The sequence below is a fragment of the Mesorhizobium sp. B2-7-1 genome, assembly GCF_006440735.1.
Classification (GTDB): domain Bacteria; phylum Pseudomonadota; class Alphaproteobacteria; order Rhizobiales; family Rhizobiaceae; genus Mesorhizobium.
Genome location: NZ_VFUA01000003.1, coordinates 1 through 56,741 on the forward strand (window position 1 = coordinate 1; position 56,741 = coordinate 56,741).

A 56,741-nucleotide genomic window follows, 5' to 3' on the forward strand; every position below is an offset into this window, starting at 1 on the left:
TCTGGGACAACGACATGCATCAAAACAAAGACTTAAAGCGCGTCGCCTGAATCCGGTTCAGCGCGACGCGCTTTAGCCGGCCGCCCCCCTCGGCTATCGCCGCGCGCTCTCGACCCGTCGAAAAGGCGAGCAGTCCCTCCGGCAATCCGGGGCTGTTGCCGTCTAAGCGATGATGAAGGCATCGACCGTACCTGAAAGCGATCGATCGATTGCGATGTGGGGTGGGAGCCACTCCATGACAGGATATCGGAAAGGCCAGGGCATGGCGATCCGGCGCAAAGAGCCGCTTTCCAGAAAAATCTCATTTACAAGGTCTATGAATCGCCCGCGGTCTCGTTCAACTCGTTTCAAAGTTTGCGAACGAATACAAGCTCGGGGGATTCATCGCTCCTTCAGCGCTAGGACAGCCTCCGCGATGGATCGAGGATCGGGTGGAACTGTAAGCGAATAATCGTCATCCAGATAAAGGTCTCGGCCACCATGGTTCGGGGTCGTGACAACAGGTAGCCCCGCGAGAAGATATTCTGTGCTGGCGAACATGGGTCCCTCTATTTCAGAGAGACAAATTCCCACGGCTGCGCGATTTAGATGCATGTTCACGTGAGCCGGCGCCAATCGGACAGGCTTGCCGGTGCTGTCAAACTCATTGATGAACACGTGACCCGGCGCGAGCTCCCTGTGCCGATTTATTCGCGCCCTTTCCGACTCCATCGTGGATGACTCTATTAAATCACGATAAAAGACAAATGCGCAACGCTCGATGCCAAGCGACAAGTCGTGGCGTTTCCACGAAGCCAGTTGCGCATTGTAGATTGCATCGAATTCTACAGGGACGTCCTCGAGAGGCCTGAATATGTATTCGGAGGTTGTTGAAGTCTTGTTGTGCAGGACGGCGGCCTCACCGGACTGATTCAAGAGATCAGCCTCGGCCTGTGTGTTGGATAGGAAGATTAGCGAGTGACGGGGGTTCCTAAGCCTATGCAGAACGGCATAGGTCCGGATCGTTTTGACGCTGGAATTGTTCTCGATGGACCAGGTTGGCGAGATGAGAAACCAGGCACGGTGGCTGCGTGGAAGGAGAGGCATGTGACTTGCCAATCCGAGGGGCGTACCGGACATTCCCGAATAGGATATGAACGGATCGTCCGACAGCAAACTTGCCTGAAGAGCAGGTTGCGACTTCGCGGTAGGGTACCCTTTCCGGAGATAGCGGCGATGACGCAACATTGCTGCGACAATCTCGAATACGGTAGGAGCGCGATACCCGTGCTGCAGAGTCAACATGCGGCAATTACGCGGCCGACTTCAGCCGCTTTTCCTCCACGCAATCCCAGAACAGGCTGGCGATGTCGGCCCCACCAAAACGCTGCACCTCGCGAACGCCGGTCGGCGAGGTCACGTTGATCTCCGTCATGTAGTCGCCGATCACGTCGATGCCGACCAGGATGAAGCCGCGTTCCTTCAGGGAAGGTCCGATGCGGGCGCAGATCTCGCGCTCGCGCTCGGTCAGCTCGGTTTTCTCGGCGCGGCCGCCGACATGCATGTTGGAGCGGGAATCGTGCTCGGCCGGCACGCGGTTGATGGCGCCGACCGGCTCGCCGTCGATCAGGATGATGCGCTTGTCGCCCTTGCGCACGTCCTTGAGGTAGCGCTGCACGATATAGGGCTCGCGGAACAGCTGGCCGAACATCTCGAGCAGCGAGGCGAGATTGCGGTCGGCTTCCAAGAGATGGAAGATGCCGGCGCCGCCATTGCCGTAGAGCGGCTTGACGATGATGTCGCCGAATTCCTTGCGGAAGGCGGCCACCTCCTGAGGGTCCTTGGTGATCAGCGTTTCCGGCATCAGGTCCGGGAATTCGGTGACGAAGATCTTCTCCGGGCTGTTGCGCACCCAGGCCGGGTCGTTGACCACCAGCGTCTTCGGATGGATGCGTTCCAGTATATGCGTGGTGGTGATGTAGTTCATGTCGAAGGGCGGGTCCTGCCTGAGCAGCACCACGTCCATCTCGGAGAGGTCGGTGCGCACCTTCTCGCCCAGTGAGTAGTGGTTGCCCTTCTCGTCGCGCACCTGCATCTCCTCGAGGCGGGCGAACACCTTGCCGCCCAGCATCGACAATCGGTCGGGCGTGTAATGGAAAAGCTTGTGGCCGCGCCGCTGCGCCTCCAGCGACAGCGCGAAGCTCGTGTCGCCGGCAATCGACACGGTGGAGACATGGTCCATCTGGACGGCGATCTTCAGCGGCATCTCGGGTCTCCAAGGCGGTCGAGCAGTTCCAGGAAGCGCCGATATACGGAACTCGGCGCCTTCTGCCAATCGGCCAGACGCTACCGGTCGAAGACTAGCCTGGAATATCCGAGGAAGGACAGCGTCATCGCGACGATCGAGGCGATGGCGAGCGCCGCGAGCGGCGGCAGGGCCGGCAGCGCGAAGAGCAGCGCGCAATAGACCAGATAATTGACGACGCCGGAGGCGATGCCGACGCCGCCATAGCGCGCGCCTTCATGCGCGATGCCCCGGCTCGATGGTGCGAAGGTCAGATGGCGGTTGATCTGCCAGGTGACGCAGAGCGCGAAGCCGATCGACAGCACGCGCGCCGATAGCGCGCCGAGCGGCGTCGTGGCAAGCAGCAGCCAAAGCGCCGCCGCGTCGGCGACGAAGCCGATGCCGCCGGTAAGGGCGAAGCGGACAAGGCGCCCCATTTATGCCGCCCGCGACATCGTGATGGCGTTTCGTTGAATCGCCCTCACGATCTAACTCTTTGTTGGAGCATGATCTTTCTCCGAAAACCGGTTCCCACTTTTCGGGATCATGCTCTAAGCCGCCCGAGGGGCCTTGCCCGGCTCGCTCTTCGGCGAGGCCTGCCCGGATGCCGGGCGTTCGGCCCGGCCGGAGGAAATCGACAGGTAGAAGATACGCTTCTGCTCGGCCCGGCCGCGCGACACCGAATCGAGGATAAAGCCGGTCATCATGGAGAGCATGGCCAGAAGCAGCATGCCGATCGACAGCACCCAGGTCGGCATGCGCGGCACCAGCCCCGTCTCGGCGAATTCGATGAGCACGGGGATCATCAGGCCGATGCTCGCCGCCAGGAAGAACAGCGCGAAGGTGCCGAAGAAGCGCAGCGGCTGCGTCTCTTTCACCAGCATGGCGAACATCCACAGGATCTTGGCGCCGTCGCGGAAGGTCGACAGTTTCGAGGAGGAGCCTTCCGGGCGGCGGCCGTAGTCGAGCGCCATCTCGCTCACCGGCAGTTTCAGCTGCGAGGCATGCACCGACATCTCGGTCTCGATCTCGAAGCCGCCGGAGACGGCGGGGAAGCTCTTGACGAAGCGGCGCGAGAACACCCGGTAGCCGGAGAAGATATCGGTGAAGTCGGTTCCGAACAGGCCCTTGTAGAGCCGGTTGAAGATGCGGTTGCCGAAGGCGTGGCCGTTGCGGCCGGCATCGTCGGTCACGCCGCGCCTGGTGCCTACCACCATGTCGCAGCGCTCGGTCTGCAGGACATTGATCAGCAGCGCGGCATCCTCCGGCGCGTAGGTGCCGTCGCCGTCGGTCATCACATAGATGTCCGCATCGATGTCGGCGAACATGCGCCGCACCACATTGCCCTTGCCCTGGCGCGGCTCGCGCACGACGATGGCGCCGGCGGCGCGGGCTTTCAGCGCCGTGAGGTCCTTGGAATTGTTGTCGTAGACGTAGATCGCGGCCGACGGCAGCGTCTCGCGGAAGCGCCGCACGACCTCGCCGATCGTCAGCTCCTCGTTGTAGCAAGGCAGGAGCACGGCAATAACCGGCTCGTGGCGGACTGCATGCGGCATGTCTGTCTCCGGACGCTCGACCAGCCTCCGACCGTGCTTACGCCGGCCCCGTCGAGCCGTTTTACTATTTATTGAAGCCGTTAAGGCTAGGTTTAAACCGATCCCTCCTTTCGAAGGCCACGGCAATGGGCACAGTCGAGAACGGCGCCGCCACCTGGAAGTCCGATCTGCTGCTGGCGCTGCTGGCCGCCCTGCTCGCATTCGCTTTCGATGCGTGGGCCGGCTTTGGCCAACTGACCGATGCAGGTGGCGACAACGACAATCTGCTGCGCCTCGTCGAGGTTCGCGACCTGCTGGCCGGCCAGGGCTGGTTCGACCTGCACCAGTACCGGATGGGGCTGGAAGGCGGCTTCGTCATGCACTGGTCGAGGCTGGTCGACGCGCCGATCGCCGCCATCGCGCTTGCCGCCTCGGCGCTCACCGGCAGCAGGCCGCTTGGCGAGGATGTGGCGCAGGTGCTGTGGCCGGCGCTGCTTTTTTGGTCGACCTTGTTCTTCACCGCCCGCGCCGCGCGCAGCTTCGGCGGCGGTGGCGCGGTGCTGCCCGCCATCCTGGTCGGCGCCGCCGGCTATTATTTCATCGGCATCTACGACCCAGGCGCGCTCGATCATCACAACGTCCAGCTGATGCTCACCATGGCGAGCCTGGCTTTGCTGCTCGAGGCGCCTGCGCGGCGCTGGGCCGCGCTGTTGTCCGGCCTCTGCGCCGCGCTGACGCTCGCCGTCGGCATGGAAACCGTTCCTTATGTGGCCACCATCGGCGTTTGCGCGGCGCTGCTGTTCGTCGTCGATCCAGCCGGCGAGCGGACGATCGCCAGGGATTTCGGCGTCGGCTTCGCCGGTGTCGCGGCACTTGTCTTCCTCGCCACCATCCCGCCTTCCGCATGGGGCGCGGCTCAGTGCGATGCCTTCTCGGTTGCGCAATTCGTCGTCGCGGCCATTGCCGGCGTGGGACTGGCGGCGATCGCCTCGACAGAGAAGGCCGCTGGCAGCTGGCAGCGCAGGCTGGCGTCGCTTGCCGCGCTGGGGGTCGTCCTCGGCGCGGTCGTGGCAGTGCTGTTCCCGCAATGCCTCTCCGCGCCCTATGCCTCGCTCGATCCGCGCCTCAAGGAACTGTGGCTCGACCATATCGACGAGGCCCAGTCGCTGTTCACGCTGCTTGTCCGCGATCCGGCGCGCGTGGCCGCGCGTTACGCGACGCCGCTGGTCGCGATCGTCCTGATGGCGCTGCGTTTCCGCCGCGGCGGCTGGCGGCGGCAGGACAGTCTCGTTGCCGCGCTGCTCGCCGTCGCTTTCGTGGTCGGCGCCTGGCAGGTGCGCGGCACCACCTTCTCGATCGCCTTTGCGGTCGTCCCGCTCTCGGCCTGGATCGCCAAATGGCGGGCGCGGGCCGAAACCAGCTCTTCGCTCGGCGTGGCGCTGCGCCTTGCGGCCGTCTGGCTGGTCTCGATCAACCCGGTCTGGACAGGCGTCGCCGCGGCCGCCTCGGTGGCCTTGGAAAAAGGCAACGTCGTCGCCGACGCCGGCGCCATGGACAGGACCTGCCAGAAGAAGGTCACTTTCGCGCCGCTCGGCGGCATGGCCGATACCACCGTGCTGACGATCTCCAATCTTGGAGCGCCGGTCCTCGTCTATAGCGGCCATCACGTCTTCGCCGGTCCCTATCACCGCAATGTCGCCGGCAATCTCCTGGCGCTGGACGCCTTTCTCGGCTCGGCCGATGAGGCGCGCGCGATCGTCGAGGCGCATCGTGTCGGCCTCGTCGCCATCTGCCCCGGCAATGTCGAGACCCGGATCATCACCCAAAAGGCGCCGCAGGGTTTCCTTGCCAGCCTGCTGCGCGGTTCCGTGCCGGACTGGCTCGAGCCGGTCGGCGAGACCAAGGACAGCCCGATCGAGTTTTATCGCATAAAGCAAGCCGGCTAACCCGAAAGGCGCGAAGCGGCCGTCCGTCCGCAATTGCTTGAACGGGAGCTGCATCCAGGAAAAGACGGTTCGATTTTCCATTAGAAATTACGCATAAGCGAGTATTTGGCCCAGATCGCCGTTCCTTGCCCGAAGCTGAACCACTGCAAGCAACTTCCGGACGATGGAAAATCGATTTTCCGATACTTTTCCTAAACGCTTTGCTGCCAGTCTGGCCGAAAATACCGACATCAGAACAGAGGCATGATGCAAACGACGTTTGGCACCGGTCAGCCAGGCAAGGAAAACACGGATCTGGCCTTCACGGATTCGTTGACCGGGCTCGGCAACCATCGTCGCTTCTTCGACAAGGTCGATCGCCTGATCAGCGACCGCGCCGACGATCCCGCGCCCTTCACCGTCGGCATCCTCGACCTCGATGGCTTCAAGCCGATCAACGACCTGTTCGGCCACAAGGCCGGCGACGATATCCTGATCCAGGTGGCGATGCGGCTGCGCGCCTCGATGGATGGCTATTCCACTGTATGCCGCATCGGCGCCGACGAGTTCGCCTACCTCTACCCGATGGTGTTTTCGGAGGAACAGGCGGCCGAGAAGTCGCGCATGCTGATCGAGATCCTGTCGGCGCCTTATGATGTCGGCGAGCGCACCGCCAGGTTGTCGGCCTCCGTCGGCTGCTCGCTGTTCTATTCGGGCGACGAGACCACCGAGATCCTCATCAACAAGGCCGAGACCGCGCTTTATCACGCCAAGCGCTCCGGCCGCGGCCGCGTCGTCGTCTACACCCGCGAGATGGAGGAAGCGGCCAAGCGCGTCACCCGCATCGAGCAGGCGCTGCGCCGCGCCGTCTCGGCCGGCGAGGTCGAACCGCATTTCCAGCCGATCGTCGACTTGAACAGCCGCCGCACCATCGGCTTCGAGACCCTGGCGCGCTGGACCGACCGCGACCTCGGCGTCGTGCCGCCATCCGTCTTCATCCCGATCGCCGAGGAGCGCGGCATCATCGGCCCGCTGTCGCAGTTGGTGCTGCGCAAGGCGACCGAGGCGGCGTGCAACTGGCCGAAGGAATTGTTCCTGTCCTTCAACCTGTCGCCCTCGCAGCTCGTCGACCAGAACACCGGCCTGCATATCCTGGCCATCCTCGACCGCACCGGCTTCGATCCGCGCCGGCTGGAGATCGAGATCACCGAGACCGGCCTGATGAACGATCCGGCCTCGGCCGAGAAGATCGTCGAGGACCTGCGCCGCGTCGGCATCCGCGTCTCGCTCGACGATTTCGGCACCGGCCAGTCCTCGCTCGGCCGCCTGCGCGAGTTCCATTTCGACAAGCTGAAGATCGACCGCGCCTTCGTCTCCTCCATCCTCGACGACCGGCCCTCGGAACACATCATCCGCGCCATCCTCGCCATGTGCGAGGGGCTCGGCATGGATGTCGTCGCCGAAGGCATCGAGGACGAGGCGCAGGCCGACCGTCTCGTCCAGTTCGGCTGCGCCGGCGGGCAGGGCTATCTGTTCGGCAAGCCGGCCGATGCCGACGCCACGCTCGGCTATCTGCGTGATTCCTATCGCGGCGCGCTGCACGCCAAGGCGATCTGACAACGGCTTTTGGGAATCGCATGGGGCGGCGCTGGCCCCCTCATCCGGCCGCTTCGCGGCCACCTTCTCCCCGTTGGGGAGAAGAGACTGGCGCCGACGCCGGCAATCTCCTCTCCCCTCGGGGAGAGGTCAGCCGAGCGAAGCGGAGGCTGGGTGGGGGGAGTGACCCATTTGTCAGACATTAAGCCGGGAATCCGACGGTTCTCCCCTTGCTCCCGCGCTTTGTCTGGCTAGGATGCGCGCCGGCCAAACGGAGAAGAGACCATGATGCCATCGGCGCGTTTCGCCGACCTCGACGGCGCCTCGGTGCTGATCACCGGCGGCGGCTCCGGCATCGGCGCGGCGCTGACCGAAGGTTTCATGCGCCAGGGCGCCAGGGTCGCTTTCGTCGACATAGCCGACAAGCCGAGCACGGCCCTTGCCGACCGGCTGGAGAAGGAGCTAGGCCGCCGCCCGCTCTATCTCAAGGCCGACCTGCGCGACGTTGAGGCGCTGCGCGCCGCCGCGGCGAAGGCGGCCGAAGCGCATGGCGACGTCACAGCGCTCGTCAACAACGCCGCGCTGGACGACCGCCACGCGGTCGAGGACGTCACCGTCGAATTCTGGGATAACAACCTCGCCATCAACCTGCGGCCGCATTTCTTCACCGCCCAGGCGGTGGCGCCCGGCATGAAGCGGGCCGGCGGCGGCTCGATCATCAACTTCACCTCCACCTCCTATCTGATCAACCATCCCGATATGCCGGCCTACACCGCGGCCAAGGCGGGCATACTCGGTCTCACCAAGGGCCTTGCCGGCAAGCTCGGCGCCGACCGCATCCGCGTCAACGCGGTTGCGCCGGGCTGGGTCATCACCGAGCGCCAGCGCGAGCTCTGGGTCACGGATGAGGGGCTTGCCGCCCATGTCGCCAAGCAATGCATCAAGGACGTCATGCAGCCCGACGACATGATAGGCACGGTGCTGTTCCTGGCGTCGGATGCCTCGCGCATGCTGACCGCCCAGATGCTGATCGTCGATGGAGGTTTCCTGTGAGCGCGGCCCCCGCGGTCGCCGCGCTCGACTGGGGCACGACCAGGCTCAGGGCCTGGCTGCTCGACGCCTCGGGCAAGGTGCTTGCCGAGCGGCGCGGCGACGACGGGCTGATCACCGCCCGTGAAAAAGGTTTTTCGAACGTGCTGGAAGGTCATCTGGGCGCCATGGGCGCGCCGGAGGCGCTGCCGGTCATCATCTGCGGCATGGCCGGTTCCCGGCAAGGCTGGATCGAGGCGCCCTACGTCACCGTGCCGGCGCCGATCGGCGCGATTCTGCGCGGCGCCGCCCGCATCGAAGGCTCGAGCCGCGACATCCGCATCGTGCCCGGCCTCGCGCAGCGCCTGGCTGAGGCGCCGGATGTCATGCGCGGCGAGGAAACCCAGCTTGCCGGCGCCGGTTTGCCGGTAAAGGGACGCCATCTCGTCTGCATGCCCGGCACGCATTCCAAATGGGTCGCGGTCGAGGACGGCGCGGTCGCAGGTTTTGGCACCTGGCCGACCGGCGAATTGTTCTCGGTGCTTGCCGCGCATTCGATCCTGAAACATTCGCTGGGCGAGCATCCCGCTCCGGTCGCCGCGGACAGCCCGTTCTTCCGTCAGTGGTGCGAACGGGCCTTGGGCGAAGGCGGCGACGTCACGTCAAAGCTGTTTGCCATCCGCGCCGCCGGGCTTCTGCAGGATCTGCTGCCCGCCGACGCCGCGGCATGCCTGTCCGGACTGCTGATCGGCGGCGAGATCGCCTCGGCAAGGCGCCGCTATGGCGCTAGCGAAGCGCCGGTGGCGCTGATCGCCTCCGGCGCGCTGGCCGTGCTTTATGGTACAGCGCTCGGCCTGGCCGGCCTTGCCTTTCGCACCGTGGACGCCGATGAAGCGGTGCGCGCCGGTCTCGTCGAGGCCGCGCGCGAGAACGGCATGATTGGAGGCGCTTCATGAGCCATACCGCACCCTTCCCGAAGCTCAGGCGCGGCCTTGTCGCCATCCTGCGCGGCCTGAAGCCGTCCGAGGCGGTCGCGATCGGCCGGGCGGTCCACGACGCCGGCATCGAAGCGATCGAAGTGCCGCTCAATTCGCCGGAGCCGTTCGTCTCCATCGCCGATCTGGTCAAGGCGCTGCCGCAAACCGCGCTGGTCGGCGCCGGCACGGTGCTGACCGCTGCCGATGTCGACGCCTTACACAAGGCCGGCGGCAAGTTGCTGGTCAGTCCCAACATCGATGCCGAGGTCATGGGCCGCGCCATGCAGTACTCCATGGTCACGATGCCCGGGGTGTTCACGCCCACCGAGGCTTTTCAGGCAATCCGGCTCGGCGCTTCGGCGCTCAAGTTTTTCCCGGCAAGCGTGCTCGGGTCGAGCGGCATCGCGGCCATTCGCGCCGTGCTGCCGGCAACGACGCTGATCGGCGCCGTCGGCGGCGTCTCCGACAAGGACTTTGCCGGCTACAAGGCGGTCGGGGTCAGCGTCTTCGGTCTGGGGTCCAGCCTCTACAAGCCAGGCGCGACGGTCGAGGACGTGGCGCAGCGCGCCCGCGCCGCAGCCGCCGCCTGGGACCAAGCCTTCGGAGGATGACAATGGACGGCGTTTCGGTTTTTTCCGACCATATCTGCGAGCTCGGCGAAGGCCCGAGCTACGATCCCGCCACCGACACGCTGTTCTGGTTCGACATCGTCAACGGCAAGCTTCTGGAAAAGCCGCTCGCTGGCGCGCTGAAGGTGCATGATCTCGGCCTGATGGCGAGCGCCATCGCCGTCATCGACGACGACCGCCAGCTCATCGCCACCGAGATCGGCCTGCAGGTCCGCGACGTCAACACCGGCAGGCTGACGCTGCACACGCCGATCGAGGCCGACAATCCGTTGACGCGCTCCAACGATTCCCGCGTCCATCCCTGCGGCGCCTTCTGGACCGGCACGATGGGCAAGGACGAGGAGAAGGGCGCCGGCTCGATCTACTGGTTCTTCAAGGGCGAGTTGCGCCGGCTGTTTTCCGACATCACCGTCTCGAACTCGATCTGTTTTTCCGAGGATGGGACGATCGCCTATTACACCGACACCGCGACCGGGCTTCTGATGCGCGTCGCCTGCGACCCGGCGACCGGACTGCCCAAGGGCGAGCCGAAAGTGTTCGTCGATCATCGCTCGTCGAAAGGTTATGTCGACGGTTCGGTCGTCGACCGTGACGGCGTGCTGTGGAACGCCGTCTGGGGCGGCAGGGCGGTGAAGGCCTATGCGCCGGACGGCACGCTGCTGCGCGAGATCGCCATGCCGGTGACGCAGGCCTCCTGCCCGGCCTTTGTCGGTGCAAAGGGCGACCGCTTGGCGGTGACCTCCGCCTGGAAAGGCAAGGACGAGAAGCAGCGCGCCCTCGATCCGCAGGCCGGCATGACCTTCCTGCTCGATATCCCGGTCAAAGGCCGCTTCGACCCGCGCGTGCTGATCGGCTAGTTTCTCGACATACGGATTTTGAAAGATTTCCGGTTGGCGGCAGGTAAGGTTTTCACTGTTCATTCCATGAAATCAGCGCAAACCCTGGAGATGGGCCGAAGCCTCGCGACTTCGTCATTCCAGGGCGGAGCAGCCGCGAAGCGGCGTCGCGGAGACCCTGGAATCCATTCCGTGACCTCCGCCGAAGGGCGCAATGGAACAGAATTCTGCACCGTGAGCGGCGCTTCGACGCAACGGAATGAATCCTCGGGTCTGCGCGCGTCGCTTCGCTCCTTGCTCCGCCCGTGGATGACGATCGTGATGGGCGTTTCGGCTAATCTCCAAGGCATGCCGCCCCAAGGCAAACATAGCCCGCGGTCAGTTCCCGTGCTGGGGAATTGGAGCAATCTTCGCCGTAGTGTTCCATCCGGAATTGCATCAAAACAAGAGATGCGGCGGCCGGCTTACTATCACGCAACCGCCCCGGCCCGGTCGATTTCCCGCAAGCCGGCCGCTGCGGCCATGCGATGGTAGCGCCTGATTTCTCCCGGAGCATTCGATCCCGCAGCCGACGCTGATCCTTGTCCACGAGCCGGAGAAAGCCTGCTTAGACCGCCTGGTCGCGGAGGGTTATCCAACGAAGCGCGCCATCGAGATTTCGTCCTATCTGGCGCAATCGACCGACCTTAAGCCGGAGTTCGGCCAGCTCGCGGCGGCTTGCGAAAAGCGAGGCCTCGCTTTCAAGCCTGTCGAGCTCGACGATGCGGCGCCGGTTCTGGCGAAGGCCGATCCGACGACAACGCTGGTCTGGACGCTGACCGACGGCATCGCCTATTTCCGCGGCGGGGCGGCGCCTGCAATGGCGCGGCTGAACGGCCTGCGCACCATCGGCGCCGACGATTCCCTTTTCGCGCTCTGCCAGGACAAGCTTCGCTCCGGCGCCGTGCTCGGCGCGCTCGGCCTGCCGGCGCCACAGGCCGGCCTGGCGCGCAACGGCGAATGGCTGGTCGAGCCGCCGGCCTCGCCCAAAGGCTGGTTCGTCAAGCCGAACCGGCTCGGCGCCAAGATCGGCATCTGGCCGGATTCGCGCATCGCCGATCTCGGCCATGCGCTGGAGCTTAGCCGGCGCGTCTTTGCCCACTATCGCGACGATGTCGTCGTCCAGCCCTATGTCGCCGGCCGCAACGTGCGGGCGAGCTTCCTTGGGTTGAAGGAAGAAACGGGTGTCGAGGCTTTGGGCATCTTCTTCGTCGATTCCGGCGGCGACTTCCAGACCATGGCCGACTCGATGGCGCTCTATGGCGACACCGGCCAGGCCGCGAAGGATGCAGGCACCTATGTGGAGCCGGAGCTCGAGCCGGTCGGGTCAAGCCAGCCGGCAGCCGATCGAAAGATCCGTGCCATCGCGCAAAAGCTGGTCAGCGGCCTTGGCCTGAGGGATGTCTTTTCCGTCGATTTCAGGATCGAGGCTGACGACACGGTCCACCTCATCGAGTTCGAAGTCTGCCCCGGCCTGCCCTGCTTCGATTTCCGCGACTATTGCCGCAGGCAGTGGGGCATGAGCCTTGCCGACGCGATGGCGGAAACGGCCGCCAACCGATTGAGGTCATGACCTTCGGGATTGGCCGAGATCCAAAAACTTAGTCATTCCAGGGCGGAGCAAGGAGCGAAGCGACGCGCAGATTCTGCACGGTGGCGGCGCTTCCAAGTCACGGCATGGTTCCTCGGGTCTGCGCCGCGTCGCTTCGCTCCTTGCTCCGCCCTGGAATGACGAGGATGGGGCGGCTCGACCCTCGGCATAGCCATTCGCAATCGACCGTCAAAGACGATGGCCGCGGTACCATCAACATGCATGTTTAAAACGTCAATCCTTGACGTTAAAACGTTTTAATGTAGGCTACAGCACCGAGATCTCATATTTCAGAACTGACCAAGAGAGTCCTCGGTGATAACCGCACCGCAATTGCGCGCCGCCAGATCGCTGCTCGGCATCGATCAGCGCCGGCTTGCCGAATTGTCCGGCCTGTCGGTGCCGACGATCCAGCGCATGGAAGCCAGCGGCTCGATCATCCGAGGCAATGTCGATTCGCTGATGAAGCTGATCGCCGCGCTCGAGGTGGCCGGCATCGAGCTGATCGGCGAAGGCGCGGCCAGCCAGGGCGGCGGACGCGGCGTGCGGCTGAAGACCGGGTTCGATCCGGCCAGGGCGTCCGATGCCGGCGATGCCGAGCCTGGCGGGGGCCTGCCGTGATCTCGACCGTGGCGCTTCTGCTGTGCGGTCCTGCCGCGTTTCTGGCAACAGCCATCCTTGGCGCGGCCGTTAGCCGGCGCACCTTTGCGACGCGCCTGGTCTATGGCGCCGCGTTCGTCATTTCAGCCGTGCTGACCGCGATCGTTGCCGGCCATCTCGCCGGCAATTCCGGCGAGGCGTCCGCCACCTTGCCGCTCGGCCTGCCCTGGACCGGCGCGCGGTTCCGCCTCGACGGCCTGTCGGCGTTCTTCCTCCTCGTCGTCAATCTGGGCGGCGCCGTCACCAGCCTTTATGCGCTCGGTTACGGCCGGCATGAATCCGCGCCGCATCGGGTGCTGCCCTTCTATCCGGCGTTCCTCGCCGGCATGAACCTCGTCGCGCTGGCCAACGACGCCTTCAGCTTCCTGTTGTCCTGGGAGTTCATGTCGCTCGCCTCCTGGGCGTTGGTCATGGCGCACCACCGCGACGAGGCCAACCGGCGAGCCGGTTATATCTACCTGGTGATGGCGAGCTTCGGCACGCTGGCGCTGCTGCTTGCCTTCGGCCTGCTGGCGGGACCGGCGGGAACCTATGCGTTCGACGCGATGCGGACGGCGCATCCAGGCCCGCTCGCGGCCGGCGCGGTGCTCGTTCTCATGCTGCTCGGCGCCGGCTCCAAGGCCGGCCTCGTGCCGCTGCATGCCTGGCTGCCGCTTGCCCATCCGGCAGCGCCAAGCCACGTCTCGGCGCTGATGAGCGGCATCATGACCAAGGTCGCCATCTACGGCTTCATCCGCGTGGTGTTCGACCTGCTGGGCGAGCCGGCATGGTGGTCGGGCATAGCTGTGCTTCTCATCGGCGGCGTGACGGCGGTGCTCGGCATCCTGCACGCGCTGATGGAAAAGGACCTGAAGCGGCTGCTCGCCTATTCGACCATCGAGAATATCGGCGTCATCTTTGCCAGCCTCGGCCTTGCGCTGGCCTTCAAGGCGAACGCCATGCCCTCGGCCGCGGCGCTGGCCTTCACCGCGGCGCTGTTCCACGTGCTCAACCATTCCTTCTTCAAGAGCCTGCTGTTCTTCGGCGCCGGCGCGGTGCTGACGTCGACCGGCGAGCGCGACATGGAAAAGCTCGGCGGCCTCATCCATCGCCTGCCGGTAACCAGCTTCGTCTTCCTTATCGGCTGCGTCTCGATCTCGGCGCTGCCGCCTTTCAACGGCTTCGCCTCCGAATGGCTGGTCTTCCAGGCCATATTGCGCAGCCCCGAGCTGCCGCAATGGGGGCTGAAGGTCATCGTGCCCGCGGTCGGCGGCATGCTGGCGCTGTCGGCGGCGTTGGCCGCGGCCTGCTTCGTCAAGGCATTCGGCATCGCCTTCCTTGGCCGGGCGCGGTCGGCGGCGGTGGAGCGGGCGCATGAGGTCGACCGCTGGTCGCTGGCGGCGATGGCGGTTCTTGCCGCCTTCTGCCTGCTCGCCGGCATCCTGCCAGGCTTCGCCATCGACGCGCTGTCGCCGGTGTCGCTTTCGCTGATCGGCGACCGCATGCCGGTGCAGATGGCTGAGCCATGGCTGTCGATCGTGCCGATCGCCGAGAGCCGCAGCTCCTATAACGGCCTCCTGGTGTTCGCCTTCATCGCCATTTCGGCGTCGCTCACGGCTTTCTTCATCCACCGCTTCGCCTCGCATGCGCTGCGCCGGAGCATCGCATGGGGCTGCGGCTTCACTGATGCGGTGCCGGCCGCGCAATACACGGCGGTCAGCTTCGCACAGCCCATTCGCCGCGTCTTCGGCGGCTTCGCGTTCAGAGCCCGCGAGACGGTGGACATGCCGGCGCCGGGCTCCCTCGAGCCGGCGCGCCTCAAGGTGGACATGCATGACGTGGCCTGGGAGATATTCTACCAGCCGATCACCGGCGCGATCGATTTCGCCACCGAGCGGCTGAACCACCTGCAGTTCCTGACCATCCGCCGCTACCTGACGCTGGTCTTCCTCTACCTCGTCATCCTGCTCCTGGTGCTTGCGCTATGGCCGTGATCCTGGAGCTCGCCATTCAGGGCGCGCAGATGTTCTCGGTGCTGTTGCTGGCGCCGCTTCTGATCGGCTTCGTGCGCAAGGTGAAAGCGAGGCTGGTCAGGCGGCAGGGGCCCTCGGTGATCCAGCCCTATCGCGATCTCGTCAGGCTGATGCGCAAGGAGGTGGTGCTGGCGGACAACGCGTCCTGGCTGTTCCGCGTGACGCCCTTTTTGATCTTCGCCGCGACATGGGTGGCGGCGGCGCTCGTTCCGACCTTCGCCACAGGCCTCGAGTTCAGCTGGGCCGCCGACCTCATCGTCGTCGTGGCGCTGCTTGGCAGCGCGCGCTTCTTCCAGGCGCTCGCCGGAATGGATGTCGGCACCAGCTTCGGCGGCATCGGCGCCAGCCGCGAGGTGATGATCGCCTCGCTGGCCGAACCCGCGATGCTGCTCATCGTCTTCAGCGTGGCGCTGGTGGCCGGCGCCACGCAGCTTTCGACGGTCGCCGCCTTCATGGGCTCGCCTGAGGTCGGATTGCGGGTGTCGCTCGGCATGTCGCTGATCGCGCTGGTGATGGTGGCGATCGCCGAGAACGCGCGCATACCGGTCGACAATCCCGCCACGCATCTGGAGCTCACCATGGTGCATGAGGCGATGATCCTGGAATATTCCGGCCGCCATCTGGCGATGATCGAGCTCGCCAGCTTCATCAAGCTCCTGCTCTACATGTCGCTGATCTCCTGCGTCTTCCTGCCCTGGGGGCTGGATAGCGGCGGGACGGGGCCGAAAGCGCTGGCCATCGGCGCGGCCACCTATCTCGGCAAGCTCGCCATGCTTGCCATCCTGCTTGCCGTGTTCGAGACGGCGGTCGCCAAGATGCGTGTCTTCCGCGTGCCGGATTTCCTCGGCGCCGCGCTGATGCTGGCGCTGCTCGGCACGCTTTTGCTGTTCGTCTCGCGGAGCCTGTGATGAACGGTCTCACCTTCGACATCGCCCATCTGCTCGCCGGCAGCCTGGTGCTGATCTCCTTCATGATGCTCTACCAGGACCGGCTGTTCGCGCTGATCAACATCTTTGCGCTGCATGCGGTCGTGCTGGCGCTCTCGGTGGCCTGGCAGGCCTATATCCAGGACGCGCATCATCTCTACATCACCGCTGCGATAGCGCTGGTCTTCAAGGCGATCGTCATTCCCGTCGGGCTGCATCGCATCATCCAGCGGCTCGGCATCCACCGCGACATCGAGACCGCCGTCGGCATCGGTCCCACCATGCTCGCCGGCATCGGGCTGGTGACGCTTTCCATGGTGCTGATGCTGCGGGTGACGCCCGAGGCCGACCCGCTCGCCCGCGAGGACCTCGCCTTCGCGCTGTCGATCATCCTGCTGGGGCTGCTGGTGATGGTCACAAGGCGCAACGCCGTCAGCCAGGTCGTCGGCTTCATGTCGCTGGAGAACGGTCTGGTGCTGGCCGCCACCGGCGCCAAGGGCATGCCGCTGGTGGTCGAGATCAGCGTCGCCTTCTCGATCCTGATCGCCTTCATCGTCATCGGCGTCTTCCTGTTCCGCATCCGCGAACGGTTCGATTCCGTCGATGTCGGCGCGCTCGACGACTACCGGGGAGAACGCCGGTGAGCGGGTTCTCCCTCGACGCCGTGGCTGCGATCCTTTTCATCCCGGCCGCCGCGGCCATCCTGGCGGCATTGCCGAACTATCGGATGACGGCGGCTGTGAACGTCGCAGCGAGCCTGCTCACCCTGCTCGCGGCGCTGTCGCTGTTCGTCACCGACAGGCCGGCGCCAGGGCAATATCTCCTGATCGACGACCTCAACATCGTCTTCATCGTGCTCAACACGTTCGTCGGCTTCACCACCAGCGTGTTCAGCGCGTCCTATATCGCGCATGAGCTGGAAACAGGGCGGCTGACCGCGCCGAACCTCAGATTCTACCACGCCATGTACCAGATCATGATGTTCGGCATGAACCTGGCCTTCGTGTCGAACAATATCGGCCTGATGTGGGTCGCGGTGGAGCTCGCCACGCTTTCCACCGTGCTGATGGTCGGCATCTATCGAACCCATGAAGCGCTGGAAGCGGCGTGGAAGTATTTCATCCTCGGCAGCGTCGGCATCGCGCTCGCGCTGTTCGGCACCATCCTCGTCTACATGGCCGCCCAGCCGGTCGTCGGGGAAGGCACCAACGCCATGGTCTGGTCGGTGCTGATCGAGAACGCGGCGCATTTCGATCCGGCGCTGCTCAGCGTCGCCTTCATCTTCCTGCTGCTCGGCTACGGCACCAAGGTCGGCCTCGCCCCGTTGCATGCCTGGCTGCCCGACGCGCATGCGGAGGGCCCGACGCCGATCTCGGCGGTGCTGTCGGGCCTGCTGCTCAACGTCGCGCTCTACGCCGTATTGCGTTTCAAGCTTTTGCTCGCGGCGAGCCCGCAGGCGATCGGCCCCGGACCGCTGATGGTCACGATGGGGCTGACCTCGCTGATCTTCGCGGCCTTCATGCTCTACCGCCGCCGCGACATCAAACGCCTGTTCGCCTATTCGTCGATCGAGCATATGGGCATCATCGTCTTCGCCTTCGGCATGGGCGGCCCGCTCGCCAACTTCGCCGGCCTGCTGCACATGGTCATGCACAGTCTGACCAAGTCGGCGATCTTCTTCGCCGTCGGCCATATCGCGCAGGTCAAGGGCACGCAGAAGATCTCCGAGATCCGGGGGCTGACCGAAAGCCATCCGGGGCTCGGCTGGGCGCTCGTCATCGGCGTCGTGGCCATCGCCGGCCTGCCGCCGCTCGGCATCTTCATGAGCGAGTTCCTGGTCGTCAGCTCGACCTTCGCCCGGCATCCGTGGCTGGCGATCCCGCTGGTGTTCGGGCTGCTGATCGCCTTCGGCGCGCTGCTGCTGCGGCTGACCGGCCTCGCCTTCGGCGAGCCGCGCGGCGGCATGGCGCCGGTCGAGGCGTCCTACGTGCCGATTTACTCGCACCTCGCTTTGGTCTTCGCCGCCGGCATCTATCTGCCGGCGCCGCTGGTGGCGTGGTTCCAGCATGTCGCCGGGATATTGGGGTGAGCGCATGGTGAGAAAAAACATGCCCGCGCTCGCCGATCTCATCGAAGCCGGCCGCCGGATCGAGCATCAAATTCCCTGGCCGCGCGCCGTGGTGGCCCCCAAAACCTGGAACCTTGCCGTCGAGCAGCTCGTTTCCGGCCGCTGGAGCCTGCTCGGCCTGTGGGGGGAGCCGGACAAGGTGCATATGGCGCTTCTCGACGAAGCGCTGGACGTCGGCGTCATCAGCCTGGACTGCCGCGGCGGCCGCTACCCATCGGTCGGCCAGCACCATGCGCCGGCTTTGCGATTGGAACGCGCCGCCGCGGACCTATTCGGGCTGGCGCCGCAGGGCCTGCCCGACACACGCCGCTGGCTCGACCACGGCCAGTGGGGCGTCTCGCATCCGCTGGCTGCGCAGCCCGGCGGACCGGCGGGCGCGTCATCCTACCGGTTCCTCGCGGCCGAGGGTGAAAGCCTGCACCAGATCGCGGTCGGGCCGGTGCATGCAGGCATCATCGAGCCAGGACATTTCCGTTTCACGGCCGGCGGCGAAACGGTGGTGCGGCTGGAAGAGCGGCTGGGCTATGTGCACAAGGGTATCGAGGGCCTGATGGCCGGCGCGCCGATCGAGCGCGCGGCCAAGCTGGCGGGCCGGACGTCCGGCGACAGCACGGTCGCTTATTCGCTGGTCTTTGCTCGCGCCGTCGAAGCCGCGCTCGGGATCGAGGTTCCCGCGCGTGCAATCTGGCTGCGGGCGCTGATGGCAGAGCTGGAGCGGCTCGCCAATCATCTCGGCGACATCGGCGCCATCTGCAACGACGCCGCCTTCGCGATCATGCACGCGCATTGCGGCGTGCTGCGCGAGCGCGTGCTGCGCGCCGCCGACGCCGCCTTCGGCCACCGCCTGATGCGCGACCGTATCCTGCCCGGCGGCACGGCAAACGATCTGGACGAGGCCGGGACCGGCGCGATCCGGTCGCTGGTCGCGGAGATCAGGCAGCGCTTCCCGCATCTGGTCGAGCTCTACGACAACACGGCCTCGCTGCAGGACCGCACGGTCGCGACCGGCCGGCTCAAGGTCGAGTTTGCCCGGCAATATGCCGCCGGCGGCTATGTCGGGCGGGCGTCGGGCCGCGATTTCGATGCGCGCCGCACCCCGGGCTACGCGCCCTATGACGAGCTCGCCTTCGATGTGCCGGTACTGCAGGAGGGCGACGTCAACGCGCGCGTCTGGATCCGCGTTCGGGAAGTCGAGCAGAGCCTGTCGCTGGTCGAGCAGATCCTCGGGAGGCTGCCGGGCGGACCGATCCGCGTCGATATCGCTGCGGACAATGTTGCGGATGGGCTGCGCGAGGCCATGGCGCTGGTCGAGGGTTTTCGCGGCGACATAATGGTCTGGCTGCGCATCGGCGGAGACGGCACGATCGAGCGCTGCCACATGCGCGACCCTTCATGGTTCCAGTGGCCGCTGCTGGAGGCGGCGATCGAAGGCAACATCGTCGCCGACTTCCCGATCTGCAACAAATCGTTCAACTGCTCCTATTCCGGCCATGATCTCTAGAGCAGTTCCAGGAAAAGTGCGCAGCGGTTTTCCGGCCGGAATTGCGCAAAAACAAAGAGTTGAAGCAGGTCGGCGATTCTATCAGACGCTGAACTGCTCCAAGCCGGACCAAGGCATACCGTCATGCGAAAACTGCTCTTCGAAAGCCTGATCCGCCCGCCCCTGACCGAGCGCCCGCCGCAAGTCAGCGACGCGGCCGTCGACGAGCTGGCGAGGGCGCTCGACGGCGTTGCCCGCAAGCGGCTCGGCCGGAGCCTGTCGATCCGCGCCGTCGACGCCGGTTCCTGCAATGGCTGCGAGCTCGAGATGCACGCGCTCAACAACGCCTTCTACGATATCGAGCGCTTCGGCTTCCGCTTCGTCGCCTCGCCGCGCCATGCCGATGTGCTTCTGGTCACCGGACCGGTCACCAAGAACATGCGCGAGGCGCTGAAGCGGGTCTGGGACGCGACGCCCAACCCGAAATGGGTGGTCGCGCTCGGCGGCTGCGCCAAGGACGGCGGCTGCTTTGCCGGCAGCTACGCTGTCGTCGGCGGCGTGTCGGACGTGATGCCGGTCGACCTGCACATTCCGGGATGCCCGCCGCCGCCGATCGAGATCCTCAAGGGATTGATCGCGCTGCTCGACGGCGCGAACGGCAAGGCGGGCGCCCTTCAGCCGCCGCGGCGCGAGACTTCCGGACAATCGAATTGACCGCGACCCGGTAAATCCGGCTCGCAGGTCGGCAATCTCACAGGACGGTTCTCATCCAGGCCAGGAAGGTCTCCATCACCCCGGATCGCGGATTGTGCTGCATCCACACGACATAGAAGCTATAGCCCGGCAAGGATAAGGGATGGGCCTTGACGAGCGAGCCGCTTTCCAGTTCGCGGCCGACGACGACGTCGCTCAGGATAGCGATGCCTTGCCCGGCGACAACCGCGTCGATTGCATGCAGCTCCTCGCGGAAACTCAAATCCCAGGCTTTGTCGGAGATCAGGTCGGGATCGATTGATCGGGCCGTCGCCAACCATCGGCGCCAGGTCGGCGCGTCCGGGTCCCGATTCATCCAGTCGAAATGGATCAACGGATAGCGCAACAGATCGGCGGCCCGCTCGATCGCCCGCCCATCGCTAGCCAACAATCGCGGGCTGCATATGGGAAAAAAGGAATCGCGGCACAGCTCTTGCCCCGCAAATCCCAGAGGCGGGCGCCGCGTGTAGCGGACCGCCACATCCGCGACGCCAGCGCGCAGATCGAGGACCGCGTCCGTCCCGATGATCTCCAGCGGCACGGCCGGGTTGGCCTCTCGCCATTTCGATAAGCGCGGCACCAGCCACCGGCTGGCGAAAGCGTTCGGGCTTGTGACCCGCATTGGCGCCTGGACATCGGGCTCGGCGACCGCGGCAAGGGAGCCGGCGAGAATATCAAAGCCGTTACGCAGGATGGGAAAAAGTCGCGCTCCGGCGCTTGTCAGCGCAAGCGGGCGCGGCCGGCGCTGGAACAGCTTGCGGCCGCATATCTCTTCCAGCAAGCGGATTTGGTGGCTGATCGCTGTCGGCGTCACGCCGAGCTCCACCGCCGCGGCCTTGAAGCTGCCATGCCGGGCGGCGGCCTCGAAGGCGTGCAAAGCACGGAGCGGCGGCAAGTTTCTCATGCCTGCAATGTAGATGAATTTTGCTCACCCAGTCGCTAAGAATTTCGCTTTTGCGGAAGGTCGGGTTCCTGTGAGACCTTAGCATTGTTGGAACCGAGGGAGACAACGATGGAGATTCCTCAACAGGCCGACACGCGGTTGGACCGATCTCATTCGCCGGGCACCGCGATCGAACAGCTGCGGCAGAGCTTGCAAGGCGAACTGGTATTGCCAACGGATGCCGGCTACGATCAGGCGCGCAGAGTCTGGAACGGGGCGATCGACAAACGCCCTGCCGCAATCATCTTTTGCGCCAATCCTGATGACGTCGTCCAAGCGGTGACCTATGCCCGGTCGCAAGGCTGTCTCGTGGCGGTTCGCAGCGGCGGTCATAACGTCGCCGGTCTGTCGGTCTGCGACGATGGACTGGTGATCGATCTATCCCGCATGAAGAAGATCGCGATCGACCCCGAGCGCCGCATTGCCAAAGCCGAAGCCGGCCTCAATCTCGGCGAGTTCGACGCAGCCACACAGGCCTACGGTCTCGCGACGACCATGGGCGTCAACGGCGACACCGGCATTGCCGGCCTGACACTCGGCGGCGGCTTCGGCAAGCTCGGGCGCAAGCATGGTCTCAGCTGCGATAATCTGATCGCTGCTGAAATCGTCACCGCCGACGGACGGCTGTTGCGGACAAGCGCCGGCGAGCACCCTGACCTGTTCTGGGCATTGCGCGGCGGCGGCGGCAATTTCGGCATCGTGACGGCATTCGAATACCGGCTGCACCCGCTCGGCCCGGACCTTCTCGTGGGCTCGGTGCTTCACGCCTGGGATCAGGCGCAGGAGGCCATGCGGTTCTACGACAAATTCTCCCGCGACGCCCCGGACGAGGTGAGCGTCGATGCCGCGCTCGTCACGCTGCCCTCGGGCGAGCGCACCTTCAGCATTTCCGCCTGCTATGCCGGGCCGCTCGAAACCGGCGAGGCCGTCGTCGCGCCGCTGATGAAATTCGGATCTCCCATCGATAGCCGGCTCCAAGCCATCCCCTACGTCCAGATTCAATCGGCGGGCGACAGCCTCTTTCCACGCGGGCGACGCTATTACTGGAAGGCGCAGTTCCTGCGCGGGATCAGCGATGGCGCGATCGAGGCGCTGCTTGACGCTTACACCAAGGCCCCCAATCGCTCGTCCCTGCTGGTCTTCCAGCAAGTCGGCGGCGCGATCGCCCGCGTACCCGCGTCGGCATCGCCCTACGCTAACCGCGATGCGGCGCTCGACTGCTTCCCGATCGCCATCTGGGACGATCCGGCCGATGATGCGGCCAATATCGGTTGGGCGCGCGAGCTTTGGAATGCTGTCAGACCGTTCTCAACCGGCGGCGTTTATGCCAACAATCTTGGCGACGAAGGCGACGAGCGCGTGCGTGATGCCTATGGCGCCAATTATGCGCGCCTCGCCGCCATCAAGAAGCAGTACGATCCGACCAATTTCTTCCGGCTGAACCAAAATATCAGGCCTGGATAATTCGAAAGTCCGTAGGAGGACCCGTGCGCGGCCGCTGGACGATCCTTGCCGTCCTCTTCGTCGCTCGCACCGCGATGGCGGTGCAATTCCAGAGCATCGCGGCCATCGCGCCGGAGCTTGGGAAGGCATTGAACGCCGACCTTGCCGACATAGGCGTGCTCATAGGCCTCTATTTCGCGCCGGGCATCGCGCTGGCGTTCCCGGGCGGTGCGATCGGACGGCGTTTTGGCGACAAGGCAACCGTGCTTGCCGGATTGTTCATGATGCTGGCGGGCGAGGCACTGCTTTGCAGCTCGAGTTCATGGAGCGTGCAGATCGCAGGCCGGCTGATCGCCGGCACAGGCGGCGTGCTGTTGAACGTACTTATGACCAAAATGATGGTCGACTGGTTTGCGGGCCGGCAGATCGCTACGGCGATGGCGATCTTCATCAACTCATGGCCGCTGGGCATTGCCCTGACTCTCGTCGCGCTGCCGCTGATCCAGGCCGGGTTCGGAATTGCGAGCACGCAGATCGCGGTCATGGCGCTTATCGGCGCAGCCCTGGCGCTGGTGGGGTTTTGCTACCGGCCGCCGGGCCACTCCGTCGCCCCGGCTTCGGCGCAAGCCGCGCGGCTCGGGCCGCCTGCCGTCTGGGCCGTGCTGCTGGCAGGCGCGATATGGGCCTTGTACAATGTCGGCTTCGCCATGATCTTCAGTTTCGCGCCGTCGATGCTGGTCGAGCGCGGCTGGTCGACGGCCGCGGCCGGCTCAGAGGTCAGCATCGTGCTGTGGCTCACGGCCCTTTCGGTTGCGCTCGGAGGCTACCTCGCGGACCGCGCGGGAAGCCGCAATGCGCTGCTTGTCGCAAGCAGCCTCGCTTTCGCTGCACTGATTGCTCTGTTGTGGCGCGGCTCGCCGGTGCCGCCCACATTGGTTGCGCTCGGCCTCGTCTGCGGGCTCCCGGCCGGATCGATCATGAGCCTGCCGGCGCGGGTGCTGGCGCCGGCGACACGGGCGCTGGGAATGGGACTCTTCTACATGGTTTACTACGCCACGATGCTGATCGCGCCTTGGCTCGGCGGCAGGCTTGCGCTTTGGACTGGCAGCGCAGGTGCGGCCCTCGGCCTCGGCTCTGCAGCTCTCATGGCCTGTCCGATCCTTTTGTGGGGGTTCGAACGCTGGCTGCTCGTGCAAGCCCGAACGGCACCGCAGGCGATCTGAGACCCGGCGGCGACCTGTCTAAGCTCGTCGTGCTGCACGATGTCGAGCGCTGGAAGGATCATCCGGTCGTCAAGGAGATCGGGGGCTTCAAGATCGTCCGACTCACCTGACCATTTCTGAGCGGACGTTCGAACACTGAATGGCGCGCCCGAAGACGGGCGGGCATCGCGAGATCAGGCGGGAACGTAGGACAACCGGATCACATCCTCGCCGATCCGGTCATGCGCCATCAGGCGCAGCGGCGGCCGGGGTCCGGCGAAATAGGGCTTGCCGTGACCAAGCACCACCGGGTGCAGGTAGATCCGATACTCATCGATCAGGCCGAGTTCGGTGAGACCTCGTGCCAGGTCCGGGCCGGCGACTTCGATCTCGCCGTCGCGTCCGGCCTTCAGCTTGCGGATCGCGCCCTCGAGATCGCCCTCGACAAGCGTGGCGTTGGGGCCGACCGATTGCAACGAACGCGAGACGACCCATTTCGGCTGGCGCCGCCACGCCGCCGCGTAGGCAAGCCGCTCGGAATCCCATTCAGGATGATCGTCGTCCCAATAGCGCATGATCTCGTACATGCGACGGCCGTAGATGCTGCCGGCCTGCCTCCGCGCGTCCTCGATGAAGTGGCGGAAGAGTGTGGGGCTCGGCCCAAACGCCATGTGATCGACGTAACCGTCCAGCGACTGGTTCATTCCGAACACGAGCTTGGCCATTGCCTGTTCCTCACATGGCGTTCGCGCAATCTGATTGCGTTATGCAATCGGTTCAGGTTAGATCGACCGATTTTATTTTGCAATTGGTTTTTGGAGTGCGGATGAACACCCCGTCCGCTCCCGCCAAGCGGATCATCCGGTCGAAAAACCTTTGGGGTGTCGACCTCGTGGATGCGGCGCGAATGGACGGTTTCGAGATTTTGGCGCGCCCGAAGAGATTCGAACTCCTGACCCCCAGATTCGTAGTCTGGTGCTCTATCCAGCTGAGCTACGGGCGCGCAACAGGCCGTGTGTGACACAAGCCCCGCGATCCGGTCGAGACGGCCGGCCGCGATGTGGAGTGTTCCCTAACGACTGAATTTGCGAAAAGCAAGCCGATCCCGGCAAAAGTTTTGTCGCAGGTGTTTTTGCCGGCACTGATCGAGCTGCGTCGCTGCCGATCGGCGGCTCAGCCGGGGGTGACAGCCTCAAGCCGGGCGGCGCAGGCCGTTGCGCGCCTGGTCGAGCCGCACCGGCTGGTCGGGAATGGTGACGGCGAAGACGGTGCGGCCGCCGATCGATTCGACGAGCTCGACCGTGCCGCCATGGGCGCGGATCAATTCATGCGCGATCGCCAGGCCAAGGCCGGTGCCGCCGCTGCGCGCCGAGCCGCGGAAGGCGGCGAACAGGTTCTCGCGCGCCTTGGGCGGCAGACCTGGGCCGGTGTCGCTGACGGTGATGCGGCTGACGCTGCCGTGACGCTCGGCCGCGACCGCCAGCCGGCGCACCACCGCGCTTTCGGTGTCGGCGGCCATCGCCTGCACGGAGTTGCGGCAGAGATTGGTGAGTACCCGGAACAGCTGGTCGGAATCGGCGTCGACCTCGAAGGCGAGCTCGACGCCATTGATGAACTCGATGCCCTCCTCGATGTCGAGCAGGCCGTGCACGTCGTCGACCAGCTGGCGCAGCCTCAGCCGCCGGCGCGACGGCGCCGGTTCCTGCGTGCGGCCATAGTGAAGCACGCCTTCGGAATAGGAGACGGCGCGGTCGAGGGCGCGCAGAAGCTTCGGCGCGAAGGACTGCACGGTCGGGTCCTTCACCTGGCGCAGGCGATCCGACATCAGCTGGGCGGATGCCAGGATGTTGCGCATGTCGTGGTTGATCTTGGAGACGGCCAGGCCGAGGTCGGCGAGATGCTTCTGTTCCGACAGCATCTTCTGCAGCCGGTCCTGCATCTGCGACAGCTCGCGCTCGGCCACCCCGATCTCGTCGGCGCGGTCGCCGGGGCGGATGACGCGGCCGGGATCGTCGGGCGCCTCGGAGAAGGCCAGGATCGAGCGCGTCATGGTGCGGATCGGCCCGATCATGATCAGGTCGATCGCCGCATAGACCAGCATGGCGGTGAAGAGCGAAATCAGCAGCGAGACGACGGCGACGTTGCGCGAGTATCTCAGCATGGCGTCACGCAAGCGGTAATCCGGCATGATCAGCTCGAATTCCTTGTCGCTGTCGCCGACCGGGCCGAAGACGCGCAGCATGCGCTTGCCGCCGAAGAACAGCGTGTCGAGCGCGCCGGTCATGCCGTTGACCAGGCCGACATCGGCGATGTCGATATGCACGTCGACCTGCGGCGGCATGTCGGAAACGACGAGCAGCCGCGAGACGCCGCCGTCGCGCACGGCGATCGCCTTGGCGCCGATCGCCATCAGCACGTCGTTCTGGGCGTTGTGCGACAGCGCGTTGGGCTCGCCCTGCAAGAGCACGATCGATACGGCGGCGGCGGTGCTCAACCGCTCCTTCAGCCAATTGACCCGGTAGCTGGCGATCCAGGGCAGGAAAATCAGGACTTCGGCCAGGAGCACGAAGGCGATGGTGAGCAGGAGGAGCTTGGTCGACAGGCCGCGCGACAGCGGCACCCGGCGCGTCGAATTCGCCGCCGCCGGCCTTGCCTTCCCGGTCGTGGACAGAGTTTCACCCGTCATTGACGCGCATTTCACAAAGGCTTGATCGGCCAAGGTTATGCGATTTGCGGCTTTTTTGCCAATTTCAACCTTGGTCCAGCAAAAAATGCCCTTGGAAGCACCCTGGATTGACTTCCAAAAACCTTCTTTCTATAAGCCCGCTCACGCTCGGGCCATTTGTCCCGGCGCGGTTTCGATCGCGCCTAAGCCGGCCCGGCAAAGCTCCTGTTACAGAGTGACAGAATCAAGAAGGGCCGCACCCCGCGGTATTAAAACAAATGAAGCGTACCTACCAACCGTCCAAGCTCGTCCGTAAGCGCCGGCATGGGTTCCGTGCCCGCATGGCCACCAAGGGTGGCCGAGGCGTCGTTGCCGCCCGCCGCAATCGCGGCCGCAAGCGGCTCAGCGCCTGAGCGGAAGACGAGATCGTTGCCCGCAACCGGCAAGCCAAAGGGACAGGTTCCCGGACGGCTTCTGAAACGCGCGGATTTCCTGGCTGTGCGCGGCGGCGAGAAACGCCGCGGACGGCTTTTTCTCGTTGAAGTTCTCGACCGCGGCGATGCGTCCGCGCCGCGCGTCGGCTACACAGTCACCAAGAAGGTCGGCAACGCCGTGGTGCGCAACCGCGTCCGGCGGCGGCTGCGGGAAGCCGTGCGCGTACATGCCGCCGATGACATGGCGCCCGGCAATGACTATGTCATCGTCGGGCGTGAAGACGTGCTTGCCATACCGTTCGGCCAGTTGAAGGCCGAGCTTTCCCGCCGGCTGCGCGGAACACGATAGGCCAAGGGCTTTCGATGGAAAACAACCGCAATTTCTTCATCACCATCGCGCTGTCGGTGCTGATCCTGACGCTCTGGCAGGTGTTCTATATGAACCCGAAGATGGAGCAGCAGCGCGAGCAGACCCGCATCGAGCAGCAACGCGTCGAGGCGCAGAAGAAGGAAGCGGGCGGTGCCGCCACTTCCGGCGCGTCCGGGACGCAGGCTCCGGCGCCCGGCGCCATCCCCAACGCGCCCGGCGGCGATACCGTGACGGCGGCCAGCCGCGATCAGGCGATCGCCGCGACCAAGCGCGTCAAGATCGACACGCCCAGCCTCGAGGGCTCGATCAACCTGACCGGCGCGCGCCTCGACGACCTGAAGCTCAAGCACTACACCGAGACGGTCGACAAGAATTCGCCCGAGATCGAGCTGCTCAATCCCTCCTCGCTGCCCAACGGCTATTTCGCCGAGATCGGCTTCGTCGGCAACGACACGACCGGCGCCGTTCCGGGCGCGGACACGGTGTGGAGCGTCGACGGCAATCCGACGCTGACGCCGTCGACGCCGGTGACGCTGACCTTCACCAACGACAAGGGCCTGACGTTCAAGCGCACCATCTCGATCGACAACGAATACATGTTCACCGTTTCCGACACGGTGCAGAATTCCGGAACGGCCGCCGTCTCGCTTTACAATTACGGGCGCGTCACTCGTTTCGACAAGCCGGCCGTCGCCAGCACCTATGTGCTGCATGAGGGCCTGATCGGCGTGACCGGCAGCGAAGGGCTGCAGGAGTACAAATACGCCAAGATCGAGAAGGACAAGGAATACACGCCCAGCAAGTCGACCAATGGCTGGCTCGGCATCACCGACAAGTACTGGGCTGTGACGCTCATCCCGACCGAGAAGCAGCCCTTCCAGCCGAAATTCTCCTATTTCGAGTTCAAGGACGGACCGCACAGCCACAGCTACCAGTCCGACTATCTGTCCGACGCGATCAGCGTCGCGCCGGGACAGTCGACGACGGTCGAGTCCGAGATCTTCGCCGGCGCCAAGGAAGTCTCGACCATCAACGCCTATGCCAAGGACCGCCAGATCCGCCAGTTCGACCTTCTGATCGACTGGGGCTGGTTCTATTTCATCACCAAGCCGATGTTCTGGCTGATCGACACGCTCTACAAATTCTTCGGTAATTTCGGCCTGGCGATCCTCGCCACCACCGTCGTCGTCAAGGCCATCTTCTTCCCCTTGGCCAACAAGTCCTATGCCTCGATGGCGAATATGAAGAAGGTGCAGCCGAAGATGGTCGAGATCCGCGAGAAATACGCGGACGACAAGATGAAGCAGCAGCAGGCGATGATGGAGCTCTACAAGACGGAGAAGATCAATCCGCTGGCCGGCTGCTGGCCGGTGGCGCTGCAGATCCCGGTCTTCTTCTCGCTCTACAAGGTGCTCTACATCACCATCGAGATGCGGCACGCGCCGTTCTTCGGCTGGATCCACGACCTTGCGGCGCCCGATCCGACGTCGGTCTTCAACCTGTTCGGCCTGCTGCCGTTCGCGGCGCCCGCCTTCCTGCCGCATATGGGCGCCTGGGCGGTGGTGATGGGCATCACCATGTTCCTGCAGATGCGCATGAACCCGGCGCCGCCGGACCCGACGCAGGCGGCGATCTTCACCTGGATGCCGGTGATCTTCACCTTCATGATGGGCTCGTTCCCGGCCGGCCTCGTCATCTACTGGGCCTGGAACAACACGCTGTCGATCCTGCAGCAGGGCGTGATCATGAAGCGCCAGGGCGCCAAGATCGAATTGTGGGACAATCTGGCGGCGCTATTCCGCAAGAAACCATCGCCGGCGGAATAGCCGGCACCCCGACCCCCACACCAAAACCCCGGCCAATGGCCGGGGTTTTTCGTTGGAAATGCCGACGGGACAGCGCCACCTTCGCGATTGGCCGTGTCTCTCTTCCCGGTCGTCATTCCGGGGCGGAGCAAGGAGCGAAGCGACGCGCGCAGACCCTGGAATCCATGCCGTTACGCTAAGGCATTGCAACGGTTACAGAATTCTGCGCTGCTACACTCTGCGGCAAAGGTCACGGAATGGATCCTCGGGTCAAGCCCGAGCATGACGACGTCACAGGGGGTTCGGCCGATCTCCAACGTCGGTGCCATTCGGACAAGGCGATCGCGTGTGGCTTTCGGAGTTCAGATAACCGGCATGCCTTGATCGGCGGCGTTGCGTTGGCCTTCACCGATAAACCCATACGTGATTGCCCTCGATGTGCCGGGGCGAGAATGATTTTCGCAAATTTATCAGAAGCCGTGAAACTCCGCGCCGGCTCGCTTCGTATGATCCCAGTCCTCCCCAAAGGGCCGGATCGCTTCCGGCGCAACGACGCCGGTGTTTGGGAGGCTGTCCGGCAGGCCGGGATCCCGCGGCGGCGGGATCCCGGTCCTTCATTCCATGACGGCGCTGTGATCGATCTTGGCCGGCGTGCCCGGCTTGCGCAGCAGAAGCACCAGCGGGATGGCGGCCAGGGACAGGATCATCATCAGCTTGAAGTCGTCGACATAGCTGATGATCGTCGCCTGCAGCGTGACCAGGCCGTCGAGCGCGGCACGGCCGGCGGCGGTGTAGGGGCTCAGCGCCTGCGAGATCGCCGGATCGCTGAAGGCCGGATTGTAGGGCGTCACATAGGTGGCGATGTTGGCGTGGTTGATCTGCTGGTTCTGCGTCAAGAGCGCCGTGACCACCGAGATGCCGACGCTGGAGCCGATATTGCGCGACAGATTGTAGAGGCCGGTGCCTTCCGCGCGCCGTTCCGGCGCCAGCGTGGCGAAGGTGATGGTGGTGAGCGGCACGAACAGGAAGCCCAAGCCGGCGCCCTGGATGAAGCCGGTGCTAATGATCGTCCATTGCGAGACGTCCGGCGTCCAGCCGGTCATGTCGTACATCGCCCAGGCGGTGATCGCAAGGCCGATGAACAGCAGCCAGCGCGTGTCGACCTTGCCGACCAGCCGGCCGACGATGAACATGCAGGCCATTGTGCCGAGGCCGCGCGGCCCCATGACGATGCCGGCGGTCACCACCGGATAGCCCATCAGCGTCTGCAGGTAAGGCGTCATCAGCGCCAGCGAGGCGAGATAGGTGATGCCGATGATGAAGATGAACACCATGCCGACGGCGAAGTTGCGGTCGAGGAACAGCCGCGGGTTCACGAAGGTGTCGCGCGCGGTGAAGGTGTGGACGATGAAGATGTAGAAGGCCGAGGCGCAGACCAGGGCCTCGACGATGATCTCGGCTGAGGAGAACCAGTTGAGCTGCTCGCCGCGGTCGAGGAACATCTGCAGCGAGGCGATGGCGATCGAGAGCATGCCGAAGCCCAGCCAGTCGAGCCTGGCCTTGAGGTCGAGCTTGGTTTCCTGGACGAACATCGAGACGCCCATAAAGGCCAGCGCGCCGATCGGCACGTTGATGTAGAAGACCCAGCGCCAGGAGACGTTCTCGGTCAGCCAGCCGCCGATGACCGGCCCCAGCACCGGGCCGACCATGACCGAGACGCCGAACAGCGCCATGGCCGAGCCGCGCTCCTCGACGCTGTAGATGTCGAGCAGGATCGACTGCGACAGCGGCACGAGCGCCGCGCCGAACAGGCCCTGCAGCAGGCGGAAGCCGACGATCTGCGGCAGCGACTGCGCGAAGCCGCACAGCACCGAGGCGACGACGAAGCCGGTGATCGCCACCAGAAGGATGCGCTTGCGGCCGAAGCGGTTGGCCAGATAGCCGGATGGCGGCGTCATCACGGCCGCGGCGACGATATAGGAGGTAAGCACCCAGTTGATCTGGTCGGCGCTGGCCGAGACGCTGCCCTGGATATAAGGCAGCGCCACATTGGCGATGGTGGTGTCCAGCGCCTGCATGATGACCGCCAGGATCACGCAAGCGGTAATGGCGCCGCGATTGGCGACCGCGGGCGCGCCTGTCGCGGAAGCGGTGGTCATGACTTTTGTCCGAACCGCTTGAAGAGGTCGGTGACGAAGTCGGGCAGGCCGCGGGCATGGCCGGTGTCGATGCCGACCACCGCGCTCATGCCGCCGCGCAGCGGCGGCTTGCCGTCCGGATCGTCGATCGTCACCCGCATCGGGATACGCTGCACGACCTTGACCCAGTTGCCGCTGGTGTTCTGCGCCGGCAGCAGCGAGAAGCTCGACGAGGAAGCCGGGCTGATCGAGCCGACCGTGCCGTGCCAGACCTCGCCCGGATAGCCGTCGATGCTGATCGTCGCCTCCTGGCCCGGGCGCACATAGGTCAGCTCGGTTTCCTTGGGCTCGGCGGCGATCCAGATGTCGGTCGACGATACCAGGCTGAAGGCCGGCTGCGAGGCCGGCAGGTACTTGCCGACCTGCAGCGCGTCGACATTGGTGACGACGCCGTCGAACGGCGCCTTGACGATGGAATCGTTGAGGTTGCGCTGGGCGTCGTCCACCGCGGACTGGGCCTGGAGATAGAACGGGTTCTGCTCGACCGGCTGGCTGGCGTCGCCGCCGAGCTGGGCAAGCATCGCCTGCGCCTGCGCCTTGGCGACGGTCACCTTCTGGCGGGCGGCGACGAGGTCGTGCTGGGCGCTGTCGAAGGTCGCCTTGGAAGCGGTCGAGGTCTTGAGCAGGTCCTGCTGACGCTGGAAGGCCGACTCGTAATAGGGGATGTCCGCTTGCGCCTGGTCGATCGACGCCAGCGACTGCTGGTAGCTTGCCTGCAGCGTCAGCACCTGGTTGCGCACGGTGCCGAGCTGCGCCTTGGCGCCGGCGAGCGCGGTTTCGAAGGAGGCGGGCCGCAGACGGAAGAGCACATCGCCCTTCTTCACCGCCTGGTTGTCATGCACGTCGATCTCCTGCACGGTGCCGGAGACGTCGGTCGAAACGCCGAGCGACTGCGCCTGGATATAGGCGTTGTCGGTGGTCATGACCTGGCCGCCGACGACATAGTAGTAGCCGCCGGCCACCAGCGCGACGGGCAGCAGCGCGAACAGGATCGGCCGCGTCCGGCTGCGGCGCGGCTTTACGGGAGCGGGCGGAGCCACCGTGACGGCAGCCGGCTTCGGCTGTGCCGAGGGAGCCTCGGCTGCCGGCTCCGGGGCAATGGGGGTTTCCAGCTCGTCGTCTTCGACGACAGGCGGATTGCCGCGCCTCTGCTCGCGCTGGCTGTCCAGGTGAATGACCTGGTCGCTTGCTCTTTCCTCGTCGGCGGGCTTTCTGGGTGAGTTTCCTTCAGACATTGACTTTCTCCCGGTCGACGGCCGGCTGGGCGCAGGCCTCGAGCAGATTGGATTTGATCAGGCAAAGGGTTTGCAGCAGTTGCCGCTGCGCGTCCGCGGACAGGCCGGTGAAGGCCTCCTCGCGCGTCTTCTGGCCGTTGCTGCGCATCACTTCGATGAGCGGATGGGCCTTCGGGGTCAGATAGAGAAGCCATGCCCGGCGGTCGGCCGGATCGGGCCGGCGTTCGATGAAGCCGCCCGCCTGCATCTTGTCGAGCAGCCTTGCCAGCGTGATCGGCATGATCTCGATGAGGTCGGCCAGCTTGTTCTGGTGGATACCCTCATGCAGCGAAAGATAGGCCAGCACCTGCCATTGCGCGCGGGTCAGGCCGGCGGCGCGCGAGCGCTGTTCGAAACGCTTCCTGAGCAGGCGCGCGACATCGTGCAGCACGAAGCTGATATTGGGCGAGGTGGACATGGGAGGTCTTCGGAATCGGCGAACAAGCCTTCGTGAGCATGCTTATTATCATCATGCACATAATCCTGCTGGACGCGGAGCGCAAGACCGACTAAGGCGCTTGGTAAAAATATCGCATAGGCCAGAACCCCGGCCGGACCGGCGCGGGTTACGGCAAGGACAAGACGATGAACCGGCTCAAGATCACCATGCTGGCGCTGCTCATGGGATACGCCTTTCCGGCTGCCGCGAAGGACGCGGTGAGCTGCGGCGGAGCTGCGATGCTGGGCGGCGCGCAGCTCAACTGCAGCCACGTGCAACCCAAGGCGCCGCCGCAGTTCTGCACCTTCAGCTGGGCGCTGCACACGACGACCGGCGACCAGAAAATCGTCGAGGGCAGCTTCTCGCTGCCGCCCGGCGCCTCGAACGTCCAGGTGTATCAAGGCAGCGGCTTCGACAGCGCCCTTTCCAATCCCATCGTGATCTGCCGCGGCAACCGTTGAACGGTTGGCGCTGGAGAACGGATCACGTTAGTTTGATAGCGCGCGGGTGTCGGCAGCCGCGCCGGAACATGCCTGCTACCATGGAGGGACCGCGATGACCGGACCCAACCCCGACATCAAGCATCCGATCGCAATGCATCCGCGCGTCGGCTTCCTGAAGGGGCTGGTGACGTCGCCCAACATCGAGATCGGCGACTTCACCTATTACGACGATCCCGACGGTCCCGACAAATTCGCCGAGAAATGCGTGCTGCATCACTACGACTTCATCGGCGACCGGCTGGTGATCGGCAAGTTCTGCGCCATCGCGGAAGGCACGCGCTTCATCATGAACGGGGCCAATCACGCCATGTCCGGCTTCTCGACCTATCCGTTCAACATCTTCGGCCATGGCTGGGAGGAAGGCTTCGACCCTGAGACATGGTCGAAGGAGATACGCGGCGACACTCTTATCGGCAATGACGTGTGGATCGGCATGGATGCGGTGATCATGCCGGGCGTGACGGTGGGCGACGGCGCCATCGTGGCGGCGAAATCGGTTGTCACGCACGACGTGCCGTCTTATGCGATCGTCGCCGGCAATCCGGCCAAGGTGGTGAAGATGCGCTTCGACGAATTCACGGTGCGGCGGCTGCTCAAGGCGGCCTGGTGGGACTGGCCGGTCGACAAGATCGGCCGCAACCTCAATGCCATTCGCGGCGCCGACATTTCCAGGCTGGAGGCAGCGGTTTGAACGCGCCCGAAAAAATGACAGGCGACAAGAGCACGAACCAAACGGCGATCAGCCCGGAGCTGTTCACCCGCGGCTGGGTCTTCATCCGCGGAGTGCCGTCGATGAAGTTCCTGCCGCCGGAAGGGCCGCCGGAGATCGCCTTCGCCGGCCGCTCCAATGTCGGCAAGTCGTCGCTGATCAACGCGCTGGTCGGGCACAAGGGCCTGGCGCGGACGTCGAACACGCCGGGCCGCACGCAGGAGCTCAACTATTTCGTGCCGGACGGCTTTTCCGGCGAAGGCGCCGACCTGCCGCCGATGGCGCTGGTCGACATGCCGGGCTACGGCTATGCGAGCGCGCCGAAGGACAAGGTCGATGAGTGGACCAAGCTGATCTACGAATATCTGCAGGGCCGCGTGACGCTGAAGCGCGTCTATGTGCTGATCGACGCGCGCCACGGCATCAAGGCCAAGGACGAGGAAGTGCTGACCCTGCTCGACAAGGCTGCGGTGTCCTACCAGGTGGTGCTGACCAAGACCGACAAGATCAAGGCCGCCGGCGTGCCGAGGCTGATCGAGGAGACGCTGGCCAAGATCAAGAAGCGGCCGGCGGCGTTTCCGGTGGTGCTGGCCACCTCGTCTGAAAAAGCCGCGGGGCTGGATGAGCTGCGCGCGGCGATCGCCCTGGTGGCGAACGGCGGCTGACGCCGCTCGCCAGAGGCCGATCCTCCAGGGATCAATCCGTCTCGTCGCGTTCGGGCTCACGATCGCGCCGGCCGGTCAGGATCTCGCGCTTGCCGACATGGTTGGGGGCGCCGACAAGGCCTTCCTTTTCCATGCGTTCGACCAGCGAGGCGGCGCGGTTGTAGCCGACGCCGAGGCGGCGCTGGATGTAGGAGGTCGAGCATTTCTTGTCGCGCTTGACCACTTTGATGGCCTCTTCATAGAGGGCATCGCCATCCTCCTCGGCGATCGCGCTTTTGTCGAAGACCGGGCCGGTATCGGCCGCTTCCTCAGCCTCTTCCTCGTCGGCGGTGACGGTGTCGAGATATTCGGGGCGCCCCTGCGCTTTCAGATGCGCCACGACCTGCTCGACCTCCAGGTCGGAGACAAACGGGCCGTGCACGCGCGAAATGCGCCCGCCGCCGGCCATATGCAGCATGTCGCCCTGGCCGAGCAGCTGCTCGGCACCCTGCTCGCCAAGGATGGTGCGGCTGTCGATCTTGGACGTCACCTGGAAGGAGATGCGGGTCGGGAAATTGGCCTTGATCGTGCCGGTGATGACGTCGACGGACGGGCGCTGCGTGGCCATGATCAAGTGGATGCCGGCAGCGCGCGCCATCTGCGCCAGGCGCTGGATGGCGCCTTCGATCTCCTTGCCGGCGACCATCATCAGGTCGGCCATCTCGTCGACGATGATGACGATATAGGGCATGGGCGCGAGGTCGATCGAGCGTTCCTCGAACAGCGGCTCGCCCGTGCCCCTCTCGAAGCCCGTCTGCACCTGCATGGTCACGACCTCGCCCTTGTCACGGGCGCTTGCGGCGCGCTGGTTGTAGCCGTCGATGTTGCGCACGCCGAGGCGCGCCATTTTGCGGTAGCGGTCCTCCATCTCGCGCACCGCCCATTTCAGCGCCGTCACCGCCTTCTTGGGATCGGTGACGACCGGCGTCAGGAGATGTGGGATGCCGTCATAGACGGAGAGCTCCAGCATCTTGGGATCGACCATGATGAGGCGGCATTCCTCCGGCTTCATCCGGTAGAGCAGCGACAGGATCATGGTGTTGATGGCGACCGACTTGCCCGAGCCGGTGGTGCCCGCCACCAGCAGATGCGGCATCTTGGCGAGCTCGGCGATGACCGGTTCGCCGCCGATCGTCTTGCCGAGGCCGAGCGCCAGCTTGCAGGAGGTGTTGCGAAAACCGGCCGAGCCGATCAGCTCGCGGAAATAGACCGTCTCGCGCGTCTCGTTGGGCAGCTCGATGCCGATGACATTGCGGCCCGGCACCACCGCGACGCGGGCCGAGATGGCCGACATCGAGCGGGCGATGTCGTCGGCCAATCCGATGACGCGGCTCGATTTCACGCCCGGCGCCGGCTCGAACTCGTAGAGCGTGACGACCGGACCGGGGCGGACATGGATGATCTCGCCCTTGACGCCGAAATCCTCCAGCACGCTTTCGAGCAGGTCGGCGTTCTGCTCCATCCGCTCCTGCGACATGTAGAAGCCCTGGCCTTCCGGCGGCATCTGCAGAAGATCCTCGGAGGGAAGCGCGTAGCCGGCCATCGCGGATAGCGGCATGACCTCTCCGGCCATGGGCAGCGAAGGCGCCTGCCTGGCCGTCCGCACACTCGACGGAGCGGAAACCGGCATGGGCTCGACAGGTGCAGGCTGGACGGCTGCCGCGGCCGGCGCCGAGGCGAAGCCGGCGTCCGCCACGTTGGAGCGCCATTCGATGACCCGGTAAAACGCCGTCGCCTCGCTCATGAAGGCGGCGCGGGTCTGGTTCGGCTCGGCTGCCGGACGATGCGCCGGCGTCGGCTTGACGGGGGGCTGCGCCGGAACGGCGGGCGCCTGACCGGCTTCGTTCAAACGTGCCCGCGCCAGGCGCTCGGCGAGGAAGGGCATGCCGAATTCGAAGAAGGCATGGTCGGAAAGATAGGACCAGCGCAATCCCGTCATGCGCGGCCTGGGCGCCGCAGCGGCAGCGGCCTGGGGCGACGCGGCCGGAGGAACGGGGATCGCGGCTGGGGTGACCGTGGAAGGCGCGCGGGCCGCTTTGGCTTGCATCGGCGCCGCGGCAGGAGCGGCTGTGACGGCGGGACTTTTCCGGACCGGAGCGGCCGGCGCCGGCCGGACAGATTCGCGGATGGGCGCCTTGTTCTGCGCGGCATCTTCCTGCGGGGCGGTTCGCTTGGCGAGGTCGGTGTCCGGCGTGCGGGTAAAGCGCACATTGGGCGCGAGGAAGAAATAATTCTGCCATGTCGGGCGGTTGAACTCGCCGTCATCGGCCGAGTCGGACGATGCGGCGTGAGCCGCGTCCGATTCGCCCGCCGGCGCCGCGCGCAAGGCGACCACCTGCCCCGCTTGCGGGCCTCGGCCAGCGCTCCCGACATCCTCGGCGCGGTCATCGTCTTCGCCGTTGTAGGCGGAAGCGCCGGAAAGGTTGGCACGGGAAAAGCGCATGGATGTCATTCTCGAGACTCGCCGATTGAACGTCTCCCGAGACATAGGAAGCGATGGTTAACAGGTCCTTCCGAAAGTGCCTGCCGGACGATGGCGATCGATATTTTAAGAGGGTCGGCGGACGACCTCGACGGCGTCGCGTTCAGCCGTCATGTCCGCGCCCTCGAAGGCGCGCCACGGCCCTTCGGTCTCGCTTCGGATCCACACGCCTGATGGCGGTCAGGCGGATTGCAGCGCCCGTTCCTCGGCGAGGAATTTTTCGGTTGCGTAGGCCTTGAGGAACACATCGACGCCGGACGTCACGATATGCTCGATCTCCGCCAGGCTCGGCGCCTTGGTGCGGTAGGAAAAGATGCACTGGCGGAACAGGCCGGCGAGACAGAGTTCGGTGAACTGATAGGCGGCAAGGTCGACATCGTCGATCTTGAGCAGGCCGCGTTCGACGGCTTCGGCGAGGAAGGCCATGACCTTGTCGTGGCCGCGCTTCGGGCCGCGCTCGTAAAAACGCGCGCCGAGCTCGGGTATCCTGTCGGACGCGCCGACCACGGTGCGCTGGGCCTGGATGACCTTGGCCGAGGTGATCTTGGCGGAGAGCCCCATGCCGAACTTCACCAGCGTGTTGCGCAGGTCGTCGAAATGGTCGAGCACCTCATACATGTTCTTGAAGATGGTGCCGCGCTCTTCCTCGATGAGAGCCTCGAACAGCTCTTCCTTGTTCTCGAAATAGACGTAGATCGTGCCCTTGGAGACGCCGGCCTCGCGCGTTATGTCGTTCATCGAGGCGGCCTCGAAGCCCTTGTCTATGAAGACGCGTCGGGCGCCTTCGATGATCTGGGCGCGCTTGACCGGGTCCTGTCCGGCCGCCGGCCGTCCCTTGCGTAAGTCGAGCAGATCGCTATCGGCTGTCGTTTCGACCATGGAAGTCATTCCTTAGAAAATATTTCGAACCGCTCGGTTCGATTTCCTCTTGATATGGTCCTCTTTCCGCGCTATGTCAATCACCAATTCGAACCGAACGGTTCAGTATGACTGACATTCCAGAGAGATACTCATGTCCTCCAACGCGCCCGCCACCGCCGAAGTCCGCACGTTTCCCAACGCCAAGGTCCAACCGTCGACCGAAGCGCCGGAAGTTCCTGTCCAGCCCGCCGCTCCCGTCGCGGCTCCGGCCGAAGGGCCTGCCAAGAAGAAGCGTTCGGTGCGCTCTTTCCTTTTGCCGATCATCGGCCTCGCCCTGCTCGGCGCCGGCTCCTGGTATGGGTATGACTATTGGACCGACGGCCGGTTCATGATCTCCACCGACGACGCCTATGTCCAGGCCGATATGTCGTTCGTGTCGCCGAAAATATCCGGTTATATCGACAAGGTGCTGGTGAGCGAGAACCAGCAGGTCAAGGCCGGCGACCCGCTGTTCGTCATCGACAATGGCGACTACAAGATCGCGGTCGCCCAGGCCGAGGCGCAGATCGCCACATTGAGCAAGACGCTCGACCGCATCGATGCCCAGACCAAGGCAGCCGAGGCTTCGCTGCAGCAGGCCCAGGCCTCGAAGGTCGCGGACCAGGCCGCCGCCGACAATGCGGCGCGCGCCCAGGACCGCGCCGCGCAGCTGCTCAAGACCCATGTCGGCACGCAGGCGCAGCTCGACGACGCCCAGACCGCGCTCGACCAGGCCAAGGCGGCGCTTGTCGGCGCCGACGCCCAGATCGCCGCGGCGCAGGCCAATATCGGCGTTCTGGAAGCGCAGCGCGCGGAATCGGCCTCGACGCTGGCCTCGCTGCAGCTCACCCGCGACAAGGCCCAGCGCGACCTGTCCTTCACCGTGCTGAAGGCGCCCTATGACGGCGTCGTCGGCAACCGCTCGGTCGAGCAGGGCGACCTCGTCAGCCCTGGACAGAAGCTCGCCGTCGTCGTGCCGATGGACAAGCTCTACATCGTCGGCAACTTCAAGGAGACGCAGCTCGGCCACATGGTGCCTGGCGAGAAGGTCCGCATCACCGTGGACGCGATCGACGGCCAGGCCTTCCAAGGCACGGTCTCCTCGTTGGCGCCGGCTTCGGGCGCGGTGTTCTCGCTGCTGCCGCCGGAAAACGCCACCGGCAACTTCACCAAGGTGGTGCAGCGCGTGCCGGTGCGCATCGACGTGCCGGCCGACGTCTTGAAGACCGGCAAGCTGCGCGCGGGCTTGAGTGTCGTCGTCGCGGTCGACAGCCGCACCGCGCCGGCCTCGACGACCAACTAGGCTATTGGGGGGCGGTTCGGTGGCCATTCGAGCGCCGGGCCGCCCAGCCTGCTTTATCCGTTTCGACGCAATCCGGGACCGCCAACGCTCGTCCTCGAGAATTGCTTAGGGAGGCCATGACATGGCAACCGCAACCATCACCGCAGGATCAATGCCCGGACGCCCGGTCGTCGCCGCGCCGGCCCTGCCCGCGGACCATATGCCTGTGCGCCGCGTCGTCGCCTTCCTGGCGATGGTGTTCGGCATGTTCATGGCGATCCTCGACATCCAGATCGTCTCGGCATCGCTGTCGGAAATCCAGGCGGGCCTCTCGGCCAGCTCCGACGAGATCCCGTGGGTGCAAACCGCCTATTTGATCGCCGAGGTGGTGATGATCCCGCTATCCGGCTTCCTCAGCCGCATGCTGTCGACGCGCGTGCTGTTCACCACCGCGGCGGCCGGCTTCACCGCGGCCAGCGCGCTGGCCGCCACCGCCACCAACATCGACCAGATGATCGTCTACCGCGCCATCCAGGGTTTCATCGGCGGCGGCATGATCCCCAGTGTCTTCGCGGCCGCCTTCACCATCTTCCCGCCCTCCAAGCGCGCCGTCGTCTCGCCGATGATCGGCCTGGTGGCGACGCTGGCGCCGACGATCGGCCCGACGGTGGGCGGCTATATCAGCCACGCCATGTCCTGGCACTGGCTGTTCCTGATCAATGTCGTGCCCGGCATCCTGGTGGCGACGGCGGCCTGGGCGCTGATCGATTTCGACAAGCCCAACCTGAAACTGTTCTCCAAGTTCGACTGGTGGGGCCTGGCCGGCATGGCCGCTTTCCTCGGCTGCATGGAATATGTGCTGGAGGAAGGCCCGAACCATGACTGGCTGCAGGAGCCGGCAGTGTTTGCCTGCGCCGTCATCATGACCATCGGCGGCATCATCTTCTTCTGGCGCGTCTTCACCGCCGAGGAACCGATCGTCGACCTCAGGGCGTTCAGCAACGTCAATTTCGCCTTCGGCTCGCTGTTCTCCTTCGTCGTCGGCATCGGCCTTTACGGGCTCACCTACCTCTATCCGGTGTTCCTAGGGCGCATCCGCGGCTACGATTCGATGATGATCGGCGAGGCGCTGTTCGTCAGCGGCCTGGCGATGTTCTTCACCGCGCCGATTGCCGGCATCCTGTCGAACAAGATCGATCTCAGGCTGATGATGATGATCGGCTTCCTCGGCTTCGCCACCGGCACATGGTGGATGACGCATCTCACCGCCGACTGGGATTTTTATGAGCTGCTTATCCCGCAGATCCTGCGCGGCTGCTCGATGATGCTGTGCATGGTGCCGATCAACAACATCGCGCTCGGCACGCTGCCGCCGGACCGGCTGAAGAATGCGTCGGGCCTGTTCAACCTGACCCGCAACCTCGGCGGCGCTGTCGGCCTCGCGGTGATCAACACGGTGCTGATCGACCGCAACGCCTTCCATTATGCAAGGCTTTCCGAGCATGTGCAGTGGGGCAGCGCGGCGGCGCAGGAGAAGCTGCAGAACATGACGCAGAATTTCGAGCAGACCGCCGGGCTCGATGCCACGACGGCCGCGATCTCGAAACTGTCCGGCATGGTGCAGCAGCAGGCGGCGCTTTTGTCCTTCATGGACGTGTTCATGATGCTGACGGTGCTGTTCGCCTCGCTCGGATTCTTCGTGCTGTTCATCAACAAGCCGGCCCAGCAGGGCGGCGGTGGCGGCGGAGGCCATTGAGGAGCCGGAACCCCCGCCTGGCTTCCTCAACGCGTGACCCCGGAAATCGGCGACGATTTCCGGGGTCATTCTTTTGGGAGAAATCGCATAGGGCGCTCCCCCTCACCCAGCCCTCCGCTTCGCTCGGCTGACCTCTCCCCGAGGGGAGAGGAGACTGTCGGCGCCGGCGCCAACCTCTTCTCCCCTCGGGGAGAAGGTGGCCGCGAAGCGGAGGGCTGGGTGAGGGGGAGCGCCCTATGCGATTGACCTGTGTTGGCGCCGGGGCCTGCTCAGGCAGACGCCGGCTTGAAGCTGAGCGCCACGCCGTTGATGCAATGGCGCAGGCCGGTGGGCGGCGGGCCGTCGTCGAAGACATGGCCGAGATGGCCGCCGCAGCGTCGGCAATGCACCTCGGTGCGGGTCATGCCGAGCGAATTGTCCACGGTCTTGCCGATGGCGTTGGCGATCTCCTGGTAGAAGCTCGGCCAGCCGGTGCCGGAATCGAACTTCGTCTCCGACGAATAGACCGGCAGGTCGCAGCCGGCGCAGGCGAAGATGCCCTTGCGATGCTCATTGAGCAGCGGGCTGGTGCCGGGATATTCCGTGCCCTGCTTGCGCAGCACGTCGAAGGCCTCGTTCGAAAGAATGGCATGCCATTCGGCATCGGTCTTGGTGACCTCGAAGGTCTCGGCGGCGAGAGCGGGCTTGGGTCCGCCGGCGCGCAGCATCGCTCCGGATCCGACGATGAGAGCGGCAACGGCAGCCCCGCTCCAGAGAAAATCGCGACGGTTCATGGCCGTTCCTCCTGACGCATTTTGCCAAGATAGAGCGCCATCCGGAAATCAAAAGCCGGTGACGCGCTATCCGTCATGTTGAACAATCCCAGACGCAAAACCGCTTCGCGCCTTCCTGGAATTGCTGCTCCGCGCGCCCCTGGCGGGACGACGCGGAGCACACCCTTGCCGGCGGCGCGGATCTTGGATGTCGCGGCCGGCGCTCAGCCATGTCTTCGCCGGCCAGGTCCGCTTTGTTACATCTTCGGCAAGAGAACCTTGTCGATGACGTGGATGACGCCGTTCGACTGGCGGACATCGGCGATGGTGACGTGGGCGACATTGCCATTCTCGTCGGTGACGGTGACCTTGCCGCCCTTGGCCTTCAGCGTCAGCTCGCAGCCGCCGACCGTCTTGACCTGGTGGGCGCCGCCATCGGCCTTGGCCATCTTGGCGACGTCGGCGGCCAGCGCCTTGGCGGCGATGACATGGCAGGTCAGCACCTTGGTCAGCTTGTCCTTGTTCTCGGGCTTGAGCAGCGTGTCGACCGTGCCGGGCGGCAGTGCCGCGAAGGCCTCGTTGGTCGGCGCGAAGACGGTGAAGGGGCCAGCACCCTGCAGCGTGTCGACCAGGCCGGCGGCCTTGACCGCTGCGACCAGGGTGGTGTGGTCCTTCGAATTGACGGCGTTCTCGATGATGTTCTTCTTGGCATACATCGGGGCGCCGCCGACCATCGGATTGGCGGCATAGGCAACCGCCCCGAGCGCGGAAAAGCCGAGCGTAGAGGCGAGCAAAAGGGTGGCGAGTTTACGCATGATGTCAGTCTCCTCGGGTTGTTTCTTCCCGTCCTTGGGAACACGGGGAGATACGAGCTCGAAAAAAGTTAGTTTCACGCGCGTCGAGAGATTTTTTATTCGTTCGATTTATTTCTCTCGTATCACCTGTAGCGACAGCGGACTTTCGCCGCTTACCAAAGGCGAGCGGTAGACTTTAATTAGTCTTTGAGAATATGCCGATCGAGATCAGATGCCCTTCAGGTCACCCGCGGCGACGACAGGGCCGGTCGGCTGGCCGGTCGGCGAGCCGCCGGTCGGCTCGAGGCTGACGGCGAGCACGGCGCCTTGCGCGAGCTTCTGCTGGACGGCCGGGGTGACGGCCATGCGCGCCGTCGGACCGGCGGGAATGACGCCCATCGAGACCGGCGCGTTCTTGCCCTCGATCATCCAGAGCTCGAAATCCTTGCCGGCGCCGCGGTCGCCGGAGACCAGCGACAGGCCGACCTCGTGGCGGGCGGCGTCATAGACGGCAAGGTATTTGACATTGCTGTTGTCGGCGGCCAGCGAGGCGACAAGCCGGGTCTGCGGCTGCGTGACGGGCGGATTGACGTAAGGCAGGGCGGCATAGACGGCCAAAGCGGCAATGGCCGCGGCGGCGAGGCCGCGCCAAAACGCCAGGCTCGCCCACAGGCTGCTGCTGGACGACGTGGACGTGGACGCCGACGACGCGAACAAGCGGCGGTCGATCGCCACCTTCACGGAAGCCGGCGGCTCGACCGCGGCATATGCCGCGGCCATCGGCGCGAAGTGGACCTCCCAGGCATCGACCAGGCGGGCGAATGCCGTCTCGGTGTCGATGCGACGGGACGCGATCTGGCGTTCGTCGGCGGCCAGAACGCCGAGAACGTATTCGGCGGCGAGCAGGTCGTCGCCTCCACGTTCCGGTCCGTTGTCTTCCGCCAGCGTCATCTTTCCAGGCATTCTCTAAGTTTGAGCAGGCTTCGCCGCAGCCAAGTCCGCATCGTGTTCAGCGGAACCTTGAAGCGCTCCGCCAGCTCGGCATAGCTCTCGCCGCTCAAATAGGCGCCCCGGACGGCCGCCGCCCGGTCTTTTTCCAGTTCGTCGAGGCAATGGTAGATGCGTTCGGTCTCGCCGCCCGCCACAGCCATGGCCTCGGGTCCCGGCGTCGGATCGGCGACGTCGAGGGCTATGTCGATGTTGGCAGAAGGACTGCGCCGCGCCCGGATGCGATCGATCGCATGGTTGCGTGCAACGGCCACCAGCCAGGAAATCGGGCTCAGATCGGAAACCGCGAAACGATCCGCCTTCGTCCATATCTTGACAAAGACTTCCTGCAGCGCTTCTTCCGCATCTCCCCTGTCCCTCAAGACACGAAGGCAGACGCCGAAAAGTTTCGCGCTGGTCTGCCTGTAGAGCAGATCGAACGCGGCCCGATCCTTCATCGAAGTCCGGACAATCAGCTTGCTGATGTCCTGCGGCGCCATAGCGGCAAATTAGAAGATTGCGATTTATTTGCAACGGGTGCCGGAAGCCTTGTTTACCGAGGGCCGCGGGCTGATCCGACACACTTCGGCATGGTCCATTGCCAAGCAAATCGGGCGCGGCTGGAGCGTTTCACCGTTTCACGGAAACGGCGAACCGCTCTATCTCCTCCTGCTTGTCTTGGCGCAATTCCCGACGGAAAACCGCTCACACTTTTCCTGGAATTGCTCTAGCCTCTTCGAAAAGAGCGGGGATGCGGATGTCGATCGAGCGCGTGCTTTGGGAGCAGGATGCGACAGGGCTTGGCGAGCTCGTGCATCGAGGCGAAATCGCGCCGCAGGAGCTGGTCGACGCGGCGATCGCGCGCGCCGAGGCGACCCGGCCCGACATCAACGCCATTGCCACGCCGCTTTACGACGCCGCGCGGGCACGGGCGAAGACCGTCGACCGCACGCTGCCGCTGGCCGGCGTGCCGTTCGCGCTCAAGGATCTCGGCATCGGCCTCAAGGGCGTGCCGATCCATGGCGGCAGCCGCATCGCGCCCTTCACCGCCGATTTCAACTCGGTGATGGTCGAGCGTTATCTCGCAGCCGGCCTGATCCCGATCGCAACCAGCACCTCGCCCGAGCATGGGCTGAGGCTGATGACGGAGTCTGCCCGCTTCGGCATCACCCGCAATCCCTGGAACACCGGTCATACGACCGGCGGCTCGTCCGGTGGTTCCGCCGCGCTGGTGGCGGCGGGCGTGGTGCCGGTGGCGCATGCCTCCGACGGCGGCGGCTCGATCCGCGTGCCTTCGGCCTGCAGCGGGCTGGTCGGCCTGAAGACCTCGCGCGGCCGCGTGCCGCTGACGCCGCTGGTCAGCGAAAGCTGGTACGGCATGGTCGTCGACCATGCCGTCAGCCGCTCGGTGCGCGATACCGCGCTTCTGCTCGACCTCACCCATGGCGCCGATCCGCTCTCGCCCTACACGGCACGCGCGCCGCAAGGGTTCTTCGCGGTCGCCGCGGCGCGCGATCCGGGCAAGCTCAGCCTCGCCGTATACCGCAAATCGCCGCTCGGCCTGCCGATCTCGGCCGAGACGCTTGCGGCGCTCGACACCGCGGTGGCGCTGGCGCGCGAAGGCGGCCACACGGTGGAGGAGATCGACCTGCCTTTCATCGGCCGCGACTTCATCGCCGATTTCTGCAAGACGGTCGCTTCGGCCGTTGCCGGCACGATGCGGGGCGAGGCGCAGCGCGTCGGCCGGCCGGTGACCGGCGAGGTCGAGCGCTCGACGCGGGTGCTCACCCGGCTTGGCGAAATGCTGTCGGCCGGCGAGGTCTATGAGGGTGTGCAGCGGCTCAACGCCACGGCGCGGCGGCTGATCGAAGAGACCGCGCGCTTCGACGCCGTGCTGATGCCGATCATCGCGCACCCGCCTTTAGCCTGCGGTTCGATGGATCCCAAGGGCGCCGACGAAGTCATCGAGAACCTGCTCGATAAATTGCATCTCACCCGCCTGCTCAAGGTCAAGGCGCTGTTCGGCCAACTGATGGACAAGAGCCTGTGGTTCACCCACTGGCCGGCGATCCAGAATGTCAGCGGCCAGCCGTCGATCGCGCTGCCGGTGCATGTCACGGCGGGCGGCCTGCCGCTCGGTGTCCAGGCGGCGGGGCGCCCCGGCGACGAGGAGACGCTTTTGTCCTTCGCCGCGCAGATGGAGAAGCTTTCGGGATGGCTGAAGCGGCGGGCGCCGCTCAAGGTGCCTGCCTAGAAGCTCGGCACGATTTCGTCATTGTGAGCGCAAAGCCGTTTGCCCCCTGCGGCAATTCCCGCTAAGACGCCGCCGTCTTTCCTAGAAGCCGGGAACCCACCGATGACGGACATCGCCGCCACCGCCGAAATGCAGGCCGCGCTGCTTTCCAGGGCGCTGCCCTATATGCAGCGCTACGAGAACAAGACGGTGGTGGTGAAATATGGCGGCCATGCCATGGGCGATCATGAGCTCGGCAAGGCCTTCGCCCGCGACATCGCGCTTCTGAAACAGTCCGGCGTCAACCCGATCGTCGTGCATGGCGGCGGGCCGCAGATCGGTGCCATGCTCACCAAGATGGGCATCGAATCCAAGTTCGAGGGCGGCCTGCGCGTCACCGACCAGAAGACGGTCGAGATCGTCGAGATGGTGCTGGCCGGCTCGATCAACAAGGAGATCGTGGCGCTGATCAACGCCGAGGGCGAATGGGCGATCGGGCTCTGCGGCAAGGACGGCAACATGGTGTTCGCCGAAAAAGCGCGCAAGACCATGATCGATCCGGATTCCAACATCGAGCGGGTGCTGGATCTCGGCTTCGTCGGCGAGCCGGTCGAGGTAGACCGCACGCTGCTCGACCTTCTGGCACGCTCGGAGATGATCCCGGTGCTGGCGCCGGTGGCGCCCGGCCGCGACGGCCATACCTACAACATCAACGCCGACACGTTCGCGGGCGCAATCGCGGGCGCGTGCCGCGCCTCGCGCTTGCTCTTCCTCACCGACGTGCCCGGCGTGCTCGACAAGAACAAGAAGTTGATCGACGAGCTGACGGTCGCCGAGGCCAAGGCGCTGATCAAGGACGGCACCGTGTCAGGCGGCATGATCCCGAAGGTCGAGACCTGCATCGAGGCGATCGAGCGCGGCGTCGAGGGCGTCGTCATCCTCAACGGCAAGACGCCGCATTCGGTGCTGCTCGAGCTCTTCACCGAACATGGCGCCGGCACGCTGATCGTTCCGTAGAGATTATTATCCGGCTAATCTCTTTTCATCCGGCTCGGCTCTACCTTCCAAAACAGGTAGAGCCGGCTTGCGGGCCGTCCGCCTGACGACCATCGATTCCTCCTCGGCGTCCTGCGGCGCGCCCCAGAATTCGGCTAATGTCGGGCCATCCGTGACGCGGGCGTCGCGAGCGAGAAAGCCCCAGACCTCGCGGAACCAGACGCGGCGGCCCATCCTGGTGTACCAGCGCATCGAATGACGCTGCTCCGGGTCGGGGTGGAACAGGATGCGCGCCAGCGCCTTCGGCCGCGATTGCGCGGCGACTTCGATCAGCTTGACGGCGAAGAACAGCATCCAGGGCTTCAGCCGGGTCATCGCCAGAACCTGGTGCTTGTAATCCCAGAGGCGAACATCCTTCTGGATCACCTTGCGGTCGCGGGCGATGCGGAAGAACGGCGTCCAGCGATGCGGCGTCACATAGAGCGCCTGGATCTGGTCGGGGTCGTAGGCGATGAGCTGGCGGAAGCCGCGCCAGAGATCGCGCAAGGTCTCGTCCTCGAAGCCGGCAACCCAGGTCGCCATCGACAGGATGCCGTGCTGCCTGAGCAGCCGGATCGCTTCGCGATCGGACTTGGTGCTGCCGCCCTTGCGGATCAGCGACAGCGTCTCCTCGTCGGTGTTCTCCATGCCGAGCAGCCATCGAATGACGCCGGCCTTTCGGTAAAGATGAAGACTATCGGCGTCGCGCACGATATCGTCGGCGCGGGTCGAGCCGACGATCAGCACCGGCACGTTCTCGGCGATCATGGCGTCGAGAAAGGCGCGCCAGGCCTTCTTCGAGGAGGTCGGGTTCTCGTCGGCCAGGTTGATCAGCTCGACGCCGTGCTCGCGATGCAGCCAGGCGATCTCCCTGGCGAACTTGACCGGGTCGCGGTGCCGCCAGCGGGTCCAGAAGCCGCGCTGGCCGCAATAATTGCACAGATGCGGGCAGCCGCGCGAGAACTGCATGACCACCGCCCGCTTGCCGCCCCAGTAGGAGTAGCGGCGATGATCGATCAGCTCCCAACCGACGCGCCAGGCATCGAGATCGGCAATGGTCATGGCCGGTTGCGTCGCGACAGGACGGCCGAGATCGTCGCGATAGGCGATGCCGGCGACGCTCGCCACCGGCTGGCGCATCTCGATGGCCTCGACCAGTGCCGTCGCGGTCGCCTCGCCCTCGCCGCGCACGATGAAGTCGAAGACGTCGCTCGCGGCGAGGATGTCGCGCCAATGATAGGTCGGAAAGACACCGCCATAGATGACGATGACGCCCGGCGCCCGGGCCTTGATCATTTGCGCGATCTTCAAGGCCGTCGGATGGGCCGAGGTCGAGCCGGAATGGCCGATCAGGACGAAATCCGGATCGCCACCGAGAACATCGTCGACCAGCACGCCGAGCGGCATCGGCCCGAACTCGGCGTCGACGAGGCGCACCCGGTGGCCGGAATCGATCAGCGGACCGCCGATCGCCAAGAGGCCGAGCGGCGGCAGATGGTCGTTGGGCACGCGGCTGCCTATGGCCGTGTGCGGCGGATTGATCAGCACGATGTTCATGGCGGACCTCTTGCGGTGATGGTCCGCGAGTCCTAGCCTTCCACCCGGGGTGGGAATTGGCTTGGGTTCGGCAATTTTGGTGCAGCATCTCCGCAAAAATCATCCGCGGTATGTGGCCGCCGCGCGGCTCTCCACTGATCAATCTGGACATTTTATAATCCAGGGATTATATTCTCGGAGAAGACGGTGAGAATCTGGGTGCGCAGCGGACCCGGTTTTCACGCCGGAAACGAGATTGAGCAATGGTTGCGCCAAGTCATCGACAGCGACCACGCCGCAGCGGTCATCGGTTGTCTTTATGAACTCGCAGACATCGGGCGAAACGGGTTCATCGAGAGGCGAGGTCTCTGGCAGCGGGAGGGCTTCCAGGACGTTTGGACCTTCCAGTCGATGTCGTTCCGGATCGCGGCCACGATTCCAGGCGACGGACGCGCCCAGACATTCGATTTTTGCCTTGTCGGATCCGAGCGGGCGACGGGGCCGGATGGCGGCAAGACGACAAAACCGGCATTTCTCGACCTGGTGAGGTGGCGATTGTCGGTCGGATCGGAATTGGAATGGATCCTATGAGCGACCACAATTCGAGGCTGCTCGGCGAAATCGAGCAGGACAGCGCCTATGCCGCCCCTCTGTTGCGCGTGCGCGCCGCTCGCGAGACCGCGGCGCTATTGCGCGGCTTGCGCAAGCAGGCCGGCCTGACCCAGCAGGCGATTGCCGCCAGGCTCGGCGTCAGCCAGGCGCGCATCTCGCAGGTGGAAAGCGGCGTGCTGGATTTTCTGCCGCCTCTGGATTTCATCTATCTGTTCACCGACGCGTGCGGCGCGCGGCTGAGCTTGCATGCCGAGGAGAAGAACGCGGTGACTGCCGCAGCGCCGATGCGGGCCGTGGCGACTCCAACGGCCATGGCGGCTGGACTTGCGGAAGAGCCACTGGCCGAGCGTTGGCGGGCAGAGGCCGACGCCGGAGAAGCCAGGGTAGCAGACGTCGCCGCCCCGGCGCGCCTGCGGACCTATCGCATAGCCGCGCGCGGCACCGCGCTGGGGCCCGAAACGATAACCCGCGACATCCCCGATGCCGGCGACGAGGCGTTGCGGCATCTCGACGACAATGGGATTGCCAGGGTTGGTGTCCGCCTGCGCGAAGGAGACATCCTCGTCGGCAAGACGACTCCCATCAGCGACGACTCGACGGAGAGCCCGGAAACCCGACTGCTGCGCGCCATCTTCGGCGAGAAGGGACCGGTACGCGATACATCCCTGCGCATGCCTGCCGGAACCACCGGCACCGTCGTGGCGGTGCATGATGGCAGTCGTTCGGGCGAAAGATCGGTCGCGGTCGACGTCGCGCTCGAGGAAGCGCGCGAGTTTGCCGTTTCGAGGGAAGCCGCGCCGGAGGCCATTCCCGAAAGTCTGGAAATTCTGACCAGGGAGATGGAGTCGCGGAGAGCGGCCATCGGGACGCCGGCCTCAGTCGCGCCGGCCGAGCCGATCCCGGAGCCGCCGCGGACGCTCAAGGAAAGCGAGTGATAAGCGGATCGGCGACATGGCTGTTGCTAGGGGGCGGCGTTTGCGGCTTCGTCTCGGCCATCCTGTTGGCCGCGCCAGCTTTCCGATCGATCGACTCGCGAGGCACGCTGATCAAGCTCGGCGGACTGAAGCTCACGATGAAAAACCAGGAACTGCTCGCCGCGCAGGAGAACGAATTGCTGGAGAAGGCGCTGCAGGAGCTGAAGCAGGAAAGGCGTTATCTGCGGCGGGGACTGGCATTGCTGGCGCTCTCATTCGCCCTGACAACCGTCGGCACGTGGATCGACAGCACCAATCCGGCCGAGCACGGCAAGACCGAAGCCGGTTCGCCGTCCTGACCGATTGCCGATTACTTCCGCAGATGGCTGAGCGGCACGTGGCCCGGGCCTTTGATGTTCTGCAGCACCAGTTGCGTGTGGACGTCGCGCACGCCGGGCAGGCGCATCAGCCGGTGCATGACGAAGGCGTTCAAGTCGTCCACCGACGGCACCATGACATGCAGCAGGAAATCGTGGTCGCCGGTCATCGTCCAGCAGGACGAGACCTCGTCCATGCGCTGCACGGCGGCGATGAAGCTTTCGGGCGAACCGTCGCTGTGGCTGACCAACCGCACCTGGACGAACACCTCGACCGTCAGGCCGACGGCGCGACGGCTGAGCACGGCGGCAAAGCCCTTGATGACGCCGGTTTCCTGCAGGGCCTCGAAGCGGCGCGCGCAGGGCGTGGTCGACAGGCCGATCTCCTGCGCCAGCTCCGAGACGGGCTTGCGCCCGTCGCGCTGCAGGATGTCGAGCATCTTTATCTCGAAATCGTCGAATTGAGGCATGTCTTATCGATCTTTCCTTAATCGGAGTGACTTTACCTCAGAATCCGCCGTTAAGCTACAAACAAGGCTGATTTGCCTCCTCGGCCGCCCCTAAACTTCATTTCACGATCCGCGGATCACGATCTTCGAGGAGGAAATGATGACGATCAGCGTTACCGATTACGCCGCCGAATGTGCGGCGCAGGGCCTTCGCGGCGACTATTCGGTCTGCCGCAGCGATTTCACCGTGGCGCAAGGCTATGACTATTCAGCCGAGGAACAGGCAGTATGGCGCACGCTGTGCGATCGCCAGACGAAGCTGACCCAGAAGCTCGCGCACCGTTCCTATCTGGACGGCGTCGCCGCGCTCGGCCTGCTCGATCGGATTCCGGATTTCGACGAAGTGAGCGAGAAGCTCACCAGGCTGACGGGCTGGGAGATCGTCGCGGTGCCTGGCCTCATTCCGGCCGGCCCCTTCTTCGATCATCTCGCCAACCGGCGGTTCCCGGTCACCAACTGGCTGCGGACGAAAAAGGAGCTCGACTACATCGTCGAGCCGGACATGTTCCACGACTTCTTCGGCCATGTGCCGATCCTGACCCAGCCGGTGTTCGCCGATTTCATGCAGATGTATGGCGAGAAGGCCGAGGACGTGATTGCGCTCGGCGGCGACGAGATGATCACCCGGCTCTACTGGTACAGCGCCGAATACGGCCTCATCCAGGAAGCCGACCAGCCGCTGAAGGCCTTCGGCGCCGGGCTGATGTCGTCCTTCACCGAGCTGCAATTCGCGGTCGAGAGCAAGGACGCCCACCATGTGCCGTTCAAGCTCGAGACGGTGATGCGCACCGGCTACGAGATCGACAAGTTCCAGCGCGCCTATTTCGTGCTGCCATCCTTCGATGCGCTGCGCGATGCGTTCGCCGGCGGCGATCTCGCCGGCATCGTCTCACGGTTCAAGGGTCAGCCGGCGCTCGACCCGGCGACGGTCTGAGGTCGGTTTTCGCCCAACCGACGTTTCAGGGCGGCTCGGTTGCCGATAGGCGCTGAGCCGCTTTGTGCTTTTGCGATTAGTTTCCCAGCATAGGATTTTGACCGGTTGGCTGTGTTTGCGTTGGCAGGCGGCATGCTTGGAGATTGGCCGAAACGCCCATCCAGTCGTCATCCACGGGCGGAGCAAGGAGCGAAGCGACGCGCGCAGATCCGAGGATCCATTCGCGTCGCATGAGCGCTGCTGCGGTGCAGAATTCTGCTCCGCTGCACCTTTAGATCGAGGTAACGGAATGGATTCCGGAGTCTCCGCGACGCCGCTTCGCGGCTGCTCCGCCCTGGAATGACGGGGTTGGAAGGCTTCAGCCAATCCCCAGCGTTTGCAGCGATTTCACGGAAAGGAACGGTGAAATCTTACCTGTCGAAAAGCGGCAACGCAAAAATCCCTGTGCAGAACCACTAGTCATGCTTTGTCGGGCTCGGCCTTGATCCGCGCCAGTTGCTCGCTCTGCAGCTCGAGCGCCGCATTGATGAAGCGCAGTACGGTCGCCAGCTCCGCATCGCTGAAGCTCGCCACCACCTTCTCGCCCTCGCGCGCGATCGTGCCGTAGTAGCGCTCCGACAGTTCCCTGGTCTGCGCGGTCGCCTCGATCACCACCTTGCGCCGGTCCTCCAGGCTGCGGGTGCGGGTGACGTAGCCGCGCGCCTCAAGCCGATCGATCAGCGCCGTCACCGCAGCCGGCGTCAGACCCGTTGCCGCCGCCACGGCGCCGGCCGATTGCGGCCCGGCATAGAGCAGGCCCAGGCAATGCCGCTCGGCCGCGATCAGCCCGAGCCGCGCGCCCACCGCCTCGTCATAGGCCTGCGTGGCGTCCTGCCAGCGCATGACGGCGAGGCCGACGTCTCTGGCCATTTCATCGCGTTTCGTGCTTGACGAGTTTATTTCGATCATCTAACTATCAATCTGCATAACATTCAGGTTATCGTATCAATATGCGATGACGCTTTTTGCAAGGCAAGGGCAAAGTCGCCGACAAGGAGTGAACAATGAGCTTGGATTCAACAGCACACCCCGCTCTCGAACGAGGAGGAATACAAATACGCCAAGCTGGCGATGGAATGGTATGGCTGGGGCTCGCCCATCGGCCTCGGCATCCTGCTGGTGGCGCTTGCCGCTGCGGCCGTGCTGGTGCGCATCGCCGTCTACGGACTGTAAGCGAGCTGGCATTCCTCAAAAGACGCGCCAGGGCGGCGCCGGTCGCCAGTCCAGGTGCCGGCGCCGCCGGCGTTTCGGAGATCAGACGGCGATCACCTTGCCGAGATGCTCGCCGAGGCGGCAGGCGAGCGCGGTGATGGTCGTCGTCGGGTTGCACTGGCCCGACGTGCAGAACACCGAGGAGCCGCCGATATAGAGATTGTCCATGCCGTGCACCTTGCAGTTGGCGTCGACGACGCTCTTCAAGACATCGGTGCCCATACGGGTGCCGCCCATATGGTGGTGGCCCGCCGTCTCCTCATTGGTCGGGTAATCGCCGCCATTGCTGATCCAGTCGTCGATGCGGACGCGGCCGAGATTCTTCTGCGCCATGGTCGTGCCGAAAAGCTTCAGGCCCTCGAGCAGCGTGCGGCGCTCGAGCGGCGACTTCTTCCAGTGCAGTTCGATGCGCGGCACGCCGGCGTGGTCGACATCGGCCTTCGACAGCTCGATCTGGTTCGAGGCGAGGGGCGCCTGCTCCCAGGCGACATAAAGCTGCGCGGCGCAGCGCAGCTTCTGGTCAAGCTGGGACGACATCCACTCCGCCATGTTGGGCGCCGTGCAGGCGAGGTCGGCGATCAGCTTCTTGACATTGGGATAGGGCGACTCGATCAGACGGATGCCGAAATTCATGATCTGCAGCCGCTCCATCGCGGCAAGCGTCGGCGAAAAGAAGGCTTCGTTCGAGTCGTCGGCCTCGAACTCCGTGTAATTGGCGAGGATGGCGTTGCCGCCCTCGAAGGTCGGATGCTCCATCCAGTAGCGACCGAGCGCCGCCGCGTTCGGCACCACGCCACCATTCGACCGCTCGTTCGACCATAAGAGCAGCCGCGAGTTCTCCAGCCCGCCGGTGCAGGTGACGAAATAGTCCGCGCTGAAGCTGCCAGCGTCCTGGCCGTTCGACCACAGCTTCGCGCCGGTGACGCGCTTGCCGTCGCCGGTAAGCTCGGTCGCATAGGTGTTGAGCACAACGGCGATGTTCTTGCTCTTGTCGAGCTCGTCGGCGAATTTCTCGCCGAAGCGCACTGCCGGGCTCTTGATCAATTGCACCCAGCGGATGTCGTCCGAAACCGGGACGTCCGGACGGAATGCCGGAAGCTCAAGGATGTCACGAACTTCGCCGAGATAGGGCTCGATATCGGCGCGGCTGATCGGCCAGCCGGTGTCCGGCGCCCATGCCTTGGGCTCGAAATCCTGCTTGTCGAGCACGCGGCACCAGCCGGCCCAGTGGTTGGATGAGCCGCCGATGAAGCGCAGCCTGGTGATGTCGAGGTCGAAGTAGAAATCGCCGACCGTCTTGCCACGGTAGAAATCCTGCGACTCGTCGCTGAATTCGCGTGAGCCGGCCTCCAGGACGACGACCGGAATGCCGGCCGAGCCCAGCTTCCTGGCGATCGTCGTGCCGGCCGGGCCGGAGCCGAGGATGCAGACCTTGGGTTTGAAGCCCACCTGCTTATAGGCTTCGTAGCTGTCGAAGATCATGCGAGGTCGCTCCGCCGCAGGATCCAGCCATTGATCTCGACGATTTCATCGGGGTCGACCACGGGCTGCTGGCTGCGGAACAGCGACAGCGCGGGCAGCGCGATCAGCGCCTGCACGATGGCGCGACGCGACATTTCTCTTACGAACTTGCTCATGACACGTCTCTCGATAGGGTCTTCGATCCACGCATGCCGTTCCTGAACGGCACAGATGCCGCCGAGAAGGCTAATTCCGTGCCAAAGCTAGGTGAAAACGCCGTTACACGAGAAAGTTTAGCGCGGTTGAGTATGGACATGGTTAGGGTTTTCCTAAAGCGCGTCGCGCTGAACCCGATTCAGCCGCCGCGCTTTTGAGTTTTTGTTTGATGCATGTCGTTGTCCCAAAGCCGCTGCGCTTTTGGGCGACATGCATGACGCCCGCGGCGAGGTTTCAAGCCGCTTCCGGAAGCTCGCGGTCGAGGATCGAAAGATTGCGGCCGCGATTCTTGGCCTCGTAAAGCCTGCGATCGGCGGCGCGCATCAAATCGGAAACGGTCGCGCTCTCGCCGCAGCTTATGCCGCCGATCGAGACCGTGAGCGGCACGGTCCGCTCATCGACGGGGCGGAAACGGATCAGCTCGACCTCGCGGCGGATGCGCTCGGCGATATGCTTGGCTTCCGGTTCGCTGGCGCCGACCAGGAACGCCGCGAATTCCTCGCCGCCGATGCGGCCGAGCACGTCGCCGCTGCGAATGCCGCGTTCGATGGCGCCGGCGATCAGAAGCAGCGCTTCGTCTCCCGTCAGATGACCGTAGCCGTCATTGATCCTCTTGAAATGATCGGCGTCGATGATGAGCAGCGCGCCGCGATCGCTTTTGCGCCGCGACCCGTCGAGCGCGGCAAAGAAGGTTTCGCGGTTGAGCATGCCGGTCATGTCGTCGCGGCTTGCCTTGTCCGACAGGCGCCGGTGCGCCGCCGCGAGCTGCGCGTGGGCCCGGGCAAGCTCGCGATGGGCATTCTGCAACCGGTCGCTCTGCCAGAAGCTGCTGGCGCTGGCGCCCCAGGCGAGCACGAGCGGGCAAACCGTCGAGGCCAGCCAGACGGTGCGGCTCATCGGAAAGCCCATTGCCGGAACCACAATCAGCGTCAACAACAGCGAGACGGCGACCGAAGCGAACGCCACGGCAGCGGCCTTCAGAAATATGCGACTCATCATTTGCTCCCAACGGAGAGCTTCTGTGCCAGCAAGCGCTGAAGGCGACCTTTCCAAGACTTTTAAAATTTGAAGTGAGACGCCATTTTCACACTTTGTGACGCGCATAAGTTGTGGATAAATTCAGCGTCGGCATGCCATAAGAAATCCATGACAACGACACCCGATCCCACCCGCTTCGCCCATGTCACGGACTGGGTGTTCGACCTCGACAACACGCTCTATCCGCATCACTCGAACCTGTTCGCCCAGATCGACGTGAAGATGACCGCCTATGTCGGGGAGCTGCTGACGCTTTCGCGCGACGAAGCGCGCAAGCTGCAGAAGGAACTCTACCTGGAATATGGCACGACGCTGAACGGGCTTATGAAGCGGCACGGCATCGATCCCGACGATTTCCTCGAGAAGGTGCATGACATCGACTATTCCAGGCTGGTGCCGGACCCTGTGCTGGGCGCCGCGATCCGCCAGCTTCCGGGGCGCAAATTCATCTTCACCAACGGCGATCGCAGGCACGCCGAACGCACCGCGCGCCAACTCGGCATATTGGAGCATTTCGACGCCATCTTCGACATCGTCGCGGCGGGGCTCAACCCCAAGCCGGAGCGCCAGACTTATGAGCGCTTTGCCGAATTGCACTCGGTGA

General features: G+C 64.7%; 52 protein-coding genes and 1 tRNA gene (1 of these 53 running past the window's edge). 31 read left to right on the plus strand and 22 right to left on the minus strand.

The genetic code is table 11. The features are described 5' to 3' along the window. Positions 1-1,291: 1,291 nt before the first annotated feature. From gshB to FJ471_RS01895, 3 genes are all read right to left on the minus strand, one after another. A complete protein-coding gene (gshB, locus tag FJ471_RS01885) occupies positions 1,292-2,245 on the minus strand; it encodes a glutathione synthase (protein ID WP_140801481.1) in 954 nt (317 codons plus the stop codon). 80 nt (positions 2,246-2,325) lie between these two features. Further along, a complete protein-coding gene (locus tag FJ471_RS01890; RefSeq protein WP_140801482.1) occupies positions 2,326-2,700 on the minus strand; it encodes a GtrA family protein in 375 nt (124 codons plus the stop codon). A gap of 114 nt (positions 2,701-2,814) precedes the next feature. Further along, positions 2,815-3,819: a glycosyltransferase gene (locus FJ471_RS01895; RefSeq protein ID WP_140801483.1), complete on the minus strand. Its 1,005-nt coding sequence runs from the start codon at positions 3,817-3,819 to the stop codon at positions 2,815-2,817. A gap of 125 nt (positions 3,820-3,944) precedes the next feature. Here FJ471_RS01895 and FJ471_RS01900 point away from each other — a divergent pair, with 125 nt between their 5' ends. The 14 genes from FJ471_RS01900 to nuoB all read left to right on the plus strand — a co-directional run bounded on the left by FJ471_RS01900 (position 3,945) and on the right by nuoB (position 20,340). Next, positions 3,945-5,744 carry a GtrA family protein gene (locus tag FJ471_RS01900; RefSeq protein ID WP_140801484.1) on the plus strand — a complete coding sequence of 600 codons (1,800 nt, stop codon included), beginning with the start codon at positions 3,945-3,947 and terminating at the stop codon, positions 5,742-5,744. A 246-nt stretch (positions 5,745-5,990) separates the two neighbouring features. After that, positions 5,991-7,340 carry an EAL domain-containing protein gene (locus FJ471_RS01905; RefSeq protein ID WP_140801616.1) on the plus strand — a complete coding sequence of 450 codons (1,350 nt, stop codon included), beginning with the start codon at positions 5,991-5,993 and terminating at the stop codon, positions 7,338-7,340. A 264-nt stretch (positions 7,341-7,604) separates the two neighbouring features. Beyond that, positions 7,605-8,372 (plus strand): SDR family oxidoreductase, encoded by a 768-nt coding sequence (locus tag FJ471_RS01910; RefSeq protein ID WP_140801486.1) that lies wholly within the window; start codon positions 7,605-7,607, stop codon positions 8,370-8,372. Further along, on the plus strand, positions 8,369-9,304 hold the full coding sequence (locus FJ471_RS01915; protein WP_140801487.1) for a 2-dehydro-3-deoxygalactonokinase: 936 nt from the start codon (positions 8,369-8,371) through the stop codon (positions 9,302-9,304). The genes FJ471_RS01910 and FJ471_RS01915 overlap by 4 nt, the downstream gene beginning before the upstream one ends. Further along, positions 9,301-9,936, plus strand: a complete 636-nt coding sequence (locus FJ471_RS01920) for a 2-dehydro-3-deoxy-6-phosphogalactonate aldolase (RefSeq protein WP_140801488.1) — start codon at positions 9,301-9,303, stop codon at positions 9,934-9,936. Before FJ471_RS01915 ends, FJ471_RS01920 begins: the two co-directional genes overlap by 4 nt. Beyond that, complete coding sequence (locus FJ471_RS01925) at positions 9,933-10,811, plus strand: SMP-30/gluconolactonase/LRE family protein (RefSeq protein ID WP_140801489.1); 879 nt, start codon at positions 9,933-9,935, stop codon at positions 10,809-10,811. The genes FJ471_RS01920 and FJ471_RS01925 overlap by 4 nt, the downstream gene beginning before the upstream one ends. Positions 10,812-11,349: 538 nt before the next feature. After that, the gene (locus tag FJ471_RS01930; RefSeq protein WP_140801490.1) at positions 11,350-12,402 is read left to right on the plus strand and encodes a D-alanine:D-lactate ligase-like protein; all 1,053 of its coding nucleotides are present in this window, start codon (positions 11,350-11,352) and stop codon (positions 12,400-12,402) included. A gap of 333 nt (positions 12,403-12,735) precedes the next feature. After that, positions 12,736-13,041: a helix-turn-helix transcriptional regulator gene (locus FJ471_RS01935; RefSeq protein WP_140801491.1), complete on the plus strand. Its 306-nt coding sequence runs from the start codon at positions 12,736-12,738 to the stop codon at positions 13,039-13,041. Next, complete coding sequence (gene hyfB, locus FJ471_RS01940) at positions 13,041-15,053, plus strand: hydrogenase 4 subunit B (RefSeq protein ID WP_181179115.1); 2,013 nt, start codon at positions 13,041-13,043, stop codon at positions 15,051-15,053. The genes FJ471_RS01935 and hyfB overlap by 1 nt, the downstream gene beginning before the upstream one ends. Beyond that, a complete protein-coding gene (locus FJ471_RS01945) occupies positions 15,044-16,000 on the plus strand; it encodes an NADH-quinone oxidoreductase subunit H (protein WP_140801493.1) in 957 nt (318 codons plus the stop codon). The genes hyfB and FJ471_RS01945 overlap by 10 nt, the downstream gene beginning before the upstream one ends. Further along, positions 16,000-16,662, plus strand: coding sequence for a hydrogenase-4 component E (locus tag FJ471_RS01950; protein ID WP_140801494.1), 663 nt, complete (start codon positions 16,000-16,002; stop codon positions 16,660-16,662). The genes FJ471_RS01945 and FJ471_RS01950 overlap by 1 nt, the downstream gene beginning before the upstream one ends. Next, positions 16,659-18,107 carry a hydrogenase 4 subunit F gene (locus FJ471_RS01955; protein ID WP_140801495.1) on the plus strand — a complete coding sequence of 483 codons (1,449 nt, stop codon included), beginning with the start codon at positions 16,659-16,661 and terminating at the stop codon, positions 18,105-18,107. Before FJ471_RS01950 ends, FJ471_RS01955 begins: the two co-directional genes overlap by 4 nt. Positions 18,108-18,126: 19 nt before the next feature. Continuing rightward, on the plus strand, positions 18,127-19,647 hold the full coding sequence (locus FJ471_RS01960; protein WP_140801496.1) for an NADH-quinone oxidoreductase subunit C: 1,521 nt from the start codon (positions 18,127-18,129) through the stop codon (positions 19,645-19,647). A 123-nt stretch (positions 19,648-19,770) separates the two neighbouring features. Further along, positions 19,771-20,340 (plus strand): NADH-quinone oxidoreductase subunit NuoB, encoded by a 570-nt coding sequence (gene nuoB, locus FJ471_RS01965; protein WP_140801497.1) that lies wholly within the window; start codon positions 19,771-19,773, stop codon positions 20,338-20,340. A 37-nt stretch (positions 20,341-20,377) separates the two neighbouring features. Here nuoB and FJ471_RS01970 read toward each other — a convergent pair whose 3' ends face one another. Continuing rightward, positions 20,378-21,283: a LysR substrate-binding domain-containing protein gene (locus FJ471_RS01970; protein ID WP_140801498.1), complete on the minus strand. Its 906-nt coding sequence runs from the start codon at positions 21,281-21,283 to the stop codon at positions 20,378-20,380. A gap of 108 nt (positions 21,284-21,391) precedes the next feature. Here FJ471_RS01970 and FJ471_RS01975 point away from each other — a divergent pair, with 108 nt between their 5' ends. Both FJ471_RS01975 and FJ471_RS01980 read left to right on the plus strand, forming a co-directional pair. Continuing rightward, positions 21,392-22,786, plus strand: coding sequence for an FAD-binding oxidoreductase (locus FJ471_RS01975; RefSeq protein ID WP_140801499.1), 1,395 nt, complete (start codon positions 21,392-21,394; stop codon positions 22,784-22,786). A gap of 23 nt (positions 22,787-22,809) precedes the next feature. Then, a complete protein-coding gene (locus tag FJ471_RS01980) occupies positions 22,810-23,988 on the plus strand; it encodes an MFS transporter (RefSeq protein ID WP_140801500.1) in 1,179 nt (392 codons plus the stop codon). 173 nt (positions 23,989-24,161) lie between these two features. On the opposite strand, the gene FJ471_RS01985 is transcribed toward FJ471_RS01980, so the two are convergent. The 3 genes from FJ471_RS01985 to FJ471_RS01995 all read right to left on the minus strand — a co-directional run bounded on the left by FJ471_RS01985 (position 24,162) and on the right by FJ471_RS01995 (position 26,653). After that, complete coding sequence (locus tag FJ471_RS01985; RefSeq protein ID WP_140801501.1) at positions 24,162-24,692, minus strand: dihydrofolate reductase family protein; 531 nt, start codon at positions 24,690-24,692, stop codon at positions 24,162-24,164. 201 nt (positions 24,693-24,893) lie between these two features. After that, a tRNA-Arg gene (locus FJ471_RS01990) sits at positions 24,894-24,970 on the minus strand. Between the two features lie 189 nt (positions 24,971-25,159). Next, the gene (locus FJ471_RS01995; RefSeq protein ID WP_140801502.1) at positions 25,160-26,653 is read right to left on the minus strand and encodes a HAMP domain-containing sensor histidine kinase; all 1,494 of its coding nucleotides are present in this window, start codon (positions 26,651-26,653) and stop codon (positions 25,160-25,162) included. A gap of 257 nt (positions 26,654-26,910) precedes the next feature. On the opposite strand from FJ471_RS01995, the gene rpmH reads away from it, so the two are divergent. Genes rpmH through yidC form a run of 3 tightly spaced genes read left to right on the plus strand, consistent with a single transcriptional unit; the run spans position 26,911 to position 29,262 of the window. Beyond that, entirely contained in the window at positions 26,911-27,045 is a 135-nt protein-coding gene (rpmH, locus tag FJ471_RS02000; RefSeq protein ID WP_008833937.1) for a 50S ribosomal protein L34, read from the plus strand. Positions 27,046-27,061: 16 nt separating this feature from the next. Beyond that, positions 27,062-27,415 (plus strand): ribonuclease P protein component, encoded by a 354-nt coding sequence (gene rnpA / locus FJ471_RS02005; protein WP_140801503.1) that lies wholly within the window; start codon positions 27,062-27,064, stop codon positions 27,413-27,415. A 14-nt stretch (positions 27,416-27,429) separates the two neighbouring features. Continuing rightward, the gene (yidC, locus tag FJ471_RS02010) at positions 27,430-29,262 is read left to right on the plus strand and encodes a membrane protein insertase YidC (protein WP_140801504.1); all 1,833 of its coding nucleotides are present in this window, start codon (positions 27,430-27,432) and stop codon (positions 29,260-29,262) included. Between the two features lie 593 nt (positions 29,263-29,855). Here the strand turns inward: yidC and FJ471_RS02015 are convergent. Genes FJ471_RS02015 through FJ471_RS02025 form a run of 3 tightly spaced genes read right to left on the minus strand, consistent with a single transcriptional unit; the run spans position 29,856 to position 33,131 of the window. Next, a complete protein-coding gene (locus tag FJ471_RS02015) occupies positions 29,856-31,400 on the minus strand; it encodes a DHA2 family efflux MFS transporter permease subunit (protein WP_140801505.1) in 1,545 nt (514 codons plus the stop codon). Next, the gene (locus FJ471_RS02020; protein WP_140801506.1) at positions 31,397-32,674 is read right to left on the minus strand and encodes an HlyD family secretion protein; all 1,278 of its coding nucleotides are present in this window, start codon (positions 32,672-32,674) and stop codon (positions 31,397-31,399) included. The genes FJ471_RS02015 and FJ471_RS02020 overlap by 4 nt, the downstream gene beginning before the upstream one ends. After that, entirely contained in the window at positions 32,667-33,131 is a 465-nt protein-coding gene (locus FJ471_RS02025) for a MarR family winged helix-turn-helix transcriptional regulator (protein ID WP_140801507.1), read from the minus strand. The genes FJ471_RS02020 and FJ471_RS02025 overlap by 8 nt, the downstream gene beginning before the upstream one ends. Positions 33,132-33,298: 167 nt before the next feature. On the opposite strand from FJ471_RS02025, the gene FJ471_RS02030 reads away from it, so the two are divergent. The 3 genes from FJ471_RS02030 to yihA all read left to right on the plus strand — a co-directional run bounded on the left by FJ471_RS02030 (position 33,299) and on the right by yihA (position 35,029). Further along, the gene (locus tag FJ471_RS02030; protein ID WP_140801508.1) at positions 33,299-33,613 is read left to right on the plus strand and encodes a hypothetical protein; all 315 of its coding nucleotides are present in this window, start codon (positions 33,299-33,301) and stop codon (positions 33,611-33,613) included. A 94-nt stretch (positions 33,614-33,707) separates the two neighbouring features. Further along, a complete protein-coding gene (locus tag FJ471_RS02035) occupies positions 33,708-34,346 on the plus strand; it encodes a CatB-related O-acetyltransferase (protein ID WP_140801509.1) in 639 nt (212 codons plus the stop codon). Positions 34,347-34,360: 14 nt separating this feature from the next. Next, positions 34,361-35,029 (plus strand): ribosome biogenesis GTP-binding protein YihA/YsxC, encoded by a 669-nt coding sequence (yihA, locus tag FJ471_RS02040; protein WP_140801617.1) that lies wholly within the window; start codon positions 34,361-34,363, stop codon positions 35,027-35,029. Between the two features lie 31 nt (positions 35,030-35,060). Here yihA and FJ471_RS02045 read toward each other — a convergent pair whose 3' ends face one another. Further along, a complete protein-coding gene (locus FJ471_RS02045) occupies positions 35,061-37,520 on the minus strand; it encodes a DNA translocase FtsK (RefSeq protein WP_140801510.1) in 2,460 nt (819 codons plus the stop codon). A gap of 210 nt (positions 37,521-37,730) precedes the next feature. Further along, the gene (locus FJ471_RS02050) at positions 37,731-38,429 is read right to left on the minus strand and encodes a TetR/AcrR family transcriptional regulator (RefSeq protein WP_140801511.1); all 699 of its coding nucleotides are present in this window, start codon (positions 38,427-38,429) and stop codon (positions 37,731-37,733) included. Positions 38,430-38,562: 133 nt separating this feature from the next. Between FJ471_RS02050 and FJ471_RS02055 the strand changes: the two genes are divergently transcribed. Further along, entirely contained in the window at positions 38,563-39,753 is a 1,191-nt protein-coding gene (locus tag FJ471_RS02055) for an HlyD family secretion protein (protein WP_140801512.1), read from the plus strand. A 151-nt stretch (positions 39,754-39,904) separates the two neighbouring features. Then, positions 39,905-41,488, plus strand: a complete 1,584-nt coding sequence (locus FJ471_RS02060; protein WP_224669376.1) for a DHA2 family efflux MFS transporter permease subunit — start codon at positions 39,905-39,907, stop codon at positions 41,486-41,488. A gap of 269 nt (positions 41,489-41,757) precedes the next feature. Here FJ471_RS02060 and msrB read toward each other — a convergent pair whose 3' ends face one another. The 4 genes from msrB to FJ471_RS02080 form a co-directional block, all read right to left on the minus strand. Beyond that, complete coding sequence (msrB, locus tag FJ471_RS02065; protein ID WP_140801514.1) at positions 41,758-42,261, minus strand: peptide-methionine (R)-S-oxide reductase MsrB; 504 nt, start codon at positions 42,259-42,261, stop codon at positions 41,758-41,760. 236 nt (positions 42,262-42,497) lie between these two features. After that, the gene (locus FJ471_RS02070; protein ID WP_140801515.1) at positions 42,498-43,055 is read right to left on the minus strand and encodes a fasciclin domain-containing protein; all 558 of its coding nucleotides are present in this window, start codon (positions 43,053-43,055) and stop codon (positions 42,498-42,500) included. Between the two features lie 207 nt (positions 43,056-43,262). Next, complete coding sequence (locus FJ471_RS02075) at positions 43,263-43,985, minus strand: anti-sigma factor (protein ID WP_140801516.1); 723 nt, start codon at positions 43,983-43,985, stop codon at positions 43,263-43,265. Continuing rightward, entirely contained in the window at positions 43,982-44,521 is a 540-nt protein-coding gene (locus FJ471_RS02080; protein WP_140801517.1) for a sigma-70 family RNA polymerase sigma factor, read from the minus strand. The genes FJ471_RS02075 and FJ471_RS02080 overlap by 4 nt, the downstream gene beginning before the upstream one ends. A 257-nt stretch (positions 44,522-44,778) precedes the next feature. On the opposite strand from FJ471_RS02080, the gene FJ471_RS02085 reads away from it, so the two are divergent. Then, complete coding sequence (locus FJ471_RS02085) at positions 44,779-46,275, plus strand: amidase (protein WP_140801518.1); 1,497 nt, start codon at positions 44,779-44,781, stop codon at positions 46,273-46,275. A gap of 102 nt (positions 46,276-46,377) precedes the next feature. Then, the gene (argB, locus tag FJ471_RS02090; RefSeq protein WP_140801519.1) at positions 46,378-47,271 is read left to right on the plus strand and encodes an acetylglutamate kinase; all 894 of its coding nucleotides are present in this window, start codon (positions 46,378-46,380) and stop codon (positions 47,269-47,271) included. 6 nt (positions 47,272-47,277) lie between these two features. Here argB and bchE read toward each other — a convergent pair whose 3' ends face one another. Beyond that, positions 47,278-48,846, minus strand: coding sequence for a magnesium-protoporphyrin IX monomethyl ester anaerobic oxidative cyclase (bchE, locus tag FJ471_RS02095; protein ID WP_140801520.1), 1,569 nt, complete (start codon positions 48,844-48,846; stop codon positions 47,278-47,280). A gap of 186 nt (positions 48,847-49,032) precedes the next feature. On the opposite strand from bchE, the gene FJ471_RS02100 reads away from it, so the two are divergent. From FJ471_RS02100 to FJ471_RS02110, 3 genes are read left to right on the plus strand one after another with little or no spacing between them, the layout of a single operon-like run. Then, a complete protein-coding gene (locus FJ471_RS02100; RefSeq protein ID WP_140801521.1) occupies positions 49,033-49,416 on the plus strand; it encodes a hypothetical protein in 384 nt (127 codons plus the stop codon). After that, the gene (locus tag FJ471_RS02105) at positions 49,413-50,372 is read left to right on the plus strand and encodes a helix-turn-helix transcriptional regulator (protein WP_181179094.1); all 960 of its coding nucleotides are present in this window, start codon (positions 49,413-49,415) and stop codon (positions 50,370-50,372) included. The genes FJ471_RS02100 and FJ471_RS02105 overlap by 4 nt, the downstream gene beginning before the upstream one ends. After that, the gene (locus FJ471_RS02110; protein ID WP_140801523.1) at positions 50,369-50,710 is read left to right on the plus strand and encodes a hypothetical protein; all 342 of its coding nucleotides are present in this window, start codon (positions 50,369-50,371) and stop codon (positions 50,708-50,710) included. Before FJ471_RS02105 ends, FJ471_RS02110 begins: the two co-directional genes overlap by 4 nt. A gap of 11 nt (positions 50,711-50,721) precedes the next feature. Here the strand turns inward: FJ471_RS02110 and FJ471_RS02115 are convergent, their stop codons facing one another. After that, a complete protein-coding gene (locus tag FJ471_RS02115; RefSeq protein ID WP_140801524.1) occupies positions 50,722-51,198 on the minus strand; it encodes an Lrp/AsnC family transcriptional regulator in 477 nt (158 codons plus the stop codon). Positions 51,199-51,334: 136 nt separating this feature from the next. On the opposite strand from FJ471_RS02115, the gene phhA reads away from it, so the two are divergent. Continuing rightward, a complete protein-coding gene (gene phhA / locus FJ471_RS02120) occupies positions 51,335-52,171 on the plus strand; it encodes a phenylalanine 4-monooxygenase (RefSeq protein ID WP_140801525.1) in 837 nt (278 codons plus the stop codon). A gap of 459 nt (positions 52,172-52,630) precedes the next feature. Here the strand turns inward: phhA and FJ471_RS02125 are convergent, their stop codons facing one another. From FJ471_RS02125 to FJ471_RS02135, 4 genes are all read right to left on the minus strand, one after another. Next, complete coding sequence (locus FJ471_RS02125) at positions 52,631-53,119, minus strand: MarR family transcriptional regulator (RefSeq protein ID WP_140801526.1); 489 nt, start codon at positions 53,117-53,119, stop codon at positions 52,631-52,633. A 345-nt stretch (positions 53,120-53,464) separates the two neighbouring features. After that, positions 53,465-54,904 (minus strand): GMC family oxidoreductase, encoded by a 1,440-nt coding sequence (locus FJ471_RS02130; protein ID WP_140801527.1) that lies wholly within the window; start codon positions 54,902-54,904, stop codon positions 53,465-53,467. Beyond that, positions 54,901-55,059 (minus strand): hypothetical protein, encoded by a 159-nt coding sequence (locus FJ471_RS34690; RefSeq protein WP_181179096.1) that lies wholly within the window; start codon positions 55,057-55,059, stop codon positions 54,901-54,903. Before FJ471_RS34690 ends, FJ471_RS02130 begins: the two co-directional genes overlap by 4 nt. 274 nt (positions 55,060-55,333) lie before the next feature. Next, positions 55,334-56,095: a GGDEF domain-containing protein gene (locus FJ471_RS02135; protein ID WP_140801528.1), complete on the minus strand. Its 762-nt coding sequence runs from the start codon at positions 56,093-56,095 to the stop codon at positions 55,334-55,336. A gap of 150 nt (positions 56,096-56,245) precedes the next feature. On the opposite strand from FJ471_RS02135, the gene FJ471_RS02140 reads away from it, so the two are divergent. Continuing rightward, positions 56,246-56,741, plus strand: the 5' portion of a protein-coding gene (locus FJ471_RS02140) for a pyrimidine 5'-nucleotidase (RefSeq protein WP_140801529.1). 212 nt of this gene lie beyond the right edge of the window; only the first 496 of its 708 coding nucleotides appear in the window; the start codon lies at positions 56,246-56,248; the stop codon falls past the right edge of the window.

Bases quoted from the DNA above. Each gene is read 5' to 3' on its own strand.
- phhA (WP_140801525.1), top strand. From the start codon at position 51,335: ATGATGACGATCAGCGTTACCGATTACGCCGCCGAATGTGCGGCGCAG.
- FJ471_RS02025 (WP_140801507.1), bottom strand. From the start codon at position 33,131: ATGTCCACCTCGCCCAATATCAGCTTCGTGCTGCACGATGTCGCGCGC.
- yihA (WP_140801617.1), top strand. From the start codon at position 34,361: ATGACAGGCGACAAGAGCACGAACCAAACGGCGATCAGCCCGGAGCTG.
- msrB (WP_140801514.1), bottom strand. From the start codon at position 42,261: ATGAACCGTCGCGATTTTCTCTGGAGCGGGGCTGCCGTTGCCGCTCTC.
- FJ471_RS02125 (WP_140801526.1), bottom strand. From the start codon at position 53,119: ATGATCGAAATAAACTCGTCAAGCACGAAACGCGATGAAATGGCCAGA.
- FJ471_RS01890 (WP_140801482.1), bottom strand. From the start codon at position 2,700: ATGGGGCGCCTTGTCCGCTTCGCCCTTACCGGCGGCATCGGCTTCGTC.
- FJ471_RS02105 (WP_181179094.1), top strand. From the start codon at position 49,413: ATGAGCGACCACAATTCGAGGCTGCTCGGCGAAATCGAGCAGGACAGC.
- FJ471_RS02135 (WP_140801528.1), bottom strand. From the start codon at position 56,095: ATGAGTCGCATATTTCTGAAGGCCGCTGCCGTGGCGTTCGCTTCGGTC.
- FJ471_RS01985 (WP_140801501.1), bottom strand. From the start codon at position 24,692: ATGGCCAAGCTCGTGTTCGGAATGAACCAGTCGCTGGACGGTTACGTC.
- argB (WP_140801519.1), top strand. From the start codon at position 46,378: ATGACGGACATCGCCGCCACCGCCGAAATGCAGGCCGCGCTGCTTTCC.
- FJ471_RS01975 (WP_140801499.1), top strand. From the start codon at position 21,392: ATGGAGATTCCTCAACAGGCCGACACGCGGTTGGACCGATCTCATTCG.
- FJ471_RS01950 (WP_140801494.1), top strand. From the start codon at position 16,000: ATGAACGGTCTCACCTTCGACATCGCCCATCTGCTCGCCGGCAGCCTG.
- FJ471_RS02085 (WP_140801518.1), top strand. From the start codon at position 44,779: ATGTCGATCGAGCGCGTGCTTTGGGAGCAGGATGCGACAGGGCTTGGC.
- FJ471_RS01905 (WP_140801616.1), top strand. From the start codon at position 5,991: ATGCAAACGACGTTTGGCACCGGTCAGCCAGGCAAGGAAAACACGGAT.
- FJ471_RS01995 (WP_140801502.1), bottom strand. From the start codon at position 26,653: ATGACGGGTGAAACTCTGTCCACGACCGGGAAGGCAAGGCCGGCGGCG.
- FJ471_RS01925 (WP_140801489.1), top strand. From the start codon at position 9,933: ATGACAATGGACGGCGTTTCGGTTTTTTCCGACCATATCTGCGAGCTC.
- FJ471_RS02050 (WP_140801511.1), bottom strand. From the start codon at position 38,429: ATGGTCGAAACGACAGCCGATAGCGATCTGCTCGACTTACGCAAGGGA.
- FJ471_RS02035 (WP_140801509.1), top strand. From the start codon at position 33,708: ATGACCGGACCCAACCCCGACATCAAGCATCCGATCGCAATGCATCCG.
- FJ471_RS02020 (WP_140801506.1), bottom strand. From the start codon at position 32,674: ATGTCTGAAGGAAACTCACCCAGAAAGCCCGCCGACGAGGAAAGAGCA.
- FJ471_RS02115 (WP_140801524.1), bottom strand. From the start codon at position 51,198: ATGCCTCAATTCGACGATTTCGAGATAAAGATGCTCGACATCCTGCAG.
- FJ471_RS02060 (WP_224669376.1), top strand. From the start codon at position 39,905: ATGCCCGGACGCCCGGTCGTCGCCGCGCCGGCCCTGCCCGCGGACCAT.
- FJ471_RS01895 (WP_140801483.1), bottom strand. From the start codon at position 3,819: ATGCCGCATGCAGTCCGCCACGAGCCGGTTATTGCCGTGCTCCTGCCT.
- rpmH (WP_008833937.1), top strand. From the start codon at position 26,911: ATGAAGCGTACCTACCAACCGTCCAAGCTCGTCCGTAAGCGCCGGCAT.
- FJ471_RS02015 (WP_140801505.1), bottom strand. From the start codon at position 31,400: ATGACCACCGCTTCCGCGACAGGCGCGCCCGCGGTCGCCAATCGCGGC.
- FJ471_RS02030 (WP_140801508.1), top strand. From the start codon at position 33,299: ATGAACCGGCTCAAGATCACCATGCTGGCGCTGCTCATGGGATACGCC.
- FJ471_RS02055 (WP_140801512.1), top strand. From the start codon at position 38,563: ATGTCCTCCAACGCGCCCGCCACCGCCGAAGTCCGCACGTTTCCCAAC.
- bchE (WP_140801520.1), bottom strand. From the start codon at position 48,846: ATGAACATCGTGCTGATCAATCCGCCGCACACGGCCATAGGCAGCCGC.
- FJ471_RS01960 (WP_140801496.1), top strand. From the start codon at position 18,127: ATGCCCGCGCTCGCCGATCTCATCGAAGCCGGCCGCCGGATCGAGCAT.
- FJ471_RS01900 (WP_140801484.1), top strand. From the start codon at position 3,945: ATGGGCACAGTCGAGAACGGCGCCGCCACCTGGAAGTCCGATCTGCTG.
- FJ471_RS02075 (WP_140801516.1), bottom strand. From the start codon at position 43,985: ATGACGCTGGCGGAAGACAACGGACCGGAACGTGGAGGCGACGACCTG.
- FJ471_RS02045 (WP_140801510.1), bottom strand. From the start codon at position 37,520: ATGACATCCATGCGCTTTTCCCGTGCCAACCTTTCCGGCGCTTCCGCC.
- FJ471_RS02130 (WP_140801527.1), bottom strand. From the start codon at position 54,904: ATGATCTTCGACAGCTACGAAGCCTATAAGCAGGTGGGCTTCAAACCC.
- FJ471_RS01970 (WP_140801498.1), bottom strand. From the start codon at position 21,283: ATGAGAAACTTGCCGCCGCTCCGTGCTTTGCACGCCTTCGAGGCCGCC.
- gshB (WP_140801481.1), bottom strand. From the start codon at position 2,245: ATGCCGCTGAAGATCGCCGTCCAGATGGACCATGTCTCCACCGTGTCG.
- yidC (WP_140801504.1), top strand. From the start codon at position 27,430: ATGGAAAACAACCGCAATTTCTTCATCACCATCGCGCTGTCGGTGCTG.
- FJ471_RS01910 (WP_140801486.1), top strand. From the start codon at position 7,605: ATGATGCCATCGGCGCGTTTCGCCGACCTCGACGGCGCCTCGGTGCTG.
- FJ471_RS01945 (WP_140801493.1), top strand. From the start codon at position 15,044: ATGGCCGTGATCCTGGAGCTCGCCATTCAGGGCGCGCAGATGTTCTCG.
- FJ471_RS02070 (WP_140801515.1), bottom strand. From the start codon at position 43,055: ATGCGTAAACTCGCCACCCTTTTGCTCGCCTCTACGCTCGGCTTTTCC.
- FJ471_RS34690 (WP_181179096.1), bottom strand. From the start codon at position 55,059: ATGAGCAAGTTCGTAAGAGAAATGTCGCGTCGCGCCATCGTGCAGGCG.
- FJ471_RS02080 (WP_140801517.1), bottom strand. From the start codon at position 44,521: ATGGCGCCGCAGGACATCAGCAAGCTGATTGTCCGGACTTCGATGAAG.
- nuoB (WP_140801497.1), top strand. From the start codon at position 19,771: ATGCGAAAACTGCTCTTCGAAAGCCTGATCCGCCCGCCCCTGACCGAG.
- FJ471_RS01920 (WP_140801488.1), top strand. From the start codon at position 9,301: ATGAGCCATACCGCACCCTTCCCGAAGCTCAGGCGCGGCCTTGTCGCC.